The 56,803-nt window shown below is 71.5% G+C and carries 51 protein-coding genes (2 of these 51 running past the window's edge); 24 read left to right on the top strand and 27 right to left on the bottom strand.

Translation table 11 applies throughout. The features are described from left to right. Both ACZ6B8_RS11835 and ACZ6B8_RS11830 read right to left on the bottom strand, forming a co-directional pair. Positions 1-55, bottom strand: partial view of an amino acid permease gene (locus tag ACZ6B8_RS11835; RefSeq protein WP_471607117.1) — the beginning only. 1,415 nt of this gene lie to the left of the window's left edge; the window shows 55 of its 1,470 coding nt (coding positions 1-55); it begins with the start codon at positions 53-55; its stop codon lies beyond the left edge, outside the window. A 158-nt stretch (positions 56-213) separates the two neighbouring features. Further along, positions 214-2,019 (bottom strand): AMP-dependent synthetase/ligase, encoded by a 1,806-nt coding sequence (locus ACZ6B8_RS11830; protein ID WP_471607116.1) that lies wholly within the window; start codon positions 2,017-2,019, stop codon positions 214-216. 218 nt (positions 2,020-2,237) lie between these two features. Between ACZ6B8_RS11830 and ACZ6B8_RS11825 the strand changes: the two genes are divergently transcribed. Next, positions 2,238-2,996, top strand: a complete 759-nt coding sequence (locus ACZ6B8_RS11825; RefSeq protein WP_471072520.1) for a MerR family transcriptional regulator — start codon at positions 2,238-2,240, stop codon at positions 2,994-2,996. A 51-nt stretch (positions 2,997-3,047) separates the two neighbouring features. Here the strand turns inward: ACZ6B8_RS11825 and ACZ6B8_RS11820 are convergent, their stop codons facing one another. From ACZ6B8_RS11820 to ACZ6B8_RS11790, 7 genes are all read right to left on the bottom strand, one after another. Further along, a complete protein-coding gene (locus ACZ6B8_RS11820; RefSeq protein ID WP_471607115.1) occupies positions 3,048-3,794 on the bottom strand; it encodes a hypothetical protein in 747 nt (248 codons plus the stop codon). Between the two features lie 78 nt (positions 3,795-3,872). Next, entirely contained in the window at positions 3,873-6,056 is a 2,184-nt protein-coding gene (locus tag ACZ6B8_RS11815; protein WP_471607114.1) for a 3-hydroxyacyl-CoA dehydrogenase NAD-binding domain-containing protein, read from the bottom strand. A gap of 165 nt (positions 6,057-6,221) precedes the next feature. Further along, positions 6,222-7,436: an acetyl-CoA C-acetyltransferase gene (locus tag ACZ6B8_RS11810; RefSeq protein ID WP_471072526.1), complete on the bottom strand. Its 1,215-nt coding sequence runs from the start codon at positions 7,434-7,436 to the stop codon at positions 6,222-6,224. Positions 7,437-7,517: 81 nt separating this feature from the next. Next, positions 7,518-8,660, bottom strand: coding sequence for an acyl-CoA dehydrogenase family protein (locus ACZ6B8_RS11805; protein WP_471072529.1), 1,143 nt, complete (start codon positions 8,658-8,660; stop codon positions 7,518-7,520). A gap of 24 nt (positions 8,661-8,684) precedes the next feature. Next, positions 8,685-8,831, bottom strand: a complete 147-nt coding sequence (locus tag ACZ6B8_RS11800) for a hypothetical protein (RefSeq protein ID WP_471072532.1) — start codon at positions 8,829-8,831, stop codon at positions 8,685-8,687. After that, a complete protein-coding gene (locus ACZ6B8_RS11795; protein WP_471607113.1) occupies positions 8,831-10,039 on the bottom strand; it encodes a CaiB/BaiF CoA transferase family protein in 1,209 nt (402 codons plus the stop codon). The genes ACZ6B8_RS11800 and ACZ6B8_RS11795 overlap by 1 nt, the downstream gene beginning before the upstream one ends. A gap of 187 nt (positions 10,040-10,226) precedes the next feature. After that, entirely contained in the window at positions 10,227-10,613 is a 387-nt protein-coding gene (locus tag ACZ6B8_RS11790) for an MmcQ/YjbR family DNA-binding protein (protein WP_471607112.1), read from the bottom strand. A gap of 92 nt (positions 10,614-10,705) precedes the next feature. On the opposite strand from ACZ6B8_RS11790, the gene ACZ6B8_RS11785 reads away from it, so the two are divergent. Then, entirely contained in the window at positions 10,706-11,929 is a 1,224-nt protein-coding gene (locus ACZ6B8_RS11785; RefSeq protein WP_471607111.1) for a saccharopine dehydrogenase family protein, read from the top strand. A gap of 51 nt (positions 11,930-11,980) precedes the next feature. Here the strand turns inward: ACZ6B8_RS11785 and ACZ6B8_RS11780 are convergent, their stop codons facing one another. Then, positions 11,981-13,426: a glyceraldehyde-3-phosphate dehydrogenase gene (locus ACZ6B8_RS11780; protein WP_471072544.1), complete on the bottom strand. Its 1,446-nt coding sequence runs from the start codon at positions 13,424-13,426 to the stop codon at positions 11,981-11,983. A 58-nt stretch (positions 13,427-13,484) separates the two neighbouring features. Beyond that, positions 13,485-14,192: a deoxyribonuclease V gene (gene nfi, locus ACZ6B8_RS11775; RefSeq protein ID WP_471607110.1), complete on the bottom strand. Its 708-nt coding sequence runs from the start codon at positions 14,190-14,192 to the stop codon at positions 13,485-13,487. A gap of 181 nt (positions 14,193-14,373) precedes the next feature. On the opposite strand from nfi, the gene ACZ6B8_RS11770 reads away from it, so the two are divergent. Then, on the top strand, positions 14,374-14,889 hold the full coding sequence (locus ACZ6B8_RS11770; RefSeq protein WP_471607109.1) for a hypothetical protein: 516 nt from the start codon (positions 14,374-14,376) through the stop codon (positions 14,887-14,889). 127 nt (positions 14,890-15,016) lie between these two features. Continuing rightward, entirely contained in the window at positions 15,017-16,450 is a 1,434-nt protein-coding gene (locus tag ACZ6B8_RS11765; protein ID WP_471607108.1) for a flotillin family protein, read from the top strand. Here the strand turns inward: ACZ6B8_RS11765 and ACZ6B8_RS11760 are convergent. The 6 genes from ACZ6B8_RS11760 to ACZ6B8_RS11735 all read right to left on the bottom strand — a co-directional run bounded on the left by ACZ6B8_RS11760 (position 16,447) and on the right by ACZ6B8_RS11735 (position 21,272). Further along, positions 16,447-17,715 carry a PP2C family protein-serine/threonine phosphatase gene (locus ACZ6B8_RS11760; RefSeq protein WP_471607107.1) on the bottom strand — a complete coding sequence of 423 codons (1,269 nt, stop codon included), beginning with the start codon at positions 17,713-17,715 and terminating at the stop codon, positions 16,447-16,449. The genes ACZ6B8_RS11765 and ACZ6B8_RS11760 overlap by 4 nt on opposite strands. After that, positions 17,712-18,704, bottom strand: a complete 993-nt coding sequence (locus ACZ6B8_RS11755; protein ID WP_471607106.1) for a SpoIIE family protein phosphatase — start codon at positions 18,702-18,704, stop codon at positions 17,712-17,714. Before ACZ6B8_RS11755 ends, ACZ6B8_RS11760 begins: the two co-directional genes overlap by 4 nt. 8 nt (positions 18,705-18,712) lie before the next feature. Next, the gene (locus ACZ6B8_RS11750) at positions 18,713-19,099 is read right to left on the bottom strand and encodes an anti-sigma regulatory factor (protein ID WP_471607199.1); all 387 of its coding nucleotides are present in this window, start codon (positions 19,097-19,099) and stop codon (positions 18,713-18,715) included. Positions 19,100-19,223: 124 nt separating this feature from the next. Beyond that, on the bottom strand, positions 19,224-19,631 hold the full coding sequence (locus ACZ6B8_RS11745) for an STAS domain-containing protein (protein ID WP_471072561.1): 408 nt from the start codon (positions 19,629-19,631) through the stop codon (positions 19,224-19,226). After that, positions 19,628-20,509, bottom strand: a complete 882-nt coding sequence (locus ACZ6B8_RS11740; protein ID WP_471072564.1) for an STAS domain-containing protein — start codon at positions 20,507-20,509, stop codon at positions 19,628-19,630. Before ACZ6B8_RS11740 ends, ACZ6B8_RS11745 begins: the two co-directional genes overlap by 4 nt. A gap of 262 nt (positions 20,510-20,771) precedes the next feature. After that, entirely contained in the window at positions 20,772-21,272 is a 501-nt protein-coding gene (locus ACZ6B8_RS11735) for a MarR family winged helix-turn-helix transcriptional regulator (protein ID WP_471607105.1), read from the bottom strand. Positions 21,273-21,380: 108 nt separating this feature from the next. Here ACZ6B8_RS11735 and ACZ6B8_RS11730 point away from each other — a divergent pair, with 108 nt between their 5' ends. From ACZ6B8_RS11730 to ACZ6B8_RS11720, 3 genes are all read left to right on the top strand, one after another. Next, complete coding sequence (locus ACZ6B8_RS11730; protein WP_471607104.1) at positions 21,381-22,553, top strand: PP2C family protein-serine/threonine phosphatase; 1,173 nt, start codon at positions 21,381-21,383, stop codon at positions 22,551-22,553. Positions 22,554-22,679: 126 nt separating this feature from the next. After that, positions 22,680-23,093 carry an ATP-binding protein gene (locus ACZ6B8_RS11725; protein ID WP_471072574.1) on the top strand — a complete coding sequence of 138 codons (414 nt, stop codon included), beginning with the start codon at positions 22,680-22,682 and terminating at the stop codon, positions 23,091-23,093. A 150-nt stretch (positions 23,094-23,243) separates the two neighbouring features. Then, on the top strand, positions 23,244-23,543 hold the full coding sequence (locus ACZ6B8_RS11720) for a YciI family protein (protein WP_471607103.1): 300 nt from the start codon (positions 23,244-23,246) through the stop codon (positions 23,541-23,543). Here the strand turns inward: ACZ6B8_RS11720 and ACZ6B8_RS11715 are convergent. Next, entirely contained in the window at positions 23,540-24,652 is a 1,113-nt protein-coding gene (locus ACZ6B8_RS11715) for a WD40/YVTN/BNR-like repeat-containing protein (RefSeq protein WP_471607102.1), read from the bottom strand. The genes ACZ6B8_RS11720 and ACZ6B8_RS11715 overlap by 4 nt on opposite strands. A 237-nt stretch (positions 24,653-24,889) precedes the next feature. Here ACZ6B8_RS11715 and ssgD point away from each other — a divergent pair, with 237 nt between their 5' ends. Next, positions 24,890-25,306 carry a spore wall synthesis regulator SsgD gene (gene ssgD / locus ACZ6B8_RS11710; protein WP_471072583.1) on the top strand — a complete coding sequence of 139 codons (417 nt, stop codon included), beginning with the start codon at positions 24,890-24,892 and terminating at the stop codon, positions 25,304-25,306. Between the two features lie 59 nt (positions 25,307-25,365). On the opposite strand, the gene ACZ6B8_RS11705 is transcribed toward ssgD, so the two are convergent. Further along, on the bottom strand, positions 25,366-26,058 hold the full coding sequence (locus tag ACZ6B8_RS11705) for a GOLPH3/VPS74 family protein (protein WP_471607101.1): 693 nt from the start codon (positions 26,056-26,058) through the stop codon (positions 25,366-25,368). A 350-nt stretch (positions 26,059-26,408) separates the two neighbouring features. Between ACZ6B8_RS11705 and ACZ6B8_RS11700 the strand changes: the two genes are divergently transcribed. From ACZ6B8_RS11700 to ACZ6B8_RS11680, 5 genes are all read left to right on the top strand, one after another. Further along, entirely contained in the window at positions 26,409-28,052 is a 1,644-nt protein-coding gene (locus tag ACZ6B8_RS11700) for an ABC-F family ATP-binding cassette domain-containing protein (protein WP_471607100.1), read from the top strand. 10 nt (positions 28,053-28,062) lie between these two features. Continuing rightward, positions 28,063-30,378, top strand: coding sequence for an ATP-binding cassette domain-containing protein (locus tag ACZ6B8_RS11695; protein ID WP_471072591.1), 2,316 nt, complete (start codon positions 28,063-28,065; stop codon positions 30,376-30,378). Positions 30,379-30,441: 63 nt separating this feature from the next. Further along, a complete protein-coding gene (gene ddaH, locus ACZ6B8_RS11690) occupies positions 30,442-31,218 on the top strand; it encodes a dimethylargininase (RefSeq protein ID WP_471072594.1) in 777 nt (258 codons plus the stop codon). Positions 31,219-31,376: 158 nt separating this feature from the next. Continuing rightward, entirely contained in the window at positions 31,377-32,348 is a 972-nt protein-coding gene (locus tag ACZ6B8_RS11685) for an acyl-ACP desaturase (RefSeq protein ID WP_471072597.1), read from the top strand. Between the two features lie 153 nt (positions 32,349-32,501). Continuing rightward, the gene (locus tag ACZ6B8_RS11680) at positions 32,502-34,787 is read left to right on the top strand and encodes an MMPL family transporter (protein ID WP_471607099.1); all 2,286 of its coding nucleotides are present in this window, start codon (positions 32,502-32,504) and stop codon (positions 34,785-34,787) included. Between the two features lie 24 nt (positions 34,788-34,811). Here ACZ6B8_RS11680 and ACZ6B8_RS11675 read toward each other — a convergent pair whose 3' ends face one another. Beyond that, positions 34,812-35,057, bottom strand: coding sequence for a WhiB family transcriptional regulator (locus tag ACZ6B8_RS11675; protein ID WP_471072603.1), 246 nt, complete (start codon positions 35,055-35,057; stop codon positions 34,812-34,814). Between the two features lie 173 nt (positions 35,058-35,230). Next, positions 35,231-36,013 (bottom strand): VOC family protein, encoded by a 783-nt coding sequence (locus tag ACZ6B8_RS11670; RefSeq protein ID WP_471607098.1) that lies wholly within the window; start codon positions 36,011-36,013, stop codon positions 35,231-35,233. Positions 36,014-36,215: 202 nt separating this feature from the next. Here ACZ6B8_RS11670 and ACZ6B8_RS11665 point away from each other — a divergent pair, with 202 nt between their 5' ends. Then, positions 36,216-37,451 (top strand): glycoside hydrolase family 64 protein, encoded by a 1,236-nt coding sequence (locus ACZ6B8_RS11665; protein ID WP_471072609.1) that lies wholly within the window; start codon positions 36,216-36,218, stop codon positions 37,449-37,451. A gap of 74 nt (positions 37,452-37,525) precedes the next feature. On the opposite strand, the gene ACZ6B8_RS11660 is transcribed toward ACZ6B8_RS11665, so the two are convergent. Both ACZ6B8_RS11660 and ACZ6B8_RS11655 read right to left on the bottom strand, forming a co-directional pair. Further along, positions 37,526-38,572, bottom strand: a complete 1,047-nt coding sequence (locus ACZ6B8_RS11660; protein ID WP_471607097.1) for a LacI family DNA-binding transcriptional regulator — start codon at positions 38,570-38,572, stop codon at positions 37,526-37,528. A 356-nt stretch (positions 38,573-38,928) separates the two neighbouring features. Further along, on the bottom strand, positions 38,929-40,029 hold the full coding sequence (locus ACZ6B8_RS11655) for a multicopper oxidase domain-containing protein (RefSeq protein WP_471607198.1): 1,101 nt from the start codon (positions 40,027-40,029) through the stop codon (positions 38,929-38,931). A gap of 214 nt (positions 40,030-40,243) precedes the next feature. Between ACZ6B8_RS11655 and ACZ6B8_RS11650 the strand changes: the two genes are divergently transcribed. Next, the gene (locus tag ACZ6B8_RS11650) at positions 40,244-42,769 is read left to right on the top strand and encodes a ThuA domain-containing protein (protein WP_471607096.1); all 2,526 of its coding nucleotides are present in this window, start codon (positions 40,244-40,246) and stop codon (positions 42,767-42,769) included. 59 nt (positions 42,770-42,828) lie between these two features. Then, on the top strand, positions 42,829-45,006 hold the full coding sequence (locus ACZ6B8_RS11645; protein ID WP_471607197.1) for an OmpL47-type beta-barrel domain-containing protein: 2,178 nt from the start codon (positions 42,829-42,831) through the stop codon (positions 45,004-45,006). A gap of 96 nt (positions 45,007-45,102) precedes the next feature. Here the strand turns inward: ACZ6B8_RS11645 and ACZ6B8_RS11640 are convergent, their stop codons facing one another. Further along, positions 45,103-46,038 carry a DUF6183 family protein gene (locus ACZ6B8_RS11640; protein ID WP_471607095.1) on the bottom strand — a complete coding sequence of 312 codons (936 nt, stop codon included), beginning with the start codon at positions 46,036-46,038 and terminating at the stop codon, positions 45,103-45,105. Positions 46,039-46,425: 387 nt separating this feature from the next. On the opposite strand from ACZ6B8_RS11640, the gene ACZ6B8_RS11635 reads away from it, so the two are divergent. Continuing rightward, positions 46,426-46,596 (top strand): hypothetical protein, encoded by a 171-nt coding sequence (locus ACZ6B8_RS11635; protein WP_471607094.1) that lies wholly within the window; start codon positions 46,426-46,428, stop codon positions 46,594-46,596. A 26-nt stretch (positions 46,597-46,622) separates the two neighbouring features. Here ACZ6B8_RS11635 and ligD read toward each other — a convergent pair whose 3' ends face one another. After that, a complete protein-coding gene (gene ligD / locus ACZ6B8_RS11630) occupies positions 46,623-47,654 on the bottom strand; it encodes a non-homologous end-joining DNA ligase (protein ID WP_471607093.1) in 1,032 nt (343 codons plus the stop codon). Positions 47,655-47,787: 133 nt separating this feature from the next. Here ligD and ACZ6B8_RS11625 point away from each other — a divergent pair, with 133 nt between their 5' ends. Continuing rightward, on the top strand, positions 47,788-48,495 hold the full coding sequence (locus tag ACZ6B8_RS11625; protein WP_471607092.1) for a Clp protease N-terminal domain-containing protein: 708 nt from the start codon (positions 47,788-47,790) through the stop codon (positions 48,493-48,495). Between the two features lie 146 nt (positions 48,496-48,641). Here ACZ6B8_RS11625 and ACZ6B8_RS11620 read toward each other — a convergent pair whose 3' ends face one another. Continuing rightward, complete coding sequence (locus ACZ6B8_RS11620; protein ID WP_471607091.1) at positions 48,642-49,373, bottom strand: dienelactone hydrolase family protein; 732 nt, start codon at positions 49,371-49,373, stop codon at positions 48,642-48,644. Between the two features lie 304 nt (positions 49,374-49,677). Here ACZ6B8_RS11620 and ACZ6B8_RS11615 point away from each other — a divergent pair, with 304 nt between their 5' ends. The 4 genes from ACZ6B8_RS11615 (at position 49,678) to ACZ6B8_RS11600 (ending at position 54,955) form a co-directional block, all read left to right on the top strand. Then, the gene (locus ACZ6B8_RS11615; protein ID WP_471607090.1) at positions 49,678-50,748 is read left to right on the top strand and encodes an ATP-dependent DNA ligase; all 1,071 of its coding nucleotides are present in this window, start codon (positions 49,678-49,680) and stop codon (positions 50,746-50,748) included. Between the two features lie 145 nt (positions 50,749-50,893). Continuing rightward, positions 50,894-52,735, top strand: coding sequence for a hydroxysqualene dehydroxylase (locus tag ACZ6B8_RS11610; RefSeq protein ID WP_471607089.1), 1,842 nt, complete (start codon positions 50,894-50,896; stop codon positions 52,733-52,735). A gap of 43 nt (positions 52,736-52,778) precedes the next feature. Beyond that, positions 52,779-53,762 carry a DUF3048 domain-containing protein gene (locus tag ACZ6B8_RS11605; RefSeq protein ID WP_471607088.1) on the top strand — a complete coding sequence of 328 codons (984 nt, stop codon included), beginning with the start codon at positions 52,779-52,781 and terminating at the stop codon, positions 53,760-53,762. Positions 53,763-53,893: 131 nt separating this feature from the next. Continuing rightward, entirely contained in the window at positions 53,894-54,955 is a 1,062-nt protein-coding gene (locus tag ACZ6B8_RS11600; RefSeq protein WP_471607087.1) for a hypothetical protein, read from the top strand. A 28-nt stretch (positions 54,956-54,983) separates the two neighbouring features. Here ACZ6B8_RS11600 and ACZ6B8_RS11595 read toward each other — a convergent pair whose 3' ends face one another. Beyond that, entirely contained in the window at positions 54,984-55,451 is a 468-nt protein-coding gene (locus ACZ6B8_RS11595; RefSeq protein ID WP_471072642.1) for a MarR family winged helix-turn-helix transcriptional regulator, read from the bottom strand. Positions 55,452-55,629: 178 nt separating this feature from the next. On the opposite strand from ACZ6B8_RS11595, the gene ACZ6B8_RS11590 reads away from it, so the two are divergent. Continuing rightward, the gene (locus ACZ6B8_RS11590; RefSeq protein WP_471607086.1) at positions 55,630-56,445 is read left to right on the top strand and encodes a CoA transferase subunit A; all 816 of its coding nucleotides are present in this window, start codon (positions 55,630-55,632) and stop codon (positions 56,443-56,445) included. Beyond that, on the top strand, positions 56,445-56,803 hold the 5' portion of the coding sequence (locus ACZ6B8_RS11585; RefSeq protein ID WP_471607085.1) for a CoA transferase subunit B. Its footprint extends 334 nt past the window's final position; only the first 359 of its 693 coding nucleotides appear in the window; the start codon lies at positions 56,445-56,447; its stop codon lies beyond the right edge, outside the window. Before ACZ6B8_RS11590 ends, ACZ6B8_RS11585 begins: the two co-directional genes overlap by 1 nt.

Below are 56,803 nucleotides of genomic sequence, written 5' to 3'. Positions count from 1 at the left end.
ACGCATCTGTGCGGGATGCGTCCAGGACGGCCGAATCTACGGCTTCCTTGCTCACGGGTGGATCTACTCTCTGGTGCCCGGAAGAACTCCGGGGTCCGGATGTGCCCCGGCCCGCGACACCCCTGACGTGCGCGGACCGACGGGACACCTTCCCCCACGCACCGCCCCGCACGCGGTGGCGCACGTCACATAGCGGAACTTCTCACATGATGATCAGGGGGTGTACAAGGCGTCGATGACCTGCTCGTACTTCTCGCGGATCACCCGGCGCCGCAGTTTCAGGGAGGGCGTGAGCTCGCCCGTCGCCGGTCCCCACTCCTCGGCGAGCAGCCGGTACCGCTTGATCTGCTCGGTGCGGTTCAGGCGCGCGTTGGCCGCCGCCACGGCCCGCGCCACCTCCTCCCGCACGGCCTCGTGGGCGACCAGGTCCCCCTCGATGCCGCGCGCGGCGGCCCACGCGGGCGCCAGTTCCGGGTCGAGGACGAGCAGGGCCACCAGATACGAGCGGCCGTCCCCATGGACGAGGGCCTGCCCGATCAGCGGGTGCTCCTTCAGCGCGTTCTCGACGAGGGCGGGCGAGACGTTCTTGCCCGTCGAGGTCACGATCATTTCCTTCTTGCGGTCGGTGAGCCAGAGGTAGCCGTCCTCGTCGAGCCTGCCGATGTCGCCGGTGGCGAACCAGCCGTCCGCGTCGCAGGCGCTGTCGACCCCTCCGTCGGGCCGCAGATAGCCGTCGAAGACCGTCGCGCCGCGCACCAGGATCTCGCCGTCGTCGGCGATGCGGACGTCGAGACCGTCGAGGGGCCGCCCGACCGAACCGAGCCGGAACCGGTCGGGGCTGTTCGTCGTGACCACGCCGGAGGTCTCGGTGAGCCCCCACGCGTCCATGATCACCAGTCCGAAGCCGGCCCAGAACCGGGACACGTCCGGCGGCATCGGCGCCGAGGCGCTCGCGGTCCACACCAGCCGGTCGAAGCCGGCGAGGGCGAGCAGCGGGTCGAGCACGTCCCGCTTGGCCTCGTCGTACGCGGCCCGCAGCTCGGCGGCGGGTTCCTCGCCGCGCTCGCGGCAGGCGACGTAGGCGCGCGCCGTCCCGTTCGCCGCCTCGACCGCGGCGCGCCGCTCCGCGGGCAGCCCGGCGAGCGCGGCCCGTACGGCGGCGGCCAGCTTCTCCCACACGCGCGGGACGCCGAAGAACTGGTGGGGGTGCAGTTCGCGGGCGGTGGCGGCCACCTCGGCCGGGTCCGCGCACAGATGGACGTGGGCGGCGCGCAGCACCGGCAGATAGATGCCGAGCAGGCGCTCGGCGATGTGCGCGAAGGGCAGGTAGCAGATGTGCCCGACGCCCTCGGGGAACTCGACGACGGCGTCCAGCGCGGTGCCGTTCAGGAGCACGTTGCGGTGGCTGAGGCGGACGCCCTTGGGGTCGCCCGTGGTGCCCGAGGTGTAGACGACGGTGAGCGGGTCGGCGGGGCGGATCTCGCGCCAGGCCTTCTCGAAGGCGTCGGGGTCGAAGAGCCGCACGCCCGTGGCGTGCAGGGAGCCGTACGTGCGGTGGCCTTCGGCCGCGGCACCCTCCACGACGACCAGGCGCTCCAGCGGCGCCGTGGCGTCGGCCAACAGGGGCTCCCAGCGCGGTAGTTCACCGGTGCCCTCGACGACCGCGACGCGGGCCCGGCTGTGCCGCACGATGTGCGCGACCTGTTCGGGGGCGGCGGTGCCGTACACGGTGACGGGCACGGCACCGAGGTGGACGAGGGCCAGATCGCTCAGCCAGTGCTCCGGGCGGTTGCCCATCATCATCAGGACGTGCTCGCCGCGCCGCACCCCGAGCGCGCGGTAACCGGCGGCGAGGACAGCGACCTTGCGGCGCGCCTCGCGCCAGGTCAGCGTCGACCACCGCGCCCCGATGCGCCAGGAGAGGGCGGGAAGATCTCCGTGTTCCTCGGCATTGCGCAGCAGCAGGGCGGGGAGTGTGCTGTCGGCGTCGTCCCCCGGACGTCGCCGAATCGTGGTCATGACCGCCTCCTGGCGCCATCGGCTGTGCGTGAGCGGACGGGTGCGTGAGGAGCGAGTGGCCGAGCGGTGGACGTGCACGTAACTGGCCCGGAGGGTTTCACAACACTGGTGTGCCAGCAATACTGTTGCACTGGTTTGCTGCATGCCCCGGTACGCGCCGGATCGCTGCACCCACGGGGAGACGTCCGGAGAGCCGGCCGGGGAGGGAGGGCGCCGTCATGACGACGGACACCACGGACACCGACGCCACCGACACCGATGCCGGGGAGCCGACGCTCACGGTCGACGAACTGGCCGCGCGCGCGGGCGTCACGGTCCGCACGATCCGCTTCTACGGGACCAAGGGGCTGCTGCCGCCGCCGGTGATCGGTCCCCGCCGCGTCGGCCACTACGGCCGCGAGCACCTGTCGCGGCTCGCGCTCATCGAGGAGCTGCAGCTCCAGGGCATGACACTCGCCGCGATCGAGCGGTACCTGGAGCAGCTGCCCGCCGACCTGAGCGCCCACGATCTGGCCATCCACCGTGCCGTGGTGGCCTCTTGGGCCCCGGACTCGGCGGAGGACGTCTCCCACGCCGAGCTGGAGCGCAGGGCGGGCCGCACGCTCGGCGACGAGGATCTGGAGCGGCTCGCGGCGATGGGGGTGGTGGCCCCGACCGGGACGCCCGGGACGCACCGCGTGGACCTGGGGCTGCTCCGCCTCGGCGTGCAGCTCCTCGACGTGCCCATCGCGCACGAGACGATCCTGGCGGCGCGCACGGTCCTGATGGAGCACACGCGTTCCGCCGCGCACGAGTTGTCGCGGCTCTTCCGCGACGAGGTCTGGGAGCCCTACCGCGAGCGCGAGTCCGACCCCGAGCACGTCGCGGCGATGCGGTCCCTCTCGGCCCATATGCAGCCGATGGTGGTGCAGGCGCTGGTGACGGCGTTTCAACGCTCGCTCAAGGAAGAGCTGCGGGAGTGGCTCAAGGACGGCTGAGCCACCCCGTACCTCCTGACGGGCGTCGGCCTGACGATCATCCCGTGACGGTCACACCTTGACGTGCGCGGCCGTCGCGCTCGGCGTCTCGTCCCGCGCCGCCTGCAGCAGCCGCTTGGCGTAGACCTTGGACAGGGCCGTCATGTCGGTCCTGGCGGCCAGCGCCCCGGAGGTGTCCCGTACGTCGAGCGTGCCGATGTACTGGCCCCGACGGATCACCATCGTCAGCGCGTTCGTGCGCGCGGCGCTCTCGTACCCGTACATGAGGCTCGCGTCGCCGTGCGGGGGTCCTTCGAGGACCGTGACCTCGTGCTTGTTGTTCTGCGCGTAGCTCTGCCAGGCGGTGAAGGCACGCTCGGCGGCCCGCGTGTTCTTGTACACGATCACGTCGTAACCGGCGCTCTCGGCCTTGTTCGCGGTGCGGTACCCCACCCTGCCGTGGGCGACGGCTCCCTTGCACTTGGCGCCCGGGTCCTTGCACACGGAGGGCGCCTTGGCGCGGCTGTGCAGTTCCGTGCCGACGTGGCGCAGGGCGGCGGGCATCGTGTCCAGCGGCGGCAGGACCGCCCCGGCGCGGCGCGCGGCGCTCAGCGAGCCCGTGCCGCCCTTGCGGCCGGACCCACCACCGACGGTGCGGCTGTGCGAGGACGACGCCTTGCGCTTGCTCTTCTTCTTGTCCTTCTTGCCGTCGCAGCCCGTCAGGGCCAGCGAGAGGACCAGCACTCCGACGCCGACTGCCCGCGCCGTTCCCCCTGTCGTGAACCGCACAGCGGTCACCTCTCCACTTGTCGTGATCATGCTCTACGGCAGGGTACGACGTGGGGGCGACGCCTCCGGTTCCGCCCCTGACCAGGCGGAACCGGATTCACGACAAGGTCAGACGTCGCTGAACTTCTCCCCCTTTTCCGCCTTTTCGACCAGCAGGGCGGGCGGCGCGAAGCGCTCTCCGTAGCGCTCGGCGAGCTCGCGCGCGCGGGCCACGAAGCCGGGCAGGCCGCCCTCGTAACCGTTGATGTACTGCAGGACGCCGCCCGTCCAGCCCGGGAAGCCGATGCCGAGGATGGAGCCGATATTGGCGTCCGCGACCGAGGTCAGGACCCCTTCCTCCAGGAGGCGCACGGTGTCGAGCGCCTCGGAGAAGAGCATGCGCTCCTGCATGTCCTCGAACGGGATCTCGTGCCCCGGCTTGGTGAAGTGCTCGCGCAGGCCCGGCCAGAGGCGGTCCCGCTTGCCGTCCACGTACTCGTAGAAGCCCGCTCCCCCGCTCCTGCCGGGGCGCTGGAACTCGTCGACCATGCGGTCGATGACGGCGTCCGACGGGTGGCCGGGCCAGGTGCCGCCGGCCTCCTCGACCGCCTTCTTCGTCTCGTTGCGGATCTTCCTCGGCAGCGTGAGCGTCAGCTCGTCCATCAGGGAGAGCACCTTGGCGGGGTAGCCCGCCTGGGCCGCCGCCTGCTCGACGGAGGCGGGCTCGATGCCCTCGCCGACCATGGCGACGCCCTCGTTGATGAAGTGGCCGATGACCCGCGAGGTGAAGAAGCCGCGCGAGTCGTTGACGACGATCGGCGTCTTGTTGATCTGGCGCACCAGGTCGAAGGCGCGGGCCAGCGCCTCGTCGCCGGTCCGCTCGCCCTTGATGATCTCGACGAGCGGCATCTTGTCGACGGGCGAGAAGAAGTGCAGGCCGATGAAGTCGACGGGCCGGGAGACACCCTCGGCGAGCGTGGTGATGGGCAGCGTCGAGGTGTTGGAGCACAGCAGCGCGTCCGGCTCGACGACGTCCTGGATCTCCTGGAACACCTTGTGCTTGAGCGAGGTGTCCTCGAAGACCGCCTCGATGACCGCGTCGCAGCCGGCGAGGGCCTGCGGGTCCGCGGTCGGCGTGATGCGGGCGAGCAGCGCGTCCGCCTTCTCCTGGGTGGTGCGCCCTCGCTGCACGGCCTTGGCGCAGAGCTTCTCGGAGTAGCCCTTGCCCTTCTGCGCGGCCTCCGCGGAGACGTCCTTGAGGACGACGTCGATGCCCGCGCGGGCGCACGAGTACGCGATGCCCGCGCCCATCATCCCGGCGCCCAGCACGGCGACCTTGCGGACCTGGCGCGGCTCGACGTCCGCGGGGCGGTTGGCGCCGGAGTTGACGGCCTGGAGATCGAAGAAGAACGCCTGGATCATGTTCTTGGCGACCTGGCCGGTGACCAGCTCGGTGAAGTACCGGGCCTCGATGGTCAGCGCGGTCTCGAAGTCGACCTGGGAGCCCTCGACGGCGGCCGCGAGGATGTTGCGCGGCGCCGGGTAGTTGGCGCCCGCCGTCTGCTTCTTGAGGTTGGCGGGGAACGCGGGCAGGTTCGCCGCGAACTTGGGGTGGGCCGGGGTGCCGCCCGGGATGCGGTAGCCCGGCTTGTCCCAGGGCTGCTGCGACTCGGGGTTGGCGTCGATGAAGGCGCGGGCCTTCTCGATCATCTCCTCGCGGGTGGCGGCCACTTCGTGGATGAGGCCGTTCTCCAGGGCGCGCTTCGGGTTGTACTGGGTGCCCTGGAGCAGCACCTTGAGGAGCGCGTCGGTGATGCCCATGAGGCGCACGGTGCGGGTGACGCCGCCGCCGGCCGGGAGCAGGCCGAGGGTGACCTCGGGGAGCCCGATCTTGGACCCGGGCGCGTCCAGGGCCACACGGTGGTGGGAGGCGAGGGCGATCTCGTAACCGCCGCCGAGCGCGGCACCGTTGATGGCGGCGACGACGGGCTTGCCGAGGGTCTCGATGCGGCGCAGCGACCTCTTGATCTCGGTGCCCGTGTCGAACGCCTGCTGGGCGTTCTCGGGGCCGACCTTGATCATGTCCTTGAGGTCGCCGCCCGCGAAGAAGGTCTTCTTGGCGGAGGTGTAGACGAAGCCGCGGATCGCGTCCTTGTCGGCCTCGACGGCGGCCTCCGCGCGGTCGGCGATGGCCGCGATGGAGTCCTTGAACGCCTGGTTCATGGTGTTCGCGGACTGGTTGGGGTCGTCGAGGACGAGCGTGACGACGCCGGTGTCGTCCTGCTCCCAGCGGATGGTGGTGCTTTCGGTCATGTCGGTTTCTCCGTGAAGTCTGTGGCGGGCGTGCGGGGAGCGGTGGGGGTGAGGGGCGGGAAGTGAGGCGCGGCGGAGCCGCGGCCTCAGGGGCGCGGGGAACTGCGCGAGCAACCACGACGTACTCGCGGTCGGCGACGCGCCCCAGCCCCTACGGCGGGACCCCTACAGCCGCTCGACGATCGTGGCGATGCCCATACCGCCCCCCACACACAGCGTCGCGAGCCCGTACCGGAGGTCACGCCGCTCCAGCTCGTCCACGAGCGTGCCGAGGATCATCGCCCCCGTGGCGCCCAGGGGATGGCCCAACGCGATCGCGCCTCCGTTGACGTTCACCTTGTCCAGGGACAGCCCCATGTCCTTGACGAAGCGCAGCACCACCGCGGCGAACGCCTCGTTGATCTCGACGAGGTCGATGTCGTCGATGGTCAGGCCCGCCTTGGCGAGCGCCTTGCGGGTCGCGGGCGCCGGACCGGTGAGCATGATCAGCGGCTCGGAGCCGGACACGGCGGCGGAGACGATCCGCGCGCGCGGAGCGAGCCCGTACCGCTCGCCGACCTCCTTGCTGCCGACCGCGACCAGCGAGGCGCCGTCGACAATGCCGGAGGAGTTGCCCGCGTGGTGGACGTGGTCGATCTGTTCGATCCAGTGGTACTTCTGCAGCGCGACCGCGTCGAAGCCGCCCATGTCGCCGATGTCCTTGAAGGACGGCTTGAGCTTCGCGAGGGAGTCGGCGGTGGTGCCGGGGCGCATGTGCTCGTCGTGGTCGAGGACGACGAGGCCGTTGCGGTCCTTGACCGGCACGACGGACCTGCCGAACCGGCCGTCCTTCCAGGCCGCGGCGGCGCGCTCCTGGGAGAGCGCCGCGTACTCGTCGACGTCGCGCCGCGAGAAGCCCTCGATGGTGGCGATCAGGTCGGCGCCGATGCCCTGCGGCGCGAAGCCGGTCTCGAAGTTGGTCATCGGGTCGGCGAACCAGGCGCCGCCGTCGGAGGCCATCGGCACCCGGGACATCGACTCGACGCCGCCCGCGAGCACCAGGTCCTCCCAGCCGGACCGGACCTTCATCGCGGCGAGGTTCACGGCCTCCAGGCCCGAGGCACAGAAGCGGTTCTCCTGGACGCCCGCGACCGTGTCCGGCAGCCCCGCGGCGATGGCCGCGATCCGCGCGATGTCGGAGCCCTGGTCACCGACCGGGCCCACCACGCCGAGGACGATGTCGTCGATGGCGGCCGGGTCGAGGCCGGGGAAGCGGGCCTGGATCTCGTGGATCAGGCCGACGACGAGGTCGATGGGCTTGGTGCCGTGCAGGGCGCCACTGGCCTTGCCGCGTCCGCGCGGGGTGCGGATCGCGTCGTATACGTACGCTTCGGTGGTCACGCGTGTGCCTTTCGAGGGTGTCCAGAGGGGTGCGGGTCTGCGGGTCCGGGACGTGCGGGTCTGCGGGGTGCGGGGTGCGGGTCAGCCGAGGAGGGATCGGCCGATGATCTCCTTCATGATCTCGGTCGTGCCGCCGTAGATCGTCTGGATGCGTCCGTCGGTGAAGGCCTTGGCGACGCGGTACTCCGTCATGTAGCCGTAGCCGCCGTGCAGTTGCAGACAGCGGTCGGCGACCCGCTTCTGCAGCTCGGTGGCCCACCACTTCGCCATCGACGCGTGCACGGCGTCGAGCTCCCCGTTCGCGTGGTCGACGATGCACCGGTCGAGGAAGGCGCGGGTGACGGCGCACTCGGTGGCCATCTCCGCCATCTCGAAGCGGATGTGCTGGAGCTTGGCCAGCGGCCGCCCGAAAGCCTCGCGCTCCTTCACGTACGTCGTGGTGATCTCCAGGAGGTGCTCGGCCGCGGCGATCCCGGCGACGGCGATGCCCATGCGCTCCTGCGCGAGGTTGGTCATCAGGTGGACGAACGCGCCGTTCAGCTCGCCGAGCAGGTTCTCCTTGGGGACGACGACGTCGTGGAAGAAGAGCTCGGCGGTGTCCTGGGCCTTCTGGCCGATCTTGTCGAGGTTGCGGCCGCGCTCGAAGCCCGCCGCGCCGCGCTCGACGACGAGCAGGGACAGGCCGTGCGCGCCGCCCTCCGGGGAGGTCTTGGCGACGACGATGACGAGGTCGGCCAGGATGCCGTTGGAGATGAACGTCTTGGAGCCGTTGAGCACCCAGTGGTCGCCGCGGTCCTCGGCGGCGGTGCGGATGCCCTGGAGGTCGGAGCCCGCGCCGGGCTCGGTCATCGCGATGGCGGTGATGGTCTCGCCGGTGCAGAAGCCGGGCAGCCAGCGCCGCTTCTGCTCCTCGGTGGCGAGCGAGGTCAGATAGGGGCCGATGATGTCGTTGTGCAGGCCGACCGCCAGCCCGGCGGCGCCCGCGCGTGTGAACTCCTCGGCGAGCACGGCGGAGTAGCGGAAGTCGTCGTTCCCGCCGCCGCCGTACTCCTCGGGGACGGCGAGGCCCAGCAGCCCCTGCCTGCCTGCCGCGAGCCATGCCTCACGGGAGACGATGCCGTCCTTCTCCCACTGCTCGTAGTGCGGGAGCACTTCCTTGGCGAGGAAGGTGCGCACCGTCTCGCGGAACGCGTCGTGCTCGGCGGAGAAGATCTGCCGCTTCATCTGTACGTGGCCTCCTGTAGCCCCTCAGAGCCAGCCCTTGACGGTTTCGATCGACTTGGCCGGCTCGGGGCCGACGGGTATGACGTCGAGCATGGTGACGCCGGCCGCCCGGAAGGCCTCGACGCGCTCGCGCACGTCGGCCGCGTAGGCGAGCGGTGCCGAGATCTGCATCAGCGGTCTTCCTGTTCCCCGGCGGGCGCGGCTCCGCCCGACAGCTCGGTCGCGCCCGACGGCCCGGCCGGCATTTCGGTGGGCACCGCGAGGGCCGGTACGTCCCAGTCGCGGGCCACCTCCGCCGTGTCGGCGCCGGGCTGCGCGGGGCCCGTGCGGACCCGGGCCGGGGTCGCGGAGAAGCGGGGGGCCGGGGCCGGCTGGGTGATGCCGCCGTGGTCGACGAAGGTGCCGCGGGCGGCGAGGTGCGGGTGGCCGGGGGCCTCGCGCAGCGAGAGCACGGGCGCCACGCACGCGTCGGAACCCTCGAAGACGGCCGTCCACTCCTCGCGCGTACGTTCCTTGAAGCGGGCGGCGACGGCCTCGCGCAGCTCGCCCCAGCGGGCCAGGTCCTTGCGGGCGGGCGCGACGTCGGCGAGACCGAGGAGTCCGACGAACTCGTCGTAGAACTGCTGCTCCAGGGCGCCGACGGCCATGTGACCGCCGTCGGCGGTCTCGTAGTTGCCGTAGAAGGGGCAGCCGCCGTCGAGGAGGTTGGCGCCGCGCCGGTCCTGCCAGCCGCCCGCCGCGAGCATGCCGTGGATCATCGCGGAGAGGTGCGCGGTGCCGTCGACGATCGCGGCGTCCACGACCTGACCGGCGCCGTGCACGCGCGCGTGGTGCAGCGCCGCGAGGATGCCGACCACGAGGTAGAGCGAGCCGCCGGCGTAGTCCCCCACGAGGTTCGCGGGGATGGCGGGCGGCTCGCCGGGGTTGCCGATCATGCCGAGGGTGCCGGTGATGGCGATGTACGCGATGTCGTGCCCGGCGCGCTGGGCGAGCGGACCCTCCTGGCCCCACCCGGTCATCCGGCCGTAGACGAGCCTCGGATTGCGGGCGTGGCACTCCGCGGGGCCGACGCCGAGACGCTCGGCCACGCCCGGCCGGTATCCCTCGATGAGGACGTCGGCGCGGTCGACGAGGTCCAGGACACGCGCCGCGCCGTCGGGGGCCTTCAGGTCGACGACGACCGACCGCTTGTTGCGGTTGGTCACGTCGTACTCGGGGTTGATCGCGAGGCCACCCCCGCGCGGGCGGTCGACGCGCACCACGTCGGCGCCGAGGTCGGCGAGGAGCATGGCCGCGAACGGGCCGGGCCCGATGCCCGCCAGCTCCACCACGCGCACCCCGGCCAGCGGCCCGTGAACGTCCTTGCCCGGCACAGCCATTGAGCCCCCAGCACTATGACACAACTGATGTAACACCAGTGATGCTAAGAACGTGTTCCACCGCGCACAAGCCCCTGACGAGCAAGCGCTTAGACAATTTCGGGCCACCACCGTGTCTGCGGGGCGTCCCGTGCCGAGCGGCACGGGATCACCGTCCGCACGGCGCCGGGGGTGTGCGGCCGTCACCTCACCCCGCGCGGGCGTCCAGCTCCGCGACGAGCTTCTTCGGGGCGATCGTGCGGTAGCTCTCCTCGACCCAGTCGCAGAGCAGTTCGGCTGCCGGGGCGCCCTTGTCCGCCAGCGGGATCCGCACCCAGCCGGACCTGCCGAGGCCGTACCCCGCGGGCTCCGCGCCCGGGGAGGTCAGGGCGTGCGCGTGCGCCTCCTCGTCCACGAGCTTGACGGTCAGGCCCATGGGGTAGGTGCCGTCGCTCACCCCGAGGAAGACGAACACCTTCTTGTTGACCTTGGCGACCGTCTCGCCCCACGGGAAGTCCTCCGTGGCGGACGGCAGCCCGAGCGCGAAGGCCCGTACGCCCTCCCACTTCCGCAGGGCACTTTTCGGGACACCCATGGGTACCTCCTGATCGCGGTGCACTCCCCGCACGCTAGCCTCGGCCACCCACAACTGCACGGGGCGCACGGCGGAGAGGTGCCATGACTGCCATGACCGGTGGAAACAACGGTGAAAACGACAAGAGTCACGACGGCCGGAACAGTGATCGCGCGTACGACATCGTGCTCTTCGGAGCGACGGGTTTCGTGGGCGTGCTCACCGCGGAACATCTGGCGCGCCGCGCCCCCGAAGGCGTGCGCTGGGCCCTCGCGGGGCGGGACGCCGCGAAACTGAGGGCGCTGCGGGAGCGGCTCGCCGCGATCGACCCGGCCTGCGCCGAACTCCCCCTCGTCCACGCCGACGTGGCCGACCCGGCGTCCCTGCGCGCGATGGCCTCCGACGCGCGCGTGGTCGCGTCGACCGTCGGCCCGTACCTGCATTACGGGCAGGAGCTGGTCGCGGCCTGCGCCGAGGCGGGCACGGACTACGTGGACCTGACGGGTGAGCCCGAGTTCGTCGACCTCATGTACGTGCGGCACGACGCCCGCGCGCGGGAGACCGGCGCGCGGCTCGTGCACTCCTGCGGCTTCGACTCGGTGCCGCACGACCTGGGGGCGTACTTCACCGTCAAGCAGCTGCCCGAGGGCGTGCCGCTGCGCGTCGACGGGTTCGTCCGGGTCGGCGCCCAGTTCTCCGGCGGGACCTTCGCCTCGGCGCTCAACCAGTTCGCGCGGGGGCCGCAGATGCTGGCCGCCGCGAAGGAGCGCAGGCAGCACGAGCCGCGCCTGGTGGGACGCAAGGCCTACGCGCCCCCGGGAGCGCCCCGGTACGCGGGCGAGGTCGGCGCCTGGGCCCTGCCGCTGCCGACGATCGACCCGCAGGTGGTGCAGCGTTCGGCGCGGGCTCTCGAACGGTACGGACCGGACTTCCGCTACCGGCACTACGCGGCCGTGACATCGCTGCCGGTCGCCCTCGGCGGCCCGATCGGCCTCGCCGGACTGCTGACGGCCGCCCAACTGCCGCCCGTACGGCGCTGGTTGTCCGACCGGCTCAAGCCCGGTGACGGCCCGAGCGAGGCGCGCCGTGCCGCGTCGTGGTTCACGGTGCGGTTCATCGGCGAGGGCGGCGGGAAGCGGGTGTTCACCGAGGTGTCCGGCGGCGACCCGGGGTACGACGAGACGGCGCGGATGCTCGGCGAGTCGGCCCTGTGCCTGGCGCTCGACGAGCTGCCGGCGACGGCGGGCCAGGTCACTCCCGCGGTGGCGATGGGCGACGCTCTGATCGAGCGGCTGCGGACCACGGGTCTGTCGTTCCGCGTGGCGTCCGTGCGCTGATACGGCGAGGGCCCCGCACGTCGCCGTACGGGGCCCTCGACCGGTGGTGGATCAGAGCACCGGCACCGGGTACGTCGGGTACTCGACTCCGGAGACGTGCTGGACGACCCGGATGACCTGGCACGAGTAGCCGAACTCGTTGTCGTACCAGAGGTAGAGGATCGCGTTGTCGCCGTCGACCTTGGTGGCGCCGGCGTCGACGATCGAGGCGTGGCGCGAGCCGATGAAGTCGTTGGAGACCGCGTCGGGGGCGCTGGTGAAGTCGATCTGGCGCTTGAGCGGCGAGGTCAGCGAGACGTTGCGGAGGTAGTCGAGGACCTCCTCGCGGTCGGTCTCACGGCCGAGCCGCAGGCTCAGGATCGCGATCGAGACGTCCGGCACCGGGACGCGGATCGAGCTGCCGGTGATCGGCGCCTTCAGGTCGGGCAGCGCCTTGGCGACGGCGGACGCGGCGCCCGTCTCGGTGATGACCATGTTGAGCGGCGCGGAGCGGCCCCGGCGGTCGGCCTTGTGGTAGTTGTCCAGCAGGTTCTGGTCGTTGGTGAACGAGTGGACGGTCTCCACGTGCCCGCGCACGACGCCGTACTCGTCGGCCATCGCCTTCAGCGGCGGGACGATCGCGTTGGTGGTGCAGGAGGCGCAGGACAGGATCTGCTCGTCCGGCTTGATCGTGTCGTGGTTGACGCCGTGCACGATGTTCGGGACGTCGCCCTTGCCCGGGGCGGTCAGGACGACCTTGTCGATACCGGGGCGCAGGTGCTGCGAGAGGCCCTCGCGGTCGCGCCACTTGCCGGTGTTGTCGATGAGGATGGCGTCCTTGATGCCGTACGCCGTGTAGTCGACCTCGGAGGGGTCGTTGGCGTAGATCACCTTGATCTCGTTGCCGTTGGCGACGATGGTGCTGTTCGCCTCGTCGACGGTGATCGTGCCCTGGAACTGGCCGTGGATGGAGTCGCGGCGCAGCAGCGAGGCACGCTTGACGATGTCCTGCTCCCCGCCCTTGCGTACGACGACGGCGCGCAGCCGCAGGCCGTTGCCCGAGCCGGCCTTCTCGATGAGCAACCGGGCGACGAGGCGGCCGATGCGGCCGAAGCCGTAGAGGACGACGTCGCGGCCCTCACGGCACTCGATCTTGTTCTCGCCCGTGGCGCCGGCGACGGCCTCGGCGGTGAACGCCTCGACGGTGAGGCCGCGGTCGTCGGCCCGGTACGTCGCGGCGAGCATGCCGATGTCGATCTGCGAGGGGCCGAGATCGAGGGTGGTGAGAGCCTGCAGGAACGGCAGCGTCTCGGTGACCGAGAGCTCCGCGCCGGCGATCTGGCGGGCGAATCGGTGGGTCTTCAGAATGCTGACCACCGACTTGTTCACCAAGGAGCGGCTGTGCAGCAGGACCGTCACGTCCCGCTCGCGGTGCAGCTTCCCGATGATCGGGATCATCGACTCCGCGATCTCCTCGCGGTGCTTCCAATTGGTGAACGAGTCGTCATTGACAGTCACAGGAGTATCTTTCGAGCTAGGCGGCGCTCATATGCTAACCCGCCCATCTTTTGATCGTTCATGGGGTCTCCCGCGCCCCGGCGGCCTCCCGCAGCGCGGCACGGCACAGGGCGTCCGCCCGGCGCGTGGACTCCGGCAGGCGGTAGCGGGGCGTCAGCGCGAGGACGTGGGCGCAGGCGCCCGCCAGGCTCGTCCGATGGCCCACCGAGACGAAGACCGGCTTCACGCCCTGCCGGGTGCGCAGCGCGCGGCCCACCTCCTCGGCGCCGTCGAGCAGCGGCGCCGCGCTCCCCCGCGCGTCGGCCGGGTCCTCGTGCCGGAAGGTGAACGGGTTCTTGGCGACGCCGATCGTCGGCAGGCCGGTGAGGACGCCGAGGTGGCTGGCGAGCCCGAAGCGGCGCGGGTGGGCGACGCCGTAGCCGTCGCAGACGACGAGCCCGGGGTCGGCCCGCAGACCGGCGAGCGCGTCGAGGACCGTCGGGATCTCGCGGAAGGCCAGCAGGCCCGGCACATAGGGGAACGCCACCGTGCCGACCGCGGTGGACTCCTCGACCACGTCGAGGGTCGCGGCGTCGAGGACGACGACGGCCGCGGCGACGAGGTCCCGTTCGTCGTCGTAGGCGACGTCCACGCCGCTCACGTGTCCGGTGCCGGGCGGTGGGCTCGGCTCGTCGAGGACGACGCGGGCGCGCAGCTCGTCCTGGACGGCGCGGGCCGTCCGCTCGTCGGTGGGCCAATCGGGGATCGAGGCGTTGTGGCTGGTCATAGTGGGCGGCAGCCTAGTCGGGCCGGGGTCCCTCCCCGCCTCACGCGGACCCGTCGCGGACACCGCCGACCGGCATCAAAGACGCGTAAAGATTGCCGGAATCCGGCAATGCGTGGCCCTCGTACGCCGTGCCACGATCACAACGTACCGAGGTGGGCGGCATGACGGGGGAAGTGATCCGATGACGGTCTTTCTGGGTCTCGGCATCGCCGGGATCGTGCTGCTCGCGCTCTCGCTCGTCCTCGACGGGGTGCTCGAAGGGCTCTTCGCGGGCGCCGGTGTGCTGGACGGGCTCTTCGACGGGCTCCTCTCGCTGCCGGTGATCGCCGGATTCGTCGCCATGCTCGGGTTCGGCGGGGCGCTCGTCCTCGGTACGACCGGGGCCGACGCGGGTGCCGCCGCCGTCGCGGGGGCCTGTGCCGGCACCGGAGCGGCCTGGGTGACCTGGAAGTTCACCCAGCTCCTCATGCGGGAGCAGACGGCCAGTACCCCGCGCGGCGACGACCTCGTGGGGACCGCGGGCTCCGTGGTCACCGCGATCCCGGCCGACGGCTACGGCGAGGTGCTGCTCCACCTCGCGGGCCAGCCCGTGAAGTTCGCGGCCCGCAGTGCCGCGGCCGTGGCCCGCGGCACCGAGATCTGGGTCGACGCGGCGCTGTCGCCGACGTCGGTGGCGGTACGGCCCGTGGAGCGCTGACCGCGCCCCGCCCCTCGCCCACCGCCCACCGCCCGCACCCATCGCTCGGCACTCGTCGCTCATATACCGACCGCACCACCATCACGTAACCGATCTGCCGTCCCCGGGTGGCAGGGGGGAATGCACCATGAGTCCAGTCCTGATCTCCGTCGTCGGAGTCGTCGTACTCCTCGTCCTGTTGGCGCTCGTCGTCATCACCCGCTACAAGGTCGCCGGGCCCAGCGAGGCGTTCATCGTGACCGGCCGGCGCGGCAAGAAGTCCACCGATCCGGACACCGGCCGGGTCATGACCGACAACAGCGGCCAGAAGGTCGTGGTCGGCGGCGGTGTCTTCGTCGTGCCGTTCGTCCAGCAGAAGTTCACGCTCGACCTGTCCTCGCGGCACATCCCGATCGCCGTGCGCGGCGCGGTGACGCTGCGCGGCGTCAAGGCGAACCTCGAAGGCGTCGCCATCGTCAAGGTCGGCGGCACCGAGGACTCGATACGGGCCGCTGCCCAGCGGTTCCTGGTGCAGCAGGACGGCATCGTCGGCTTCACCCAGGAGGTGCTGTCCGGCGCGCTGCGCTCCATCGTGGGGCGGATGTCGGTGGAGGACATCATCCGCGACCGCGCCGCGTTCGCCGGGCAGGTGGCCGAGGAGGCCGAGGCGAGCCTGTCCGGGCAGGGCCTGGTCCTGGACGCCTTCCAGATCCAGGACATCACCACCGAGGGCTCCTACCTGGAGGACCTCGGCCGTCCGGAGGCCGCCCGCGCCAAGCAGGAGGCGGACATCGCCGAGGCGGTGGCGCGCCGCGCCGCCGAGCAGGCGCGGCTGAAGGCCGAGGAGGAGATCGCGATCGCCCAGCGGACGTTCGCGCTCAAGCAGGCCGAGATCAAGGCCGAGACGGACGAGGCCGCGGCCCGCGCCGGTGCCGCGGGACCGCTCGCCGAGGCGGCACGGCAGCAGGACGTCCTCTCCGAGCAGGAGAAGGTCGCCCAGCGCCAGGCCGCCCTCACCGACCGGGAGTTGGACACCAAGGTCCGCAAGCCCGCGGACGCCGCCCGCTACCAGGCCGAGCAGGAGGCGGAGGCCCGCAGGATCGGTCTGGTCAAGCAGGCCGAGGCCGACGCGGAGCGGGCCCGCCTCACCGGTGAGGGCGAGAAGGCGCACCGTGCCGCGCTCGCCGACGCCGTCCGTCTGGAGGGTGAGGCCGAGGCCGCCGCGATCGGCGCGAAGGGCTCCGCGGAGGCGGAGGCCATGCACAAGAAGGCGGACGCGTTTACGCGGTACGGGGACGCGGCCGTGCTGCAGATGCTCGTCGAGGTCCTGCCCAGCGTGGTCGCCAAGGCGTCCGAGCCGCTCAGCGCGATCGACAAGATGACGGTGATCTCGACGGACGGGGCGAGCCAGCTGTCCCGGACGGTCGCCGACAACGTCGCCCAGGGCGTCGAACTCCTCAGCTCCACCACGGGAGTCGACCTCGCGGAGCTCCTGAAGGGCCTCACCGGCGGCAGGTCCGCCGCTCCCGCCGCCCCGGCCGCTCCCGCCACGGCCGACGGCCGCATCGAGGTGACCGACTAACCCGCCGTACCGGTACGCCGCACCGCGAGCGCCAGGGTGTCGTCCTGGTGGAGCACGTCGCTGAGCAGGTCCTCGGCCAGGAGGCCGGGGATCAGCCCGGTCGGGCGCCCGCGGTGCCGGCACAGCGCCTCCTTGAGCCGGGCCTCGCCCTCGATCGGGTCCCGCCGGCTCTCGGTGAGGCCGTCGGTGTAGAGGAGCAGCACGTCGTCCTCGCCCATGGTGGCGGTCAGGACGCGGTCGCTGCCGGGCAGCGGGAAGCCGATGCCGCGCCCGCGCACCTCCAGATAGGACGCTCCGCCGTCCGCGTGGGCGAGCAGCGCCGGCGGATGACTGCCGTTGGCCAGCGTGAGCGTCCCGTCGGACGGGTCGAGCCTGGCGAGCAGCAGGGTGGCCATCACGTGCTGGTCGAAGGGGGCCAGGATGGTGTCCGTCCGCGCCACGATGCTCTCCAGCGGGTGGCCCTCGAGGGCGAGGGTGCGCACCGCGTGGGTGACGGTCAGCGCGGTGCGGGTGCTGGTGATGCCGTGCCCGATGGCGTCGACGACGGTGATGTGCACCGTGCCGTCCGGCAGCGTGAACCAGTCGTAGAGGTCACCGCCGGTGGGCGCCTCGTCGCTGGCCGGGGCGTAGTGCACGGCCAGTTCGAGGCCGTCCACGTGCAGGGGCCGCGGGCGCAGCGCGTCCTCCAGGGCGCGCAGGGTGCGGCCGTGCGCGGTGCGCAGCTGCTCGTCGCGCTCTTCGAGCTGTACGTACAGGGCGAGGACGCCGCTGTTGGTCTCGGCCAGTTCGTGCTTGAGCCGCTGGTGCTCGTCGGCCAGGGTGTCCGCGCGGGCCAGCGCCGCCCGCAACTCCTCCTCCAGGAGCACGACATCGCTCTCGCCGTGCTGGGCCGCCGTGGTCGGCGGGCGTCCGGTGAAGGGCACGCCGTGGCCGTGCGCCGCGCCGGAGGGCAGGGGCAGGTTCCATACGAACGTGCCGTCCGGCTGGGTCCGTGCGCGCAGGGGCAGCCGGTCCGTCGACACCTGCGGTCCGGTGCTCTGCTGGGGCAGGCGCAGGGCGAGGGTCAGTCGGTGGGCACCGTCCTCGCCCCTCTCGCGCCCGCTCAGCAGGGTGACCGGACGGCCGCCGCCGAGCGTGGAGGCGGCCACCTCGCTCAACGACAGGACGAGGCGCGCCCGGTCGTCGGCGGAGAGCCGGTGCCCCAGGGCGATGCTTCGTACGGTGTGCCGCAGGGCCTTGAGCGTACGGACGGTTTCGCGGGTCATCTCATTCCCAGGTGGGGGCCGAGGGCCAGGATGGTGGCGTCGTCACGCCGGCGGCGGTGGGTGTGGGCCAGGGAGGCCGCGAGCAGCACCGGGGGCAGCGTGAGACGCGCGTCGGTGGGGTGGTACGCCCAGCGGTGGTCGATCCCGTCGGTGTGGACGACCACGGTGGCGTGCGGGGGCAGGTCCAGGAAGCGGCTCTTGGGGGTGGGCAGGGTGTAGCCGACGATGCCTGCCTGCCCGGTGAGCTGGTGGTGGACGCCCTGCGGGGAGAGGACGACGGCGCGGATGTTGCCGACGGAGCAGTGCTCGGCCCGGTTGCCGGTCACGCGCAGGGCGGTCACGGCGGCCCCGCGGGTGTGCCGCAGCGCCTTGTGCAGTGCGGTGAGGAGGTCCACCAGCGGGGCGGCGGGGTCGGCCAGGAAGGTCCGCTCGGCGCGCCGGGCGGCCGTGGCGGCCTCGGGGCCGTGGCCGAGGCCGTCGATCACCAGCACGGTCCGGACGCCGTCGTGGTCGGCGACCGCGTAGCCGTCGCCGCTGGCGTCCTCGCCGTCGGCGGGCAGGCAGAGCGCGCCCGGGGCGGCCGGCCTGCGCTCCGCGTCCGGTTCGGCCAGGCGGGCGTGGGCCAGGGTGCCGAGGCCGGCGTCCGAGCGGATGGTGAAGTCGGTGGCGATCCGGCGCGCGGCGCCCAGGCCCGCGCCCATCGTCTTGGTGGTGCTGTACCCGTCCCGCAGGCTCAGGTCGATGTCGGGCATGCCGGGGCCGGAGTCGACGGCTATGACGTCCAGGTCGGCGCCGAGCGGCGACCGCTGCACGAACAGGGCGCCGTTCTTCGCGTGCTTGATGATGTTGCTGGCCAGCTCGCTCGCGAGCACGGCCGCCTGGTCGGGCAGGGCGCCGGGCATCTCGCGCGCGGCGGCGCGCGCCTGGTCGGACGCGCTCTGCACAGCGCTGGGATGGTCTATGGCGATGTGCAGAGTCCGCGCTGCCACGGCGGCTTTCACAGGCGTCCGTTCCAGCGCAGCGCGGTGACCGTGGTGCCCCGGCCCGGTGCCGTCTGCACCGAGAACTCGTCCATCAGGCGCCGTGCGCCGCCCAGTCCGTGTCCGAGTCCGGCACCGGTGGTGTAGCCGTCGACGAAGGCCCGGTCGAGGTCGGCGATGCCGGGCCCCTGGTCGCTCACGGACAGCCGCAGTCCGCGGCGGCCGCCCTGGCCGATGATCTCCAGGGTCACGGTGCCGCCACCACCGTGCACATAGGCGTTGCGGGCCAGCTCGCTGGCGGCCGTGACGATGCGTGTCTGGTCCACGAGGCCGAAGCCGGCCCGCAGGGTCGCTTCCCGTACCGCGTGCCGCACCTCGAGCAGGTCCTCCTCCGCCCGGATGATGTGTTCGGTACGGACGTTCTCGCCTCCGGCCGGAGCATCCGAGGCGCTCCCCTGCCGGTCCGCCGACGGCCTGCCGGCTCGGGCGGGGGCGGGGATCGTGGACGTTCCTTCGAGGTCTTCGAGGTCACCGTAGAGGGACAACAGGGCTCCCCTTGGGAGATCGTGAGGCCGGCTGCCAGCCCAGCGCGATCATCCCCTGCTCGGCATTGAGCGTGGTCTCCACACCGGACAGCTGCAGCCCCAGTTCCACCAGCGTGATCGCGACCGCGGGTCGCATGCCGGCCACTATCACCCGCGCCCCCAGCAGCCTCGCCGTCGTCGTCAGCTCCATCAGCGTGCGCGCCACGAACGAGTCGATGATCTCGAGTCGTGAGATGTCGATCAGGATCGCGTTCGCACGGTCGGCGACGATGCGCTGGGTCAGCTCCTCGGTGAAGGCGACCGCCGCTTTGTCGTCCAGCTCGTTCAGCAGGCCGGTGACGAGTACGTCACCGAGCCGCAGGATCGGTACGCCACTCAAACCGCCGCTCACCGCGCATCCGTGAGAGAGGTCCGGTGCTCCGGCTGATGCGTGAGGAGCGGGATGGCGGCGGCGAGGGCGTCGGCCAGCGTCGAGCGGGTCAGGATGGCGGACAGATCGATGCCGAGCTGCGCGATGATCTGGGCGATCGGCGGACGGATGCCGCTGATCACACAGTCGGCGCCCATCAGCCGTACGGCGTTGACCGTCTGCATCAGGTGATGGGCCACCGCGGTGTCCACGGTGGGGACGCCGGTGATGTCGATGATGGCGACCTGCGCCTCGTCGCGCTCGATGGCCTCCAGGAGGTTCTCCATCACGACCTGGGTGCGGGTGGTGTCCAGCGTGCCGATCAGCGGCACAGCGAGGACGCGGTCCCAGATGCGCACCACCGGGGTGGAGACTTCGAGGAGCTGGCGGCTCTGCCGTCGGATGATCTCCTCGCGGCCCTCCACGAACATCTCGAAGGACGTGGCGCCCGCGGTGTCGAGGAGGCGGTTGACGAAGAGGGCGGCCTGGTAGAGCACGGTGACGTCACGCGTGTCCTGCTGCACGGCCTCCAGCAGCGCTTCTTTGAGCGCCAGGACGGACATGTACGTGGCCGTGGGGCTCGCGCCTCCTCTGGCGCGGCGCAGCGACAGGTCCGTCACGGACTGGCGCAGACCCTGGTGCTTGACGACGACGTCCTGCACCGGGTGGTCGGACTCCAGGCCGGCGAGCAGCGCCGCGACCAAGGAGTCCGCTTCCTCGCTCAGCTCGGCCTCGCTGATGCCTGTCTCCAGGACCGCCTGTTCCGACTGCAGCTGTACCCAGCGATCGGCCACCTTCTCGCCCTGCTCACGCAGAGCGGCAATGACGCGCAACCGGGCCTCGGGCTCACTGGTGTTCATTCGGTCCACCTTAGCAATTGTTGTCGCGCGGCAAATGTTAACCGAGACAAACGATCACCGGAGCCAGTGGTCACATCGCGTCAACTGCCAGGTCGGCCAGCACTTTCGACGGCGCGAAGCGGCCGCCGGCCGGGCCTCGTCACCTCATTCACCTGAACCCCACAACTCTCGGTTCTTCACGACCGTGTGCAGGTACCTGGATACACCGGATGTAAACCCACACGATCAGGGGAGTGACGCGGCCCACGCGGACCGTACGAGGTCAGGCGGACTCCACGGGACGGCCGACCCCCGGCCGGGGCCGCGGCGCGGTGCACTCCACCGACCGGTGGAAGCCGCTCAACCCCGCCACCAGGGCGGCCCGTTCCGCGGGCCGCATGGCCGAGATGGCTTCGAGCAGCGCGCTTTCCCGGCGGGCGCGCAGCTCGTTGAGGTAATTTTCTCCCCGGCTCGACAAGCGCAGTTCGAGCTCGCGGCGACTGGCTGAACTGAGGGACCGCTCGATGAAGCCCAGGGCATGAAGGCGGTCACACATACGACTCACCGAAGACGGCGCCGACCCCAAGTACTCACCCAGGGTCCGGAGATTGATCCCCTCGGCACCGTCCAGGGCGTACAGCACGCGCAGCTGCGACGACGAGACCGGTGCGGTGGGTGCGATGTCCCGGCCCCTGCTCCACAGGACCTCGAGCAACTCGATGACTTCCCGGGCAGCATGCGCGGAGGCATCCTGGTCGCCCCCGACGGAAGTTTCGGCATCCATGCCCTCAACTGTGACACTTCGCAATGGCCCTGTCAGTCGCTGAGGCATGGTGGGCCACGGCTCCTTCGTCAGCTCACAACATGAACCGGAACAGGTGGTATCAGACAAGTGGACAGATTCACGGCCGTGGAGCGTGCTCTGCGAAGATGCGCACCGCACGATCTCCTCGAAGCGGTCAGGGAGGCGCTCGCTGTCCATTACGCAGCCGGCTCCGTCGACCTGCTGATGGCCGACTACGCGATGACCATACTCCAACCGGTCGACGCCCTCCCCCAGACCGCGACCCCCGTACCGGTGCACACCAGCGCGCCCGGCCGCGCGTTCGGATCCCAGGAGCCGTACGCCGAAGCGGCGGGGGATGAGGGATTTGTCACTGTCCACCTGCCCGTCTCGGTGCGCGGCGACCGCATCGGCATCCTCACCGTGCGCCTGGCCGAGCCCGCCTGCGACCCCGCGACCGTGGGCGAACTCGCCGACGTGGCGGAGGTGCTCGGCCACGAGATCGTCGTGGCCGAGCGCGACACCGACCTCTACATCCAGGCCCGGCGGGCCGAGCGGCTCACCCTCGCCGCCGAGATGCAGTGGCAGCTGCTGCCGGGCCGCTCCTGCTCCCGCCCGGAGTACGACATCGGCGCCCAGCTCGAACCGGCGTACGCCATCTACGGCGACAACTTCGACTGGTCGACCTCGGCCGACCACCTCACCCTCACCGTGACCAACGGCATGGGGAAGGGCATCCACGCCGCCCTGCTCACCAATCTGGCCGTGAACGCGATGCGCAACGCGCGCCGCGCCGGGCTCTCCCTGACCGGCCAGGCCTGCCTGGCGGACCAGGCCATCTACGGCCACCACCAGGGCGCGCTCCACCTCTCGGTCCTGCTGCTGCAGTTCAACCTCATCACGGGCGAGGCGGAGATCATCGACGCGGGCTCGCCGAAGATGTGGCGGCTGCGCGAGGGGCGGTCCGAACCGATCGATCTGGACGCGCAGCTTCCGCTCGGCATGGCCGAGGACACCCCGTACACCGTCGAGCGCTTCCGCGTCCGGCCGGGGGACCGTCTCCTCTTCGTCAGCGACGGTGTCTACAACACGGCGTCGCCGACGGGCGAGCGGTACAGCGAACGCGCGCTCAGCCGGGCGATGACCAGCACCCGGCTGCTGCCCGCGTCACAGGTCGCACGGGCGGTGCTCAAGGAGCTCTCGGGGTACCGCGGACCCATCGACGCCGACGACGACGCGATGATCGTCTGCCTCGACTGGCGGGGGCGGCCCACCGACTGACCGGCCCCGCGCGGCACCCGGCATTTCTCGTGAGCAACAGGGCGTTGAACCCGCCACTTTTCGGGCAGGAGTTCTTCTCGTACGGCCCCCGATTCGGTAAGGCCGCCCCGACGAAGGAGGAGGCGCATGCGGACACAGCACATACCGCTCGACACCGGGCCGCCGGCAACGGCCACCTTCGACAAGAACCCCGCGGCGGTCGCCGACGCCCGCGAGCTCACCCGGGGTTTCGTCGCGGGGCTCAGCCCCGCCGTGGACGGGCAGAGCGCCGCGAGCATCGAGCTCGTGGTCTCCGAGCTCGTCACCAATGTGGTCCGGCACGCCCGCGGCGCCCTGTGCTCACTGCGCCTGCACGCGCAGCACGACGTCATCACCATCGCCGTCTCCGACGCGGATCCGCGCCCGCCGCAGGAGCGCGCCCCCGACCTCCGGGGCGGCACCGGCGGCTTCGGCTGGCCGATGGTCCAGCACCTGGCCAGAGCCGTCGGCGTCACGCTCGACCCGACCGGCAAGACCATACGGGCCGAGCTGGCGAGGTAACACCGCGGCACCGAGGGCGCCGCGAGCGCGCCGATACTCCGAGTCATGGACCGGACGCTGCGCTCCGCACGATCGACGGAGATCGAAACCGTCGCCGAGAGAATCCCGTCGACGTGTTCATGGTCCGTCCGCCCCGGTAGCCTCGCGATCATGTTCATTCTCGAATTGACCTACACCGCGCCGCTCGCCGCCGTCGACGAGCAGTTGCCGGCCCACGTCGTCTGGCTCGACCAGCAGTACGAGAGCGGCGTCTTCATCGCGTCGGGTCGCAAGAACCCGCGCGACGGCGGCGTGATCCTCGCCGTCGCGGAGGACCGCGGCGTGATCGAGGAGCTGATCGCGAAGGACCCGTTCGTGCTGGCCGGGGTCTGTGAGTACCGCGTCACCGAGTTCTACGCGACGAAGACGGCGCCGGCGCTCGCCGCGTACCGCGAGGAGCTGCCCGCCTAGCGAGTCCGCTCCAGGCGGGCGATCCGCCCCTTCTCCCCCGCGGCCCAGCAGCCCCGGTCCCGGGCGCAGTCCACGGTGTCGTACGACCCGGCGTCCACCGGGTGCCAGCTCCGGCCGCCGTCCGTCGTCACGTCGGTGCCCGTCGGGCCGACCGCGAGGGCGGTGGAGCGGCTGTGCGGGAACCAGGCCACGCCCGAGCGGTAGGCGGGCGGCGGCCGTCCCGCCGGGTCCCAGCGCCGGCCGCCGTCCCGAGTGACGGCGGCGGCCTTCGGCGAGGGCTGGTCGGCACGGTAGTCACCGCCGACCGCGATGCCGTGCGTACGGTCGCGGAAGGCGAGCCCGAAGACGCCGCGGGCCGGGTCGCCCGCCGGGATCGGCGCCTCGGTGGCCGTCCAGGTCAGCCCGCGGTCGGCGGAGTGCAGGACACGGGCGCGCGGCGCCCCGCCCGTGGCCAGCCACACGTCGCGCGGTCCCGAGCTCACCAGGCACTGGCCGCTCGCGGCGAACCCCGCCTCGCCCTCCTGTGCCGCGGGCATACCGGTGCTCGGCAGCACCTTCCAGGAGCGGCCGCCGTCGGCGGTGGAGAGGATGCGGTACGTGCCGTCGACCGGGTCGCTCATGGCCAGGCCGTGGCGGCGGTCGAAGAAGGTCATGCAGTCGTAGAACGCCTTGGCGTCGGTGTTGCGGAAGGACTCCGTCCAGGTCGCCCCGCCGTCCTCGGTGCGCAGCACCCGGGAGGCCTCGCCCTCGCCGATGGCCAGGACCACCGCGCGGCGGCCGTCGAAGGCCTCGATGTCGCGGAACTCCAGACCGGCGGCGCCGGGCGGGGAGACTTCGCGCCATCTCCTGCCGCCGTCGGACGTGCGCAGCACCGTCCCCTTGGTCCCGGCCACCCAGGCGGTGTCCCGGCTGACGGCGGCGAGCCCGCGGAAGCGGGCGTCGGTGCCGCTGTCCTTGAGCTGCCAGCGCGGACCGTGGTCCGCACGGTGATCGGGCCCCGCAGGGCCCGCCGCTCGCGCGCTGCCCGGCGCCGCGAGGACGGCCCCCGCGAGCGCCGCCGCGCAGAGTCCCGTGAACACCGTCCGCCGCGTCGGCTTCGTCTTCCCCATGCCCCTCATGGCGGGCGAAGCTAGCCGACGCGCGGGGCCTCGTCCAGATGGCCGGAAGGGCTCCCCCGTGCGACGGGCGCCGGGAACCGCGGGCCGCGCCACGGTGTCGCGGTGACAGAGGTCACTCCTTCCGGCCCGCCCTCCATGTGCACGGATCCCGTCTTTCCGTCGTCTAGTCAAGTGCCGACCCCAGTCGTCCAGACCCCAGTCGTCCAGCAGTCAGTGAGGGAGCAGGCGTTGTCCACCGTCATCGAGCAAGCCGTAGAGGCCCGCCTGGTCGCCGCCGCGCCGCGGATGCCGACCATCCCCGCGACCCTGCACTACGACCGGCAGGACCCCTTCGCCGTACGGATGAGCTTCCCCGCGCCCGCGACCCTCGAAGGCGTCGAGGTCTACTGGACCTTCGCCCGTGAGCTGCTCACGCAGGGCGTGGAGCGGGCGGTGGGCGACGGGGACGTGCGCGTGCGCCCGTACGGCTTCGACCGCACGGTCGTGGAGTTCCACGCCCCCGAGGGCACCGCAATCGTCCACATCCGCACCGGGGACCTGCGGCGCTTCCTCCAGCGCACGACGGCGCTGGTGCCGATGGGCCAGGAGCACCGCCACGTCGACCTGGACCACGACCTCGCGGAGCTGATGCGGGACGCGTGCTGACGCGGGATGGGTGCGGGTGCTGACGCGGGTCCGAGCGGGGTGCGGGCGGCCGGGCGGGGTCAGCCGCCCCCGCCGCCACCGCCGGACGAGCGGGCCGCCTCGGCCGACGCGACGGCCGAGGCCAGCGCCCTGCGGAGGTCCTGCATGAGCGCGCGCAGCTCCGGCGCGGAGCCGCCGGCGCGGTCGGTCAGCGCCGCGAGCCGGTCCTTGTACCGCCTGCGGTCCTTGCCGGTGACGACGGACCGCAGCTTTCCGGTGGCCGCGCAGACGACGAGTGCCGCGTCCCCCTCGTCGACCTCCTCGACCGGACGCGGGCCGCGCAGCACGGCGAGCGCCTCCGCGTGCAGCGCCTCCGCGTATCCCACCCGTTCCAGCTCCCAGTGACGGGCGGGGAGGAGGCCGAGGACGCGGCGGCGGCCCTCGCGCAGATATCCGTGGGCGGCCAGCTCGGCCCGCACGCCGTGCAGGGTGGCGCGGGAGCGGTGGGTCATCCATCCGCGCCAGGTGCGCGGGCGCGACTGTTCGATGAGTTCGAGGAGGGCGTCGAGGACCGGGTCGCCGGTGCGGTCGCCCACGGCGGCGGGGGTGACGACGCGGTCGGCGTCGACGAGCAGGCCGCGCCCGGCGAGCTCGGCGAGGGCTCCGGCGCGGACCGTGAGGTGGACATCGGGGCCGCCGGAGAACTTGCGCTTCTCCGGGTGCCAGGAGAGCAGGAACAGCCTGGCGGGCAGGGACAGCGTTCCGAAGTGCACGGCGCCTCCTCGTGCTGCGGCGGGGTCCGCACGACGGGCGGGGGCACGTCGGGCGGGGCCCTCACGATCGGCCCTCACGATAAAACGTTGACACGGTCCCCGGCGCCTCCTACGGTTTCGATCGGTTCTGTAGCCGTCGAACAGGAGTAGGACGTTGCTCGTCTGAGGTCATGAGACACCGCGTCACGCAGCTTCGCGCTGCCGTGTACGTCGTGTGCGACCTCGGCATTCGAGCCGTCCCGTCCCCCGGCGCAGGCCCTTCCCCCGTTTCTCCGGCCTCATTCCCGCCGCGGTGTCTCGAACGCGTTGCCCCTGACCACGCTTCCCACGACGCGACCGCGAGGCCCCGTATGTCATCTTCCCCCACCTCCATCACCTGTACGTCGCTCTCCTTCGCCTGGGCCGACGGCACCACCGTCCTCGACGGCCTTCAGGTGGCCTTCGGACCCGGCAGGACCGGCCTCGTCGGCTCCAACGGGTCAGGAAAGTCAACCCTGTTGAAGCTGATCGCCGGTGAGCTGGCCCCGTCGGAGGGCACCGCGCGTGTCGTCGGCGAGGTCGGATACCTGCCGCAGAACGTCACCCTCGACACCGGCCTGCGCGTCGACGACGTGCTCGGCATCGCCGCGGCCCGGGCCGCCCTGCACGCCATCGAGGCCGGTGACGCGCGCGAGGAACACTTCACCGCGGTCGGCGACGACTGGGACGTCGAGGAGCGCGCCCGCGCCACCCTCGACCAGCTCGGGCTCGGCCACCTCGGCCTCGACCGCACCACGGGCGAGGTCTCCGGCGGCGAGTCGGTGCTGCTGCGCCTGGCCGCCCTGCTGCTGCGCCGCCCCGATGTGCTGCTGCTCGACGAACCCACCAACAACCTTGATCTGCATGCCCGTCGGCGCCTGTACGCGGCCGTCGAGGCGTGGTCGGGCGTCCTGGTCGTGGTCAGCCACGACCGTGAACTCCTCGATCTCGTCGACCAGATCGCCGAACTGCGGGAGGGGGAGGTCAGTTGGTACGGCGGCAACTTCACCGCGTACGAACAGGCCCTCGCCACCGAGCAGGAGGCGGCGGAGCGCATGCTGCGCGTCGCCGAGTCCGACGTCAAGAAGCAGAAGCGCGACCTGGCGGACGCCCAGGTCAAACTGGCCCGCCGCAAGCGGTACGGCCAGAAGATCCAGGACAGCAGGAGCCAGCCGAAGATCCTGATCGGAGCACGCAAGCGGGCCGCCCAGGAGTCCGCGGGCAAGCACCGCATCCTGCACGAGGAGCGGCTCGTCGAGGCCAAGGAGCGCCTGGACGACGCCGCCGAGGCGGTACGGGACGACGACGAGATCCGCGTCGACCTTCCGCACACCCGGGTGCACCCGGGCCGCACCGTCCTCACCCTCAGCGGCCTCGAACTGCACTACGGGGCCCGCGTCAAGGGCGAGTTCGAGCTGCGCGGCCCCGAGCGGATCGCGCTGATCGGACGCAACGGCGCGGGCAAGACCACGCTGCTGCGCACGATCGCGGGCGATCTCGCGCCGGTCTCCGGCGAGGCGCTGGCCCATGTGCCGCTGCGCTTCCTGCCGCAGCGCCTCGACGTGCTGGACGGCGAGCTGACCGTCGCCGAGAACGTGGCGGCCTACGCTCCCGACGCCACCAGGAACCGCGTCCGGGCACGGCTGGCCCGCTTCCTGTTCAAGGGTGCCAAGGCCGACCAGCGGGCGGCCACGCTGTCGGGCGGCGAGCGGTTCCGTGCCGCGCTCGCGGCGCTGCTCCTCGCCGAGCCCGCGCCGCAGCTGCTGATGCTCGACGAGCCGACCAACAACCTCGACCTGGCGAGCGTGCGGCAGCTCTCGACGGCCCTGGAGTCGTACGAGGGCGCGCTGATCGTGGCCAGTCACGACATGGCCTTCCTGGAGTCCATCGGCATCACGCGGTGGCTGCTCCTGGACGGCGAGCTGAAGGAGATCACCCAGGAAAAGAAGACAGAGGCTGTCGGGTATCACGCCTAGCTTCGCAGGCATGGACCAGAACAGCCGCCCGCACACCACGCACCAGCACATCACCATCGACGGAGCCCGGGAGAACAACCTCCGCGCCGTGAGCCTGCGCATCCCCAAGGGCCGGCTCACGGTGTTCACGGGGGTCTCGGGGTCCGGGAAGTCCTCGGTGGTCTTCGACACGATCGCGGTGGAGTCGCAGCGCCAGCTGAACGAGACGTTCACCTGGTTCGTCCGCAACCGACTGCCCAAGTACGAGCGGCCGCACGCGGACGCCATCGAGGAGCTCTCCCCCGCGATCGTCGTCGACCAGAAGCCGGTCGGCGGCCACTCCCGGTCCACGGTGGGCACGATGACGGACATCTACTCGGTGATCCGGGTGCTGTTCTCCCGGCACGGCACGCCGAGCGCGGGTCCGGCCACGGCGTACTCGTTCAACGACCCGGCGGGCATGTGCCCCGCCTGCGACGGCCTCGGCCGCGCGGTGCGGCCCGACTACGACCGCATCCTCGACCCCGCCCGGTCCCTGGCCGACGGCGCGATCCGCTTTCCGCCGTTCGCCGCGGGGACCTGGCAGGGCCAGACGTACACGAACACGCCCGACCTCGACGCGCACAAGCCGGTCGGCGCGTTCACCGACGCCGAGCGGCAGTTCCTGCTGCGCGGTGGCCGCCGCCAGCGGAAGGTCAACGTCAACAACACCGGCGGCGCGCGGGACATCGACTACGAGGGGCTCGCGGACCGCTTCGAGCGCCTCTACCTCAACCGCGACCTCTCCGCCCTCTCCCAGAAGACCCGCGACCTGGTGCGGGACTTCCTCAGCGAGGACACCTGCCCGGCCTGCGACGGCGCCCGCCTCAACCCGGCCGCGCTCGCCACCCGCGTCAACGGCCTGGGCATCGCGGACTGCACCCGCATGGAGGTCACCGACCTCGTCCGGGAGCTCGGCCGCGTCGAGGGCGCGGTGGCGGCCCCGATCGCCCGGGCGGCCGTCACGGCGCTGGAGCGGATCGAGGCGATCGGCCTCGGCTACCTCAGCCTGGACCGCGAGACCTCCACGCTCTCCGGCGGCGAGGGGCAGCGCCTGAAGATGGTGCGCCACCTCGGCTCCAGCCTCACCGGCATGACGTACATCTTCGACGAGCCGAGCGTCGGCCTGCACCCGCGCGACGTGGGGCGCCTGAACGACCTCCTGCTGCGCCTGCGCGACAAGGGCAACACCGTCCTGGTCGTGGAGCACGACCCGGATGTGATCGAGGTCGCCGACCACGTCGTCGACATGGGCCCGGCGGCCGGCGCGGGCGGCGGCCTGGTCGTGTTCGAGGGCACCCCGCGGGAGCTGCGGGACGCGGACACCCTCACCGGGCGCCACCTGCGGCGCGCCACCGGCATCAAGGAGCAGCCGCGCGATGCGGTCGGCGGCCGCTGGGTCGAGGGCGCCGATCTGCACAATCTCCGCGACGTGAGCGTGCGGGTGCCGACCGGGGTGCTCACCGCGGTCACCGGGGTCGCGGGGTCCGGCAAGAGCACGCTGGTGTCGGCGTTCACCGCGGCGCATCCGGACGCCGTCGTCGTCGACCAGTCGTCCATCGGCATCTCGGGCCGCTCCACCCCGGCGACGTACCTCGGGATCATGGACACGGTACGCAAGCTCTTCGCACGCGGGACCGGCGCGAAGGCGAGCCTGTTCAGCTTCAACTCGCACGGCGCGTGCGAGAGTTGCCAGGGCCGCGGGGTCATCCACAGCGACCTCGCGTTCATGGACCCGGTGACCACGACCTGCGAGGCGTGCGAGGGGCGGCGCTTCAAGGACGAGGTGCTGCGGCTCACCGTGGACGGCCGCTCCGTGGTGGACGTCCTGGAGATGACCGCGGAGCAGGCGCTGGAGTTCCTCGACCGCTTCGACGACACGGCGGTGCGCCGCCGGCTGCGCGCGCTGCGGGACGTGGGCCTCACCTATCTCACGCTCGGGCAGCCGCTGAGCACCCTCTCCGGCGGCGAGCGCCAGCGCATCAAGCTCGCCACCCAGCTGCACCGCACGGGCACCACGTACGTGTTGGACGAGCCGACCACCGGCCTGCACATGGCGGACGTCGACGGACTGCTCGGCCTGCTCGACCGGCTCGTCGACGCGGGCAACACGGTGCTCGTCGTCGAGCACAACCTCGACGTCGTCAAGCACGCGGACTGGGTGATCGACCTCGGCCCGGACGGCGGCAAGCACGGCGGCCGGATCGTGTTCGAGGGCACGCCCGCGCAACTGCTGCGGGCCGAGGGGTCGTTCACGGCCGAGCATCTGCGAGGCACTCTGGGCCCGGACCGGGTGCGCGCTGCATGATGTGCGGCACGGCGCCGCCCGCATGAGGGCGGCGGCACCCCGCCCGCGTGAGGAGAGCCCGCCGTGCCCAGCAAGAAGGCCCTGATCCGCCGCCCGAGCCCGCGCCTCGCCGAGGGCCTGGTCACCCACCTGGAACGCACCCCGGTCGACGCCCGGCTCGCGGTGGGCCAGTGGGAGGCGTACGTGGCGGCGCTGAACCGGCACGGCTGGGAGACCTTCGAGGTGGAGCCCGCGGACGGCTGCCCGGACGGGGTGTTCGTGGAGGACGCGGTGGTCGTCTTCCGCAACGTGGCGCTGATCGGCCGCTCGGGCGCCGCCTCCCGGCGGGACGAGAGCCCGGGCGTCGAGGAGGCGGCGGCCCGGCTCGGCTGCTCGGTCAACTGGGTCTGGGAGCCCGGCACGCTCGACGGCGGCGACGTCCTGAAGGTCGGCGACACGCTCTACGTGGGGCGCGGCGAGCGGACGAACGCGGAGGGGATACGACAACTGCGGGCGGTGTTCGAACCGCTCGGGGCGCGGGTCGTCGCGGTGCCGGTGACCCGCGTCCTGCACCTGAAGTCCGCGGTGACGGCGCTGCCGGACGGCACGGTCATCGGGTACGAGCCGCTGGTCGACAGCGCCGCGCTCTTCCCCCGCTTCCTGCCCGTACCGGAGGAGGCAGGGGCGCACGTGGTGCTGCTGGGCGGCGCGGATCTGCTGATGTCGGCGAGTGCGCCGAAGAGCGCGGAGCTCTTCGCCGACCTCGGGTTCGACCCGGTTCCGGTCGATATCAGCGAGTTCGAGAGGCTGGAAGGCTGTGTGACGTGCCTCTCAGTTCGGTTGCGCGGACTGTACGCCTGACCTGCAATGAGGCCTTCCTTGCCCTGATGAGGGGCGGCACCCGGTCCGAGGGGCCTTTACGGCGGGTTTAACCTACGGCAACGTAACCTACGAGACCGTAGGTAGTGCACCGCTCGCACTGCCCGCACAAGAACTCCCGTCCCCCTTCTGGAGCCCCCGTGACGATCACCTCTCCCCACCTCGGCAGCGCGGACAGCTGGACCGACGCCCGGCTGCTGTACGCGCTGGAGGAAGTGGTCGAGCAGGAACTCAATCGCCACCTCAAGGTGGCCAAGGACTGGATGCCCCACGAGTACGTGCCGTTCTCGGACGCCCGCAACTTCCCCGGCTTCTTCGAGGACGGCGAAGCGTGGGAGAAGGGCCAGTCCCCGGTCACCGACATCGGGCGCATCGCCCTGGTGGTCAACCTGCTCACCGAGGACAACCTCCCCAGCTACCACCACGAGATCGCCTCCCTCTTCGGCCGCGACGGCGCCTGGGGCACCTGGGTGCACCGCTGGACGGCGGAGGAGGGCCGGCACGGCATCGTGATGCGCGACTACCTGCTCGCCTCGCGCGCCGTCGACCCGGACCAGCTGGAGCAGTTCCGGATGGCGCACATGAGCGAGGGCTTCGAGTCGGACAACCGCCACTCGATGCTGCACTCGGTCGCGTACGTCGCCTTCCAGGAGCTCGCCACCCGCATCTCGCACCGCAACACCGGCCACCAGTCCGGCGACCCGGTCTGCGACCGGATGCTGGCGCGCATCGCCACCGACGAGAACCTCCACATGGTCTTCTACCGCAACCTGCTGAAGGCCGCCTTCGAGCTCGCGCCCGACCTGACCATGCAGGCCGTGCGGGACGTGGTGGTCAACTTCCGGATGCCCGGTCACGGCATGCCCGGCTTCGAGCGGGCCGCCGCGCAGATGGCCATCGGCGAGGTCTACAACATGCGCATCCACCACGACGACGTGCTGCAGCCCGTGCTGCGCTTCCTGAAGGTCCTGGAGATCGACGGCCTCGGCCCCGAGGGGCTGAAGGCACAGGAGGAGCTGGGCTTCTTCCTGGGCGGCCTCGACGCGGAGGCCGCGAAGTTCGACGAGCGGCTGGCCGCCCGCAAGGCGCGGATGGCGGCGCGCGGCGCCTGATCCCGGCTCCGCCCCCTCGGCGGGCATCGCTCGGCCCCGGAGCACCGACGCTCCGGGGCCGAGGTGTTCCCGTTCACTCCGTTGCCGGACACCGAGTGCCGAGAGCGCCTCCGCAGGCTTGAATCCGGGTGATCGAAGCCTGCGGGAGTGAGCATGTCTGTGCCGACCGGATCGCACGCACGACGGCCGGGCGCACGGCCGCCCCGGCCCGGCCGGCTCCGCGGCCTCGGGCAGTGGTGCGCCCGGCACTCCGTGACCGTCATCGTCGTCTGGCTGCTGGCGGCCGTCGGGCTCCAGTTCGCGAACAGCGCGGTCGGCGGCGACTACTCCGACGACTTCTCGTTGCCGGGAACCCAGTCGCAGGCGGGCCTGGACGTCCTCAAGGCGCACGATCCGGCGGCCGGCGGCTACAGCTCCCAGGTGGTGCTGCACGACGCCGGCAAGCCGCTGAAGGACGAGAGTTCCGCGGTCGGCTCGACCGTCTCCGCGCTGGGCAAGCTCCCGCACGTGCTGTCCGTGCAGAACCCCCTCGATACCAAGCCGCCGCCCGCCGGAACGCCCGACGTCGGGCCGCTCTCCACGGACGGCACCACGGGCTACCTCACCATCCGCTTCGACGTGCAGCCCTCCACCCTCGGTGACGGCTATCTGGACGGCGTCGACCGGGCCGTGCAGCCGCTGCGGGCCGCCGGCGTGGACGTGGAGTACGGCGGCCCGCTGGGCGAGCTGGCCCGGCCCGAGCCGAGCGACCGGATCAGCGAGCTGATCGGCTTCGGGGTGGCCATCGTCGTACTGCTCATCGGCTTCGGCAGCGTGCTGGCCGGGCTGCTGCCCCTGGTGACGGCGCTGATCAGCGTGGTCTGCGGGCTCGCCGTGCTCGGCATGCTCGCGGCCGCCTTCACCTTCGCCACCGTCTCGCCCACCCTGGCCACGATGATCGGCCTCGGCGTGGGGATCGACTACGCGCTGTTCCTGGTCACCCGCCACCGCCAGAGCCTGCTCCGCCAGGATCCGGTGACGGCGGCGGGGCACGCGACGGCGACGAGCGGCCGTGCGGTGCTCGTCTCCGGCTGCACCGTGATCATCGCGCTCTCCGGCCTCTGGGTCTCCGGGATCTCGTTCATCGGCAAGCTCGGTCTCGCCGCCGCGGTCACCGTCGTCACGGCGGTGCTGGGGGCTCTGACCCTCGTACCGGCCCTGCTCGGGCTGATCGGGCGGCGGATCGACCGGCTGCGGGTGCGCACCCCGGTCGCCGAGACGGACACCACCACCGGGGTGGCGTCCCAGGGCGGCTGGCACCGCTACGCGCAGCGCGTGGAGCGGCGGCCCTGGCACTTCCTCGTCGGTGGCGCCCTCGTGCTCGCCGTCCTGTCGGTCCCGGTCTTCTTCATCCAGCTCGGGCACATCGGCGACGGAGCGGACCCCAAGTCCTTCACCGACCGCCGGGCCTTCGACACGATGTCCGACGCGTTCGGGCCCGGCTCCAACGGCCCGCTGACCCTGGTCATCGACCAGAGCGGCGTGTCCGGCGCGGACCGGCAGAAGATCGCCACGCAGGCGCAGCAGGCCTTCACCGGGGTGCCCGACGCGGCGCTGATCACACCCCTCAAGGCCACCTCGGACGGCGATGTCCTGATCTCCACGGCGTACTCCACGGCCGTTCCCCAGGACGAGCGGACCACCGACCTCCTCGACGACCTCACCGACCACGTGCTGCCGCAGGCGGTCTCGGGGACGCCCGCACGCACCTACGTGACCGGCACGACCGCGGCGCAGGCCGACTTCCTGGAGATCGTCGCGAGCAAGCTGCCCCTCATCATCGCGGTGGTGGTGGGCCTCGCCTTCCTCGTCATCCTCGTCGTCTTCCGCGGCCTGCTGGTCGCGGTCAAGGCCGCGGTCCTCAACGTCCTGTCCATCGCCGCCTCGTACGGGGTCGTGGTGGCCGTCTTCCAGTGGGGCTGGGGCGGCCCGGCGCTCGGCGTCTCGGGCAAGGTGCCGATCGAGAGCTACGTCCCGATGATGATGTTCGCGATCGTCTTCGGGCTGAGCATGGACTACGAGATCTTCCTGCTCTCCCGCGTCCACGAGGCGTGGCAGCGCACCCGCGACGCCCGGGCCAGCGTGGCGCACGCCCTGGAGATCACCGCCCGGGTGATCACCTGCGCAGCGCTCATCATGGTCAGCGTCTTCGCGGCGTTCATCCTCAGCGACAACATCGTGGTGAAGATGCTGGGTCTCGGCCTGGCCGTCAGCGTCCTGATCGACGCGACGGTGGTCCGCCTGCTGCTGGTACCGGCCGTCATGACGCTGATGGGCCGGCACGCCTGGTGGACCCCGCACTGGCTCGACCGCCTCCTGCCGCACATCGACGCGGAGGGCGACAACGAGGGCGGCAACGAGACGGAAGCGGCCGGTCCGGGCCGGCGGGCCCCGATGTGAGGTCGGGGCCCGCCGGCCACGGACTCAGGCGCGGTCGCGTCTGAGGGCGTACCGCTCCTTCTCGGAGAGGCCGCCCCAGACTCCAAAGCGTTCGTCGTTGTTCAGCGCGTACTCCAGGCAGGCCGTGCGCATGTCACACATCTGGCAGATGTCCTTCGCCTCACGCACCGAGCTACCGGGCTCGGGGAAGAAGAAGTCGGCTCCCGTCTGGGCGCACAGCGCCTGCTCCTGCCAGGCGAGTTCGGGCTCGGCTGTCGTCTCGATCTGCATGCCGTCGATGCTGTCCCAGCGCGCGAAACAAGCAATCAACGATTGATCAACGAACGGCTTATCGGCCCTCCGCCGCCCGAGGTCCCGGTGAGGGAGCCCCGCCCGCGAGGCCCGTGAAGCCGCCCCGTGCGCCCGGTGAGGACTGCCCGTGCCGCGCCGCCGCGAAACCGTGCTCAGGACGACGGCTGCAGCACCGCGAACCGCGCGCCTGCGGGGTCGGCGAGCTTGGCGAAGCGTCCCACGCCCTCCATCGACAGGGGCTCCATCCGGACCGTGCCGCCACCCCGCACGGCCTTGGCGGCCGTGTCGTCGCAGTCCTCCACCTGGAAGTACGGCATCCAGTACGCCCCCGCCTCCACCTCCGCGGGGTCGGAGTCGAGCGGCACCACACCGCCGAACATGTCGTCCGCCGTGCCGTCGGCGGGGTGCACCATCGTGTACGAGCCGCCGGGGAAGGGGGCCTCGGTGGTCTGCCAGCCGAACACCTCGCCGTAGAACGCGACGGCGGCGGCGACGTCCGGGGTGTACAGCTCGGACCAGACCAGACTGCCCGGTTCGTTCACGACGTCGAGGCCCTTCATCTCCCCCTGCTGCCATACGCAGAAGGACACGCCGCCGGAGTCGGCGAAGCCGGCCATGCGGCCGAGGTCGAGGACGTCGGCGGGGCCGAAGACGGTGCGGCCACCGGCCTGGTCGACCGCCTTGACGGTGGCGTCCACGTCCGGCGTGCGGAAGTAGACCGACCAGGACGGCGCGGCCTGGTCGGGGGGCATGGCCATCGCTCCGGCGACGGTCCTGCCGGACTTCTGGTACTGGCTGTACCCGCCCACCTCTTCCCCGCCGCGCAGGAGCTCCCAGCCGAACACCTCGCGGTAGAACGTGGCGACGGCGTCCAGGTCCGGCGCGCACATGTCCACCCAGATCGGTGCACCTGTGACGAAGCGCTTATTGAGCATGATCGACTCCTTTGTCGCATGTCTCTTTCCTCCTTCCGAGTCTGGCACCGGCCACTGACAATCCGCCTTTTCGGCCCCCGCATCGTCATGTGATGAAGCGAGAACATCTATGAGAGCGCTCTCAGTCACAACTCTTGACGCCGCGAGGACCCGTCGGAACAGTGGTGCACCACCCCCCACGCAACCGCGCAGGAGACCTTCCGTGATATCGCGTCGAACGTTCCTGACCTCCACCGCCGGCGCCGCGGGCGCCCTCACCTACCCCGTCTGGGGAAGCGCCCTCAGCCCCGGCGCCCGGGCGGGCGGCAGGGCCGCTCCGGCCACCTGCGAACTGGCCCTCGCGAACAAGTCGCTGCCCGGGCAGGTGCGCGCCTACGTCACCGGCCACGAACAGGGCACCGACCGCTGGGTGCTTCTCAAGCCGGACGGCGGGGTCTACCGGCCGGAGTCGCCCTCGGCCCCGCGGACCCCGCTGCCCGTCGACTGCGCCATTCCCCTCGGCGCCGCGGGCTCGGCACCCAAGGTGCTGACGCTCCCTCAGATGTACGGCGCCCGGGTCTACTTCGTGCGCGACGACAGGCTGGACTTCTTCCTCAACCCGGGCCCCGCCCTCGTCGAGCCCGCCTTCGCCACCCGCGAGGACCCCAACTACGGCCGCACGTGGTCGTTCTGCGAGTTCACCTTCAACCCGCAGCAGCTCTACGCCAACATCAGTTACGTCGACCTCGTCACCGCGCTGCCCATCGGGCTGACCCTGGAGGGCGACGGGACACACGACGTCGCCCCGCTGCCCGACGGAGCCGTCGACACGATCGCCTCCGACCTCGCGGCCCAGGCCGCCAAGGACGGGCAGCCGTGGGACAAGCTGGTGATCCGCGGCGACAACGGCGTCCTGCGGGTGATCTCGCCGCAGAACCTGATGGCGCCGTACTTCGACAGGCCGGACCAGATGCCGTTCCGCGACCTGTGGAACGGCTACATCGACCGGGTGTGGGACAAGTACCGCTCCACGGACCTCAAGATCGACCTGCAGGGCGGCCGCGGCGTGTTCACCGGGCGCGTCAGCGGTGACGTCCTCACCTTCAACGGCGGGCACTCCTTCGCCAAGCCCACCTCGAAGGACATCTTCACCTGCAACCACGGCCCGTTCGCCAACAACCCGGGCGACCCCGACGACAAGAAGGGCCTGCTCGCCCGGCTCGCGGCGGGGTTCAACCGCAGCATCATGCTCACCCACCCCGAACAGCCGAACGGCACGACCACGGCCGACTACTACCGGGACGCGGTGACCAACCACTGGTCACGGGTGGTGCACGCCAACTCCCCCATCGGCTACGCGTTCCCCTACGACGACGTGCGTCCCGACGGACAGCCGGATGTGTCGGGGGCGGCCTACGACGGCAATCCGCGGCGGTTCACGGTGAGCGTGGGGTCCTGATCTCCGCGGTGACCCGAGCGCCTGACACCCCTCGCTGAGCGTGCGCCCCTGACCCGTTCCGCTCAGAGCCCCGGTCACGCCGAGGCCCTGCGCACCAGGGACGTCGGCAACACCACACCGGCCGCCGCCCCCGCGGCCGGCTCCCCACCCGACCTGCCGCGCAGCAGCATCCGGGCCATCAACCGGCCCATCTCCTCGATGTCCTGACGCACCGACGTCAGCGGCGGTTCGGTCTGCTCGGCCACCGCCAGCATGTCGTCGAAGCCGACCACCGCCACGTCGTCCGGCACCCTCCGGCCCCGCTCGCGCAGCACTCGGAGGGCGCCGGACGCGGTCAGGTCGTTGGCGGCGAAGACCGCGTCCAACTCCGGTACCCGGTCGAGCAGTTCGCGCATCGCGCGCTCCCCGCCCGAGGGGGTGAAGTCACCCTCGGCGACGAGCCGCTCGTCCACGTCGCCCAGCAGGTCGCCCAGCACGTCACGGAAGCCGTCGAGCCGGTCGACGGCGGAGGTCTGGTCGAGGGCGCCGGTGATGTGCGCGATCCGGGTGCGGCCGAGGCCGACCAGATGGCGCACGGCCTCGCGCGCCCCGCCCCGGTTGTCGCAGTCCACGTACGGTGCTCCCGGCTCGTCCGGGCCCGGCTGCGGCCAGCCGGGGCGCCCGCCGAACACGGTGGGCACCCCCGCCCGCCGGATGATCCCGGGCAGCGGGTCGTCCAGGTGCAGCGAGAAGACGAGGGCGCCGTCGACGTGGCCGCCCGCAAGATAGCGGCCGACCCGCTCGTGGTCGTCCCGCCCCTCGGTGAGCAGCAGCACCAACTGGACGTCGTGGAACGTCAGTTCCTGGCTGATGCCGCGCAGCTGGAGGGCGAAGAACGGGTCGGCGAAGACCCGCGTCTCCGGTTCGGCGATCACCACCGCGACGGCGTCGTGGCGCCGGGTCACCAGGCTGCGGGCGGCGCGGTTGGGCACGTAGCCGAGCTCGTCGACCGCGTGCCGCACCTTCTCGGCGAGCACCTCCCGTACCCCCGGGTCGCCGTTGACGACACGGGAGACGGTGGCCCTGGAGACCCCGGCGCGGGCGGCCACGGCCTCCAGGGTGGGGCGCGGTTCCTCGGTCACCTTCGGTCACTCCTCCCTGACGGTGTCAGGAGGCATCCTCCCGTATCGGCCGGGACGTCATGCCACGCAGGGGCCGGTGCGCGCGCACCACCGGGCGGGAGGCCGACATGGACCACGGCAAGGAGCCGGTCCCGGCCTCCGGGACCGGCCCCGAGGCCATGGACCGTGAGCGATGACTTCACCTTGCCGGGTGACGTCCGTCCCCGCTTCGCGGCGTGCCTGGAGCGCCTGGAGACACCCTGCTGGGGCGCCGACTGTCCGGGGCCGCGGTCGCGACTTCCCGGACGCGGAGGAGGGGCGGAGATGCCGGCCGGGGCGCCGGCGCGGGCGCGTTCCGCACGCTGCGGACGCGCGGCCTAGTGGTGCTGGTGCTCATGCCCTCCGGCGGTGTTCCCGGACGGCGCCTCGACCGACGACGAGGGCTTGGACTTCGCTGCCGACTTCGGCTGCGACGTCGATGAAGGCCCCGAAGACGACGACTTCGACCCCGACTTCGCCGTCCCGCCATGATGCGGCTCGTAGTCCGGGATCGTCCCGTCCGCCTTCTTCACCAGGAACAACCCGGCCATGCCCATGTCCGAATGGCTCTGCACATGGCAGTGGTACATCCAGGCCCCCGCTCCCACGCCCTCGCCCGCGACGACCTGGAAGCCGAAGGAGTCGCCGGGGCCCGTGATCTTGTCGTCGAGGATCTGGCTCGGGTCGTCCGGGCCGGTCAGCAGGCCCGTGCGGTTGTCCGCCCAGCGATGACCGTGCACGTGGAACGTGTGGTAGTACTCGCCGTGGGTGATCGAGACGAACTCGACGCGGTCGCCGACCGTGGCCTCGAAGGTGGGAGTGTCGTGGCCCGCCTTGTTGTTGATCGTCATGTCGTTGAAGACGATCGTGAAGGTCTTGTCCGGCAGCAGGTCCCCCTTGCGCCGCACGACGAGCGGTCCGTAGAGACCCTTGCGCACACCACCGGTGCCGTGGTCGGTGCCGACCACATGGTCGTGGTAGTGCCAGTAACCGGCGGTGCCGGGGCGCCAGGTGCCGTCCTTGCGGCGGCCCGGCGCGTGCGTGCGCCAGGTGTAGGTGCGCTTGCCGCCGGGCTCCACATGGCTGTTGGTGTGCCGGGTGCCGTCGCTGGAGATCTCGTAGTCCATGCCGTGCACGTGCAGGCTGGCGTCCACATCCATGGTGTTCTCGAACTCGATGTGCAGCGTGTCGCCCTCGTTCAGCTCGATCAGCGGTCCCGGTATGGACGCCTTGCCCTTCTCCAGGCCGTACCCCATCTGCCCGTCCGGGAGCTTCTCCGCGTACAGCTTGATGCGCTTGACCTCGCCGCCCGCGGGGGCGGTCTTCGGCCCCTCCGCGGTGCTCGCGTCGGGCGCGCCCGCGACCGACAACGATGTCACCCCAGCTGCCGCTGCCGCACCGCCCACCAGCATCCGCCGGTTGAAACTCCGCCTGTCCAGATTCCGTCGAGCCATGACGAACCCCCCTGTGCGGTACGGGTGTTGACGGGGCGTGATGGACCCCGGGGACGGCCACACGGTATCGGCCGGATCTTTGTTTATCCACACGCAGGACAAAGTTCGTGCTATCGCGGTGATACCTATTGGCGCGGCGCGAAAAGAGGTCTAGCTTCGTCGGCGCTGTTGCTGTGACCGACGAGGGGTGGGTGTACTCATGCGGCGCACACCGCATCAAAGGCCCTTGACCGTACGAGGGTTGAGCAGATCACGACGGAGACCGGACCGCCCGCACCGGGCCTGGGCGGCGGCGCTGCTGTCCGGCGCCCTGGTCACCGGGGCGCTGTCGGCCCAGGCCGCGTCCGCGCGGCCGTACCCGGAACCACCGATGACAACGATGTCCCTCCCCTCGCCGCCCGGCGGGGCCAACGTCAAGGTGCTGGTCTTCCACGGCTCGGCGGCGGGCGGCGACGAGTCCCCCGTCGTCGACGCCGGCATCGCGGCGATCGAGAAGATCGGCCTGACTGGCCCCGCCGCCCAGCGGTTCAAGATCGAGGCGACGGACGATCCGTCCGTCTTCACCGACGAGGCCAGGCTCGGCAAGTTCAACGCCGTGACGTTCCTGACCGGCGGCGGTGACATCCTCGACCCCGAGCAGGAGGCGGGCCTGGAGGCCTACATGGAGGCCGGCGGCGGCTTCCTCGGCATCCACGACGCGGCCCGCGCCGAGCCGTACTCGAACTGGTTCACCGGGCTCGTCGGCGCCCGGCCCGCGGACGCGAGCCCGACCACCGTCCAGCGGGCCACGGTCGAGGTCGGCGACCGGGAGAATCCGGCCACCAAGAACCTGCCCCTGCAGTGGAAGCGCCCCGACCAGTGGCTGAACTGGACCAAGAACCCCTCCGGTGACGTCCACACGGTCGCCCGCGTGCGGGAGTCCACCTACCAGCCGGGCGCGGGCAAGAACGGCGCGGACCACCCGGTGTCGTGGTGCCGCGACTACGACGGCGGCCGGTCCTTCTACACGGGCATGGGCGGCACCGCGGCCTCCTACGACGAGGTGGACTTCCGCGACCACCTGCGCGGCGCCCTGCTGTGGACCACGCGTCTCGCGCGCGCCGACTGCAAGGCGACGATCAACGCCAACTACAAGGCGGAGCGCCTCACCCAGCCCAACCAGCCCGGCAAGAACGACCAGATCGGCGAGCCGCACGGCCTGGTCACCGCGCCCGACGGCAAGGTCTTCTACATCGGCCGCGGCGGCGCCGACTCCTCGCAGCCGGTCGTCACCGACTGGAACGACCCGAACGTCGGCAAGGGCACCGGCGAGATCCACGTCTACGACCCGAAGACCAAGAAGGCGACCCTCGCGGGCGCCCTGACCGTCTTCGGCAACAAGGGCGGCGGCGAGGAACTCACCAAGGTCGAGGAGGGGTTGCTCGGCATCGAGCTCGACCCGCAGTTCGAGCGGAACGGCTGGGTGTACCTGCACTACACGCCCCACTCGAAGATCAACCGCGAGACCCACATGGCCGAGCGGTACGTCTCGCGCTTCACCCTCGACCGGGCGACGGACAAGCTGGACATGGCCAGCGAGAAGGTGCTGCTCAAGTGGCCGGTGCAGATCCACAGTTGCTGCCACGCGGGCGGCGGCATGGCCTGGGACTCCAAGAACAACCTCTACATCGCGACCGGTGACAACAACTCCTCGGGGTTCAGCGACGGTTACTCGGGCAACAACCCGCAGCCCAACTTCAAGGGCGTCTCCTTCGCGGACGCGCGCCGCACCGCCGGCAACACCAACAACCTCAACGGCAAGATCCTGCGTATTCACCCGGAGCCGGACGGCACGTACACGCTCCCCGAGGGCAACCTCTTCACCGGCAAGGAGCAGGACGAGGGCGGCGGCAAGACGCGGGGCGAGATCTACGTGATGGGCGTGAGGAACCCCGCGCGCATCTCGGTCGACAAGAAGACCGACACCCTGTACGCGGGCTGGGTCGGCCCGGACGCCGGCGCGCCGTCGACGACCTGGGGCCCGGCCAAGTACGACACGTTCGCCGCCATCACGCACGCCTCCAACCGCGGCTGGCCGTACTGCATGGGCAACAACCAGCCCTACCGCGACCGCAATCTGCCCGACCCGACGAAGCCGCTCGGCTGGTACGACTGCGAGCACCTCAAGAACGAGTCGCCCAACAACGACGGCCTGGTGAACATCCCGCCGGCCGAGCCCAACAACATCTGGTACTCGCCGCAGGGCGGCGGCGTCGACTACCCGCGGGACGCGAACGGCGTGCCGAGCTACAAGACGGAGGAGCAGAAGACGCTCCTGCCGTGGCTCAAGGGCGGCGGCCAGGCGACGATGAACGGCCCGGTCTACCGCTTCGACGCGGCGAGCACGAGCGCCGACAAGTGGCCCTCGTACTGGGACGGCAAGTGGTTCGTCGGTGACTTCTACGACGCCGACCAGCCGCGGCACGCGGTGCTCATGGACCCGAAGAACGTCGGCAGCGGCGGCCTCCCCGTCCACGCCGAATCACTGAAGAAGATCATTCCGATCGGCAACGACGGCATCAAGAACCTCATGGACTGGAAGTTCGCGCCGGACGGTTCGCTGTACGTCCTGGACTACGGCAGGGGCTTCTTCACCTCGGACTCCAAGTCCGCGCTGTGGCGCGTGACGTACAAGGGCGGCGCGGCGACCCCGGCCGCCGACGACCTGGCGAGGAAGGCGGGATGATGCGCGCATCCTGGAACGCGCCCGGCGGTGCCGGACGCTCCGCTCCCGGAGGGCGAAGAATGTACGCGGCGCTGTTCGTGGCGCTCCTGATGGTGCTCGGGCTGACCTCCACCACGGCGACGGCCCGCCCGGACGACACCGGGTCCGCTGCGGCGCAGACCCTCACCTGGACCGCCGACAACGACATCACGAAGTACAAGTCGGCGCCGACCACGGCGGTCGCGGGCCCGGCGACGATCGTCTTCGAGAACAGCGAGGCGACCGGCAACACCACCGGCATGCCGCACACGCTGACGTTCGACACCTCCGACCCGGAGTACAACAACGACGTCACGCTAAACATCATGGCCAACCCCAACGACGACCAGGGCGGCAAGCACACCGCCGAGGTCACGCTGACTCCGGGGCGCTACCGCTACCACTGCACCATCCCGGGCCACGGCTCGATGCAGGGCGTCCTGGTGGTGACCGCGGGCGGCGGCGAGGACACCACGGCGCCGGAGGCCTCGGCGAAGGTCGAGGGGACCACCAACGCCGACGGGGCGTACGTCGGTTCGGCCACCGTCGCGGTGACCGCGACGGACGAGGGCTCGGGCGTCGCCACGATCGAGTACGCGATCGGCGCGGACGGCGCCTGGCAGCCGTACACGGCGCCGGTCGTCGTCGACCGGGCCGGCCCGCACAAGATCCGCTACCGGGCCACCGACAAGGCGGGCAACGCGTCGGCGGAGAAGTCCGCCGACTTCACGGTCGTCGCGCCGCCGACGGACGACAGGACGCCGCCGGAGACGTCCGCCACCGTGGCCGGCGAGAAGAACGACCAGGGTCAGTACGTCGGGATGGCCACGGTCACCGTGACGGCGTCGGACACCGGCTCCGGCGTCAACAAGATCGAGTACGCGCTCGGTGACGGCGCCTGGACCGCGTACACGGCTCCCGTGATGGTCCACGAGGCCGGCACGCACAAGGTGCGTTACCGCGCCGCCGACAAGGCCGGCAACCAGGCGGCGGAGAAGTCCGTCGAGTTCACCGTGGTCGCGCCGCCCGTCGAGGACAGGACACCGCCGGAGACCTCGGCGAAGGTCGAGGGCGACAAGGACTCCGACGGCGCCTACCTCGGCCGGGCCAAGGTGACGGTCACCGCGACGGACGCCGGCTCCGGGCTGGACAAGGTCGAGTACTCCCTGGACGGCGGCCCCTATCTCGCGTACGGGGCGCCGGTCACCGTCGACCGCGTCGGGCGGCACAGTGTGGCGTACCGGGCGAGCGACAAGGCGGGCAACACCGCCGCGGCCAAGACGGTCTCCTTCACCGTCTCCGAGGGCGGCGGCGTCCCCTCCCCCAACTGCCCCGAGTACGACGAGCGGTCGACGGTCTTCGTCGGCACGGTCGACACGGGCATCCCGAACCGGGTCACCAACAACCGCTGCCGGGTCGGAGAGTTGATAGAGGACGAGAAGGAGTGGACCTCCCACGCGCTCTTCCTCAAGCACGTCAAGGGGGTCACGGACAAGCTCCTGAAGGCGGGCGAGATCGACCAGCGCGAGTACAACAAGATCAACCGCGCCGCCAAGCAGTCCGGCATCGGCAAGCCCGGCCAGACCGAGGGCTACCGCAAGATCTTCGACGGGACGCAGAAGTCCTTCGAGCAGTGGGAGCAGGTGGGCGGCGGCAAGTTCGGCCTCAACGCCGACGGTTCGATCACCAGCTCCACCTCGGTCGACGGCATGGGCATGCTGTGGTTCCCGAAGCGGAAGTACGGCGACTTCTCGCTGAAGCTGCAGTGGCGGGACGACGCGCCGGGCAACGGCAACGCCAACGGCGGTGTCTTCGCGCGCTTCCCGCAGGTCCACGACCACCCGGAGGAGTCACGCCCGGAGTGGGTCGCCATCAAGTACGGGCACGAGCTGCAGATCAACGACCGCCCGGACGGCGACATGTACAAGACGGGCTCGGTCTACGGCTTCGACCGCGTGGGCCTCGCCGGCGCCCACGTCACCCCCAAGGGGACGTGGAACGACTACGAGATCAAGGTGGTGGACCAGCACTACTCGATCTACCGCAACGGCGTCCTGATCAACGAGTTCGACAACGTCGGCGGCCAGGACTTCACGCCACCGCGCGGTGACGACCCCGGCACGGACGGCCGCCGCTACGCGTCCGGTTATCTGGGCCTCCAGGTCCACAGCGTGTCGGACGTGGTGTCGTACCGCGACATCCGGGTCAAGGAGCTGTAGCCCCGGCCTCACCGTGTTTCACGGCGGCGCCCTCACCCGTACGGGGTGGGGGCGCCGCCTGCAGTGCACCACGTCGCCGTGCCCTCCGGGCGGTCCCTATCCACCGGTGTCCGTTGCCGCCAGCACGGCCACCCGCGTGCGGGAAGGATCGAGCATCGCGAGCCCCACGTCGGCCGTGTCGTGATGGAACCAGCGGGTGAACGCCATGAAGCGCAGCCACCGGCAACCGACCGCGTATCGCGCCGCCTCGAGGAACGGCGTGTCCGAGGGCAGATCCATCAGCGCGTACAGCCCTTGCCAGGCGTACAGTCGCGCGTAGGCACCATGCTGTGGGCGGCCGTCGACCCCACCGTTGAAGGCCGCCGAGTACAGCTCGTTGAGTGCGTCGTCGCCGGCTGTCAGGCAGGCCGACATCCCGCCCCGACCGGGCTCGCCCTCGAGCGAGTCGAGCGGCAGCTCCCGCAGGAACGCCATGCCGAAGTCCTCATCGGCCAAGGGATGCGGCAGGGTGAAGAACCGCGCCTCTGGCTCACGAGCCCAGCCTCCTGCGGTGAACGCCCGGGCGGCCGCCCGCGACCGCGCAGCGTCCGGCACCTCGTGCGCCGCGGCCCCCGCTGCCGCGCCGCGCTCCGTGCCGGGCGTCTCGGGGAAGCGCTCCCTCATTTGTCGCGCCGAGCGCACGCGCCCGGCCCCGCGCGTCCGCACCCCGAAGCGGTGCTCCAGATCGAGGCGCGTCTCCGGCAACCGGGCCAACGGGTGCCCCACGCCCTGCAATTGCTGCGCGTACGCGTCGAGCGCGGGCAGCGCGCGCCACGCCGCTCCCCTCAGGGACAGCTCCCCGAGCACGCAGGCCCGCAATTCCGTCTCCGGATCGGCACCCTCGCGGGGCGACTCGGCGAAGAGGGGTTCGAGCTGCGGGAGGCGCCGGCTTCTCGCCAGCTCGGCGGCGATCCCCCGCAACAGATCCGGCCGGGACGCAGCCAACCGCTTCAGCTCTGCCGGGTGGGGCAGGGCTATTTCGGCATCACTCACACCAGGAGTTTAGGAGTCGCCCACGCGAGCTTGGGCGACGGCGGACGGGGCATGGTGTTCAAGAAGAGCTACTCGATGGCGGGTGACGCGCTGGCCGCGTACTGGCCTGAGCTGGAGCGCGCGCAGTCCCTCGCGGACAAGGCACTGGCCCGGGGCCGTGAGGCGCAGGCGGATCTGTCGTCCGCCGCCAAGTCCCGTCCGTCGTCGGCTGAGCGCAGACCCCCTCGGCCTCGCCCCGGCCCCCAATCACCACGCATACGTCCTCGACCCGCTGCGCTGGACCGACTCGTGGGGCATGGTGCCCAGTCGCGACGGTAACCACGGGATCACCGAAGATCGTGAGAACCACATCGAGGGTCAGCGCGGGCCGGGAGCTCGGGACCGGGCATGCCGGGCACCCCAGCTCTGCCCAATCCCCGCGCCACCATGGGCCAGGACTCACACATCCACCGCTTCGATTACGGCAGCCCGGTCGGAGTCAACGGCAGCGGCCGGACGACGAGCGAAGTGGAGGTAGTCATTCGCGACGGCAACATCCACACGGCCTATCCGATCTGACGCTTAGGTGGGTGGAATCGAGACCGCTACTCCTCGTGCCTCGCCCGGCTGGGCTGCACCCGTTTCGGCTCGCCCGGCATCTTCGGGTACTCCGGCGGGTACGGCAGGTCGCCCAGGCCGTGGTCGCGTTCGTCCTGGTTGGCGAGGTCGAGCAGTGCCTCCAGGGAGTGCGCCCGGTCGTCCATGCCGGCGTGCACGTCGCCGACCTCCGCGAAGCGGACCGGCATCGTCGCGAGGTCGAAGTCCTCGGGGACGGCGTCGTCGACCTCGTCCCAGCGCAGCGGCGCCGAGACGGGGGCGTGCGGGCGGGCGCGTACGGAGTACGCGGAGGCGATCGTGCGGTCTCTCGCGGTCTGGTTGTAGTCCACGAAGATCTTGGAACCGCGCTCCTCCTTCCACCACGCCGTGGTCACCGCGTCCGGCATCCGCCGTTCCAGCTCCCGGCCGCAGGCGATGGCGGCCCGGCGCACCTGGGTGAAGGTCCAGCGCGGCTCGATGGGCACGAAGACGTGCATGCCGCGGCCGCCCGACGTCTTGGGCCAGCCCACGAGGCCGCCGAACTCGTCGAGAACGGCACGGAGTTCGTGCGCGGCCCGCACCGCGTCGGCGTAGTCCGTGCCGGGTTGCGGGTCGAGGTCGATGCGGAGCTCGTCGGGGTGGTCGATGTCGTCGCGCCGCACGGGCCAGGGGTGGAAGGTCAGGGTGTTGTACTGCGCGGCCCAGATGACCGCGGCCACCTCGGTGGGGCACATCTCGTCGGCGGTGCGGCCACTGGGGAAGGTGATGGTGGCGGTGGGGATCCAGTCGGGGTGGTTCTTCGGGGCGCGCTTCTGGTAGAAGAACTCGCCGGCCGCCCCGCCCGGGTAACGCTGCAGCGTGGTGGGGCGGTTCCGGAGCGCCCGCAGGATGCCGGGGCCGACGGCCACGAAGTACTCGGCGATGTCCCGCTTGGTGAATCCGCGCTCGGGAAAGACGACCCGGTCGGGACTGGAGAGGCGCACCTCCCGCTCCCCCGTGTCGATCTGTACGGCTGCGCTCTTGCCGTTGGCTGCACCCATGCGAGCCACGCTAAGCGGGTTGCGCATGTGTCGCATACCGGGCAAGGGGCGACCCTGCTTCGCCCAGTGACCGCTGAGCGCCGATCGTCAATTAGAGGTTGACGATCCTCCACCGTCAACTTAACCTTGACGCATGAGTCCACTCGACATCAGCCTCTCGGACCTGATCTCCCGCCTCGACGAAGACCTCCCCCAGGCGAACGAACTGGCTCGCATCAGTGAGGCGAGGTTGCGCGCCCAGACCCTCTCCGACCTCGGTGACCAGCTCATCGACCACTACGTCAGCAAGGCCAAGCAGACCGGCGCCTCCTGGACCGAGATCGGCGACGCCATCGGGGTCTCCAAGCAGGCCGCCCAGCAGCGCCACGCGCCCGGCCCCTTCGAGCGGTACACCGATTTGAACCGGCACTGCATCGTGCTGGCACAGGAAGCCGCCCGGACGCACAAGCACGACTTCATCGGCACCGAACACCTGCTGCTCGGCCTGCTCGGCGAGCCGCGGGGCCTGGCCCACGAGGTGCTGGTCGCGCGGGCGGGCACGGAGGAGCGCGTACGTGACGCGATCCGGGAAGCCATGCCGCCGGCCGGCGAGAAGGCACCCCGGGGCCACATCGCGTTCCGGCCCGAGAGCAAGGAGGCCATCGAGCAGGCGCGCCGCGCGTCGGCCGACCTCGGCCACGACTGGGTCGGCACGGAGCACGCGCTGCTCGGCCTGCTCCGCGTCGAGGGCAGCCCGGCCGCACGCATCCTGCGCGGCCTCGGCTGCACGCGGGACGAGCTGCGCGAGACCATCAAAGCCGCGGTCGACCGTCGGACCGGCGCGCCCGAGGCGCAGGACTGACGACCACCGCACCCCGCGACTTCGACCACGTACCCCGGCACGGGCGGCGCTCCCGGCCGGGGCCGGGCCAGCACCCGGGGCCGCCCGGGGCCGCCCGGGCGGAGCTGAACCCGGGCCCCCTCCGCCGCGCTCGTGGCGACCGGCCGCTACGCGGGCAGCGCCCGGTCCAGGAGCGGAAGCAGCCGCGCCCAGTGGCGCCGCAGCCCCTCGGGGTCGAACGCGTCCGTGTCGGCCATGGTGAAACCGTGGACGGTGCCGGGGTAGATCTCGGAGGTCCAGTCGGCCTTCGCGGCGTCCAGGGAGCCGTTCAGCTCGGCCAGCGCCTCGGGGGTCAGATCGCTCTCGGCGTGGCCGAAATGGATCTGCGCGGTGATCCGGGCGAGGCTGTCGGGCCCGTCCGCGCCCACCGGGGCGTGGAACGCGGCGAGGGCGGCGACCCGGTCGGGGTGGGCCGCGGCGGTGCGCGTCGCCAGCAGGCCGCCTATGCAGTAGCCGGTCACCCCGACCGGCCCCTCGGCGACCTCGGGCCGGCCGGCGAGGAACTCCAGGAAGGCCTCGGCGTCCCGGCGGACCCGGTCGGCGGTGTGCTCCTCGATCAGCGGCATCACCCGGGCCAGGAGCGCGGTCCGCGCCTCCTCGCCGATGTGCTCGGGCAGGTCGAGCAGCGGGACCGGGCCGTTCCGGTAGAAGATGTGCGGGACGAGCACGTAGTACCCGTGCCCGGCCAGCTCCTCGGCCATCTCCCGCAGGACGGGCCGGATGCCGAAGGCGTCGGGGTACATCAGCACCGCGGGGTACCGGCCGCCCTCGTCGGGGAAGGCGGCCAGAGCCTCGGCGCGGCCGTCGGGGGCGGGAATCTGCAGCATGGTGGTGGGCATGAACTCTCCGTCGTGGTTGAGGTGTTGAGCCTGTGATCAACGACGACGGAGGCGGCGGAGCCCGCGCCCGGGCACACGACGCCCTTCCCGATGACAGGACCACGCCTGCCCGTACGGCACTCAGCGGAGCGCCGGGGAGCCGTTCCGTGTGTGGCGTGACGCCGTCCCGGTCTTCATGGCCGCACAGCCTAACCGACCTGTCCTCGCGGACTGCCGCCGGTGGTCGTCGCCCTACGAGCGCACGAGGTCGCCGCGCACCGGTGGCGAACAGGCGGAACGTACGGACTCCTCCTAGATTTGGACCATGGATCTGCCGGTCATGCCGCCCGTGAAGCCCATGCTCGCCAAGCCCATGGCGAAGATCCCGCCGGGCATGCAGTACGAGGCCAAGTGGGACGGGTTCCGCGCGATCGTCTTCCGCGACGGCGACGAGATCGAGATCGGCAGCCGGACCGGGAAGCCGCTGACCCGGTACTTCCCCGAACTGGTGACGGCCCTGCGCGAGCGCCTGCCGGAGCGCGGTGTGGTGGACGGCGAGATCGTGATCGTCCGGGACGGCCACCTCGACTTCGACGCGCTCACCGAGCGCATCCATCCCGCTGCCTCCCGCGTGAACCTCCTGGCCGAGCGCACCCCCGCCTCCTTCGTGGCGTTCGACCTGCTCGCCCTCGGCGACCAGGAGCTCCTCACCACCGCGCTGGCCGAGCGGCGCGCCCTCCTGGTGAAGGCGCTGTCCGGAGTCACGCCACCCGTCCACCTGGCGCCCGCGACCACGGACCCGGAGACGGCACAGGTCTGGTTCGAGCAGTTCGAGGGGGCGGGCCTGGACGGCGTCATCGCCAAGCCGCTCGACCTGGCGTACCGGCAGAACGAGCGCCTGATGTACAAGATCAAGCACGAGCGGACGGCGGACTGCGTGGTCGCGGGTTACCGGTTCCACAAGAGCGGCCCCGTCGTCGGCTCGCTGCTGCTCGGGCTGTACGACGACGAGGGCGCCCTGCAGCACGTCGGCGTCTGCGCGGCGTTCTCGATGAAGCGCCGCGCCGAACTCGTCGAGGAGCTCGAACCGCTGCGGATGGAGTCGGCAGCCGGGCACCCGTGGGCGGCCTGGACCGACGAGAGCGCCCACGAGACGTCCCGGATGCCCGGCGCCCCCAGCCGCTGGTCGGGCAAGAAGGACCTCTCCTGGATGCCGCTGCGTCCGGAGCGGGTCTGCGAGGTGGCGTACGACCACATGGAGGGCGGACGGCGGTTCCGCCACACGGCCGCGTTCCGCCGGTGGCGCGCCGACCGGAGCCCGGAGAGCTGCACGTACCCCCAGCTGGAACAGCCGGTGCGGCACGCCCTCGACGACGTCTTCGGCACCCCCGGCTGACCGGCCGCGTCCGTCCCCGCGCACCCGCGACCACCGCAATCACGCCAATGTGCGATCGGGTCCCCCCGTACCTTCCACCCCATCCGCCGCGACCGTAGGCTCCTGCGCCTGACACGTCAGTTACCGACGGTAATGGGGGCAGGGCATGGGGCGGGACTTGGGGTGGGACGAGGATCCCGGCAGGGATCCGGGCGCGAGACGCGAGGGCGCCGCGGGCAGCACACGACGGGGATTCGTCGCGGGGGCCGCCGCCGTGGGCGGGGCCGCCGCGCTCGGCGTGGGCGTGGGGGCACTGCCGGCCGCGGCGGCCGTCCCGACGGCGCCGCGGGCCGAACCGTCCGTGGCCGTGCTCGGCGGCGGCGTCGCGGGACTGACCGCCGCCCACGAGCTGGCCGAGCGCGGATTCGCGGTCACGGTCTTCGAGCGCCGGGCGCTCGGCGGCAAGGCCCGCAGCATGGACGTGCCGGACAGTGCGAAGGGCAACCGCAAACCGCTCCCCGGTGAGCACGGTTTCCGCTTCATCCCCGGCATCTACCACAACCTCCCGGACACGATGCGCCGCATCCCCTTCCCCGGGAACGCGCACGGCGTGTGGGACAACCTGGTCGCGCCCCGCGAGATGTCCTTCGCGCGCACCGGCCGCGAGGACCTCCGGATGCCGATCCCCTGGCCCGGCAGCGACCCGGAGAGACTCACCCTCGACGACATCCGGCGGGCGCTCGGCGCCCTTCTCGACACCGCGTTCAACCTGCCGGCCCATGAGGCCGCGTACTTCGTGAACCGCGCGCTGGTCTTCCTGACCAGTTGCGACGAACGCCGCGAGGACGACTGGGAGTCGACGCCCTGGTGGGAGTTCACGCGCGCCGAGCGGATGTCCAAGGACTACCAGCGCATCCTCGTCATCGGGGTCACCCGCAACATCGTGGCGACCAAGGCCGAACAGGCCAGCACCCGCACCGTCGGCACGCTCGGCGAGGCCTTCGTCCTCAACGCGCTCGGCCAGGGGGCGGACGGCCCGCCCGACCGGATCCTCAACGCGCCGACCAACGAGGCGTGGATCGACCCGTGGGTCACCCATCTCACCTCCCTGGGCGTGCAGTTCCGCATCGGCTGGACCGTCCGCGAGCTGGGGTTCGACGGCGGCCGCGTCACCAAGACCGTGGTGGAGGACCCGGACGGCGTACGGCGCGACATCACCGCCGACCACTATGTGCAGGCCATGCCGGTGGAGCACGCGCGCCGCACCTGGAGCGCCGCGATGAAGGCGGCCGACCCGCAACTGGCACGCTGCGACGCGCTGCAGACGGACTGGATGACGGGCATCCAGTTCTATCTGACGGAGCGTCCGCCCGTGGTGCGGGGTCACTTCAACCTCATCGACTCGCCCTGGTCGCTGACCGGCATCGCGCAGGCGGCGCACTGGCCGGACCGCGACTTCCCGGCGGACTACGGCGACGGCGTCGCGGTCGACTGCCTCTCGGTGGACATCTCCGAGTGGGACAAACCGGGGATCCTGTACGGCAGGACGGCCAAGCAGTGCACCCGCGAGGAGGTCGCCAAGGAGGTGTGGGCGCAGCTCAAGGCCGCCCTCAACGACACCGGCAGGACCGTCCTGAGCGACGGCAAGCTGCACTCGTGGTTCCTCGACCCCGGCGTGTCCGGCCTCGGCACGCCGAACCCGACCAACGAGGACCAGCTCCTCATCCACCCGGTGGGCACGTTCCACAACCGCCCGACGGCCGCCACGAAGATCCCCAACCTCTTCCTCGCCGGCGACTACGTCTCCGTGGACATCGACCTGGCGACGATGGAGGGCGCCAACGCCGCGGCCCGCCAGGCGGTCAACGCCCTGCTGAAGCAGGCGGGTTCGGACCAGAAGCCGTGCACGGTGACGCCGCTGCACCGGGTCCCGGAGATCGAGGCCCTCAAGCGCCACGACCGCGTCCGCTACCGGCTCGGCCTGCCGAACGCCCTCGATCTGGGCTGACGGAACCGGCTGCGACCGTGCGCGATCGGGGTAGGACTCCCGCATGAAACGGCGAGCGGGAACGCGGACACCGGCGCACACCGGAACACCCACGGCAACGGCGCTGCGCGCCCGGACCGGGGCGGCGGTGGCGATCGCGTTCGCCGCCCTGGCGTCCGGCTGCACGGTCGAACCCTCCGGGGCGGACGGCAACCCGCCGGCGGGCTCGGGCCGGGGCGGCGTACTCGCCGTCAAGATCGACAACGTCGGCCCCGCCCGCCCGCAGACCGGCCTGGACGCCGCGGACATCGTCTACGCCGAGCAGGTGGAGGCGGGACTCAGCCGTCTCATGGCGGTCTACGCGTCCCGGCTGCCGTCCGCCGTGGGCCCGGTGCGCAGCGCGCGCGAGACCGACCTCGAACTGCTGCGCCAGTTCGACCGGCCCGCCCTCGCGTTCTCCGGTGCGCAGTCCAAGCTGCTCCCCCTCGTCGCGGCCGCTCCCCTGCGGGCGCTGCCGCCCGGCAAGGCGCCCGGCGACGCCTACTACCGGGGCGCCGGCCGTCCCGCGCCACACAACCTCTTCCTCCGGCCGAGCGCCCTCAAGGCCGATCCGGAGCCGGGCGCCCTGGCCGCCACCGGCTTCCGGTTCGGGCCGCGCCCGCGGGGCGGCACTCCGCAGGCCCACCGCACGGTCCGCTTCCCGGCCGCGTCCTTCACCTTCGACTGGGTGGAGTACGAGGGGCGTTGGCGCGTCACGATGGACGGGCGGCGGGCCCGCACCTCCGACGGCAAGGAGCTGGCCCCGTCGACGGTCGTCGTGCAGTACGTGAAGGTGCGGCCGTCACGCTTCCACGACCGGGCGGGCAGCGTCTCTCCGTTCACCGAGACCGTCGGGCAGGGCTCAGCGAGCGTACTCCGGGACGGCCGCGCCTACCGGGCGCGCTGGAGCCGCCCCGCGGCACGGTCGGGCACCACCTTCACGACCCCCGACGGCAAGCCGCTCCCCTTCGCCAAGGGGCAGGTGTGGGTGGTGTTCGCGAAGGCCTGAGGTTGCTGAGGTGTGGGGCCGGGACGCTGATACTGTCGCCCACGCCATCGACAGGAGCCAACCAGGGGGAATGGGTGCCGAGTTGGAGGCGTGTGTCACTACGCAGGGGCGTTCGGTATGGTGCCGCCACGTTGGCGCTCTTCGTGGTGGCGGGGGTGGGCTGGTTCTTCATCGGGGACGGCTTCGCGAAGTGGCGCGACGGGCCGTCGTTGGCCGATGCGTGTGACGGTACGGTGGCCGTCGATCAGGTGCGCCCGCTGCTGCGAACCGATGACGTCACCGGCAAGACGAAGCACAACATCCGAAGAAGAGCCTCCACGGACGAGTCCGGCCCGCCCGTCATGTGCTGGTTGGATGGCCCGGGCGGGTACGAGCAGCGGGCGGTCGTCGAGATGGAATGGCGTTCCGAGGCGTGGAGTCCGCAGCACTCCTCAGGCCGGTCTGGCAGCTCTTACGCCGGTCGGTTCTCGGCGCCGATCACCAGCGGCTGGTCGGGCATGGTGACCCGCGCGGGCGATCAAGCCACGGCCACTGTCCTCCTCAGGTGCCGCAACACGACAGGGCCTCGTGTCGGGGACAGTTTGTCGCTGTACGCGACGAGCTGGGGAGGGCGTTCCTTCAAGGAGGCTGCGCAACGTGTGCGGTTGGCCCGGTTCGCGACGCAGACCGCGCGGGCGGCCGCGCGCGAGTACGGCTGCGATGCCCGCTTCGGCCGTCGTGTGGAGCGTGTCGATCCGCTCGAGTACAGCCAGGAGAGGTTCCCGGATGCGCCGGCTCTGGCTCGGGCGGACGGCACGTGCGCGGGTGTCAGAACGGGCTGGTTGATCACACGGGCCCACGGGACCGCCGTATCCGAGGCGCCCGTCGAAGATTGCCTGCTGCTCGACGATCACGGTTGGGTCCGGCTCCGCCTGTCCGCCTACTACGGAACCTTCGCCGACGATCAGCGGCTGAAGACACGCGCCTCCAAAGATCTCAGGGAGTCCGGCCACACCACGCCGCTCCTGACTGACTTCGCCCACCGCGCGGAGGCAACCTGTCCCGGCTCACCGCGGCAGGCGGTCTTCATCATCGACTACCTGGGATCCCAATTCCACGAAAAGCCGCAACGTCGGTATGCGCGAGCTGCGTTGGAGGACTTCGCCAAGCAGTCCGCGGCTCGTCACGGGTGCACCGACACGAGACTGCTGTAGCGAGTCGGCCAAGAGGAACCTGAGCGCATCAGTCCCCCACGGCGACCGCCGGAGCCGTCGGGTTGCGCAGGTCCTCCGCCGCGTCCGCGACCCGTTGGATCAGGTCGAGGAAGACGGACTGCTCCGCCGCGGAGAGCGGCGCGAGGAGGACCTGGTTCATCCGGGCGGTGCGCACGGTCAGCCGGCGGTGCGTGCGCAGCCCCTCGTCCGTGAGACGCAGCAGGAAGCGGCGGCCGTCCCGCGCGTCGCGCACCTTGTCGAGCAGAGCGCGCCGGATCAGCCGCGCGACGACCTCGGCGATCGTGGACCGGTCCAGGCCCACCCGCTCGCCCACGGTGCGCTGGTCGAGGCCGGGTTCGGCGACGAGGGCGTTGAGGACGGCGTACTGCGGCGAGGTGATCTCCTCGGACACCATCGCGTTCCACAGCAGGTGGTGCGCCTGCTGCAGCCGCCGGGCCAGGTGCCCGGGGTGGGTGGCTAGGTCCACCGCGGCCATGGGGCCTCCACTCCTCGATGCGTCGTACCGTATTTCTGTGGGTGCACTGAACAATACCCCGGAGCGCACGACCAACAGGGCTGGTCTTGTCAGGCAGTTGGCGGCCTCCTATCCTCGGTCGCAATAGTCAGTGCCCTGAGTATCTGGCGGGGGCGACAGGACAAGAGGGGGCGCACGGATGGACAAGGTGGTGGCCACGGCCGCCGAGGCGGTGGCCGACGTCCGGGACGGGGCGTCGGTGGCCGTCGGCGGCTTCGGTCTGAGCGGCGTGCCGAACGAGCTGATACACGCGCTGCACCGGGCCGGGGTGACGGGCCTGGAGATCGTGTCCAACAACTGCGGCGCGCTGGACTCGGGCCTCGCCGTGCTCCTCGCGGCCGGCCGCATCGCGCGGGTGACCGGGTCCTACATCGGGGCCAACAAGGAGTTCGCCCGGCAGTACCTGGGCGGGGAGCTGGAGGTCGAGATGATCCCGCAGGGCACGCTCGCCGAGCGGCTGCGGGCCGGCGGCGCGGGCATCCCCGCCTTCTACACCCCGGCCGGGGTGGGCACCCAGGTCGCCGACGGCGGACTGCCCTGGCGTTACGACGGCGGGGGCGGGGTCGCCCTGGCCTCGCCGGCCAAGGAGGTACGGGAGTTCGACGGCACCTCTTACGTCCTGGAGCACGGCATCCGCACCGACTACGCGCTGGTGCGCGCCGCCCGGGGCGACCGGCACGGCAACCTCGTCTTCGCCCGGTCCGCCCGCAACTTCAACCCGCTCGCGGCGATGGCCGGGCGGGTGACCGTGGCGGAGGTGGAGGAGTTGGTGGAGCCGGGGGCCATCGACCCGGACGCGGTGCATCTGCCGGGCGTCTTCGTGCAGCGGGTGGTGGCCCTCACCGCGGAGCAGGCCGCCGACAAGGGCATCGAACGGCGCACGGTCACCGCGACCGCGCCACCCGGGACCTTCGGGACGGGCCCGGCCGCGAAGTCGGGGACGGTGAGCCGCTGATGGCCTGGACCCGGGACGAGATGGCCGCCCGCGCCGCGCGGGAACTCCGCGACGGCCAGTACGTGAACCTGGGCATCGGTCTGCCCACGCTGATCCCCAGCCACCTGCCGCCGGACGTGGAGGTCGTCCTGGAGTCGGAGAACGGCATCCTCGGCGTGGGCCCCTACCCCACGGAGGCGGAGGTCGACCCCAACCTGATCAACGCGGGCAAGGAGACCGTGACCGTGCTGCCCGGTGCCTCCTTCTTCGACTCGGCGCTCTCCTTCGGAATGATCCGCGGCGGCCACATCGACGTCGCCGTCCTGGGCGCGATGCAGGTCTCCGCGCGCGGGGACCTCGCCAACTGGACCGTTCCCGG

The organism is Streptomyces sp. NPDC041122 (assembly GCF_055592445.1).
Note: the sequence above shows the minus strand (reverse complement) of the source record. Positions and strands in the feature narration are given on the sequence as shown.

Excerpts from the sequence above, each read along its gene's own strand:
- ACZ6B8_RS11830 (WP_471607116.1), bottom strand. The coding sequence starts at position 2,019 with ATGACCACGATTCGGCGACGTCCGGGGGACGACGCCGACAGCACACTC.
- ACZ6B8_RS11825 (WP_471072520.1), top strand. The coding sequence starts at position 2,238 with ATGACGACGGACACCACGGACACCGACGCCACCGACACCGATGCCGGG.
- ACZ6B8_RS11820 (WP_471607115.1), bottom strand. The coding sequence starts at position 3,794 with ATGATCACGACAAGTGGAGAGGTGACCGCTGTGCGGTTCACGACAGGG.
- ACZ6B8_RS11815 (WP_471607114.1), bottom strand. The coding sequence starts at position 6,056 with ATGACCGAAAGCACCACCATCCGCTGGGAGCAGGACGACACCGGCGTC.
- ACZ6B8_RS11805 (WP_471072529.1), bottom strand. The coding sequence starts at position 8,660 with ATGAAGCGGCAGATCTTCTCCGCCGAGCACGACGCGTTCCGCGAGACG.
- ACZ6B8_RS11800 (WP_471072532.1), bottom strand. The coding sequence starts at position 8,831 with ATGCAGATCTCGGCACCGCTCGCCTACGCGGCCGACGTGCGCGAGCGC.
- ACZ6B8_RS11795 (WP_471607113.1), bottom strand. The coding sequence starts at position 10,039 with ATGGCTGTGCCGGGCAAGGACGTTCACGGGCCGCTGGCCGGGGTGCGC.
- ACZ6B8_RS11790 (WP_471607112.1), bottom strand. The coding sequence starts at position 10,613 with ATGGGTGTCCCGAAAAGTGCCCTGCGGAAGTGGGAGGGCGTACGGGCC.
- ACZ6B8_RS11785 (WP_471607111.1), top strand. The coding sequence starts at position 10,706 with ATGACCGGTGGAAACAACGGTGAAAACGACAAGAGTCACGACGGCCGG.
- nfi (WP_471607110.1), bottom strand. The coding sequence starts at position 14,192 with ATGACCAGCCACAACGCCTCGATCCCCGATTGGCCCACCGACGAGCGG.
- ACZ6B8_RS11770 (WP_471607109.1), top strand. The coding sequence starts at position 14,374 with ATGACGGTCTTTCTGGGTCTCGGCATCGCCGGGATCGTGCTGCTCGCG.
- ACZ6B8_RS11765 (WP_471607108.1), top strand. The coding sequence starts at position 15,017 with ATGAGTCCAGTCCTGATCTCCGTCGTCGGAGTCGTCGTACTCCTCGTC.
- ACZ6B8_RS11760 (WP_471607107.1), bottom strand. The coding sequence starts at position 17,715 with ATGACCCGCGAAACCGTCCGTACGCTCAAGGCCCTGCGGCACACCGTA.
- ACZ6B8_RS11740 (WP_471072564.1), bottom strand. The coding sequence starts at position 20,509 with ATGAACACCAGTGAGCCCGAGGCCCGGTTGCGCGTCATTGCCGCTCTG.
- ACZ6B8_RS11735 (WP_471607105.1), bottom strand. The coding sequence starts at position 21,272 with ATGGATGCCGAAACTTCCGTCGGGGGCGACCAGGATGCCTCCGCGCAT.
- ACZ6B8_RS11725 (WP_471072574.1), top strand. The coding sequence starts at position 22,680 with ATGCGGACACAGCACATACCGCTCGACACCGGGCCGCCGGCAACGGCC.
- ACZ6B8_RS11720 (WP_471607103.1), top strand. The coding sequence starts at position 23,244 with ATGTTCATTCTCGAATTGACCTACACCGCGCCGCTCGCCGCCGTCGAC.
- ACZ6B8_RS11715 (WP_471607102.1), bottom strand. The coding sequence starts at position 24,652 with ATGGGGAAGACGAAGCCGACGCGGCGGACGGTGTTCACGGGACTCTGC.
- ACZ6B8_RS11700 (WP_471607100.1), top strand. The coding sequence starts at position 26,409 with ATGTCATCTTCCCCCACCTCCATCACCTGTACGTCGCTCTCCTTCGCC.
- ACZ6B8_RS11695 (WP_471072591.1), top strand. The coding sequence starts at position 28,063 with ATGGACCAGAACAGCCGCCCGCACACCACGCACCAGCACATCACCATC.
- ACZ6B8_RS11680 (WP_471607099.1), top strand. The coding sequence starts at position 32,502 with ATGTCTGTGCCGACCGGATCGCACGCACGACGGCCGGGCGCACGGCCG.
- ACZ6B8_RS11675 (WP_471072603.1), bottom strand. The coding sequence starts at position 35,057 with ATGCAGATCGAGACGACAGCCGAGCCCGAACTCGCCTGGCAGGAGCAG.
- ACZ6B8_RS11670 (WP_471607098.1), bottom strand. The coding sequence starts at position 36,013 with ATGCTCAATAAGCGCTTCGTCACAGGTGCACCGATCTGGGTGGACATG.
- ACZ6B8_RS11650 (WP_471607096.1), top strand. The coding sequence starts at position 40,244 with ATGCGGCGCACACCGCATCAAAGGCCCTTGACCGTACGAGGGTTGAGC.
- ACZ6B8_RS11645 (WP_471607197.1), top strand. The coding sequence starts at position 42,829 with ATGTACGCGGCGCTGTTCGTGGCGCTCCTGATGGTGCTCGGGCTGACC.
- ACZ6B8_RS11635 (WP_471607094.1), top strand. The coding sequence starts at position 46,426 with ATGCCGGGCACCCCAGCTCTGCCCAATCCCCGCGCCACCATGGGCCAG.
- ligD (WP_471607093.1), bottom strand. The coding sequence starts at position 47,654 with ATGGGTGCAGCCAACGGCAAGAGCGCAGCCGTACAGATCGACACGGGG.
- ACZ6B8_RS11625 (WP_471607092.1), top strand. The coding sequence starts at position 47,788 with ATGAGTCCACTCGACATCAGCCTCTCGGACCTGATCTCCCGCCTCGAC.
- ACZ6B8_RS11620 (WP_471607091.1), bottom strand. The coding sequence starts at position 49,373 with ATGCCCACCACCATGCTGCAGATTCCCGCCCCCGACGGCCGCGCCGAG.
- ACZ6B8_RS11615 (WP_471607090.1), top strand. The coding sequence starts at position 49,678 with ATGGATCTGCCGGTCATGCCGCCCGTGAAGCCCATGCTCGCCAAGCCC.
- ACZ6B8_RS11610 (WP_471607089.1), top strand. The coding sequence starts at position 50,894 with ATGGGGCGGGACTTGGGGTGGGACGAGGATCCCGGCAGGGATCCGGGC.
- ACZ6B8_RS11605 (WP_471607088.1), top strand. The coding sequence starts at position 52,779 with ATGAAACGGCGAGCGGGAACGCGGACACCGGCGCACACCGGAACACCC.
- ACZ6B8_RS11595 (WP_471072642.1), bottom strand. The coding sequence starts at position 55,451 with ATGGCCGCGGTGGACCTAGCCACCCACCCCGGGCACCTGGCCCGGCGG.
- ACZ6B8_RS11590 (WP_471607086.1), top strand. The coding sequence starts at position 55,630 with ATGGACAAGGTGGTGGCCACGGCCGCCGAGGCGGTGGCCGACGTCCGG.